Source organism: Pseudomonadota bacterium (genome assembly GCA_016719885.1).
Lineage (GTDB): Bacteria > Pseudomonadota > Gammaproteobacteria.
This window is the reverse complement of the sequence record JADJYF010000002.1, coordinates 1-57671: the sequence shown is the minus strand read 5'-3', so window position 1 is coordinate 57671 and position 57671 is coordinate 1. Positions and strand designations below refer to the sequence as shown.

The 57671-nt window shown below is 66.5% G+C and carries 44 protein-coding genes and 1 tRNA gene (1 of these 45 running past the window's edge); 20 read left to right on the top strand and 25 right to left on the bottom strand.

Translation table 11 applies throughout. The features are described 5' to 3' along the window. The 4 genes from IPM80_02740 to IPM80_02725 all read right to left on the bottom strand — a co-directional run. Positions 1-543 carry the beginning of a hypothetical protein gene (locus tag IPM80_02740; GenBank protein ID MBK8957357.1) on the bottom strand. 1014 nt of this gene lie to the left of the window's left edge, so the window shows 543 of its 1557 coding nt (coding positions 1-543); the start codon lies at positions 541-543; its stop codon lies off the left edge, out of view. Between the two features lie 31 nt (positions 544-574). Continuing rightward, positions 575-1312, bottom strand: a complete 738-nt coding sequence (locus IPM80_02735; protein MBK8957356.1) for a hypothetical protein — start codon at positions 1310-1312, stop codon at positions 575-577. A 31-nt stretch (positions 1313-1343) separates the two neighbouring features. After that, positions 1344-2372, bottom strand: coding sequence for a tyrosine-protein phosphatase (locus IPM80_02730; protein MBK8957355.1), 1029 nt, complete (start codon positions 2370-2372; stop codon positions 1344-1346). Between the two features lie 126 nt (positions 2373-2498). Continuing rightward, entirely contained in the window at positions 2499-3641 is a 1143-nt protein-coding gene (locus tag IPM80_02725; protein MBK8957354.1) for a cobalamin-independent methionine synthase II family protein, read from the bottom strand. Between the two features lie 165 nt (positions 3642-3806). Here IPM80_02725 and IPM80_02720 point away from each other — a divergent pair, with 165 nt between their 5' ends. Together IPM80_02720 and IPM80_02715 are read left to right on the top strand one after the other, a co-directional pair. Next, complete coding sequence (locus IPM80_02720; protein MBK8957353.1) at positions 3807-4466, top strand: hypothetical protein; 660 nt, start codon at positions 3807-3809, stop codon at positions 4464-4466. Between the two features lie 77 nt (positions 4467-4543). Next, positions 4544-5272, top strand: coding sequence for a serine/threonine protein kinase (locus IPM80_02715; GenBank protein MBK8957352.1), 729 nt, complete (start codon positions 4544-4546; stop codon positions 5270-5272). Positions 5273-5412: 140 nt separating this feature from the next. Here the strand turns inward: IPM80_02715 and IPM80_02710 are convergent, their stop codons facing one another. Beyond that, positions 5413-5913, bottom strand: coding sequence for an SET domain-containing protein-lysine N-methyltransferase (locus IPM80_02710; protein ID MBK8957351.1), 501 nt, complete (start codon positions 5911-5913; stop codon positions 5413-5415). 64 nt (positions 5914-5977) lie between these two features. Then, complete coding sequence (locus tag IPM80_02705) at positions 5978-6760, bottom strand: SDR family oxidoreductase (GenBank protein ID MBK8957350.1); 783 nt, start codon at positions 6758-6760, stop codon at positions 5978-5980. A gap of 112 nt (positions 6761-6872) precedes the next feature. On the opposite strand from IPM80_02705, the gene IPM80_02700 reads away from it, so the two are divergent. Beyond that, the gene (locus IPM80_02700; GenBank protein ID MBK8957349.1) at positions 6873-7523 is read left to right on the top strand and encodes a glutathione S-transferase family protein; all 651 of its coding nucleotides are present in this window, start codon (positions 6873-6875) and stop codon (positions 7521-7523) included. A 2285-nt stretch (positions 7524-9808) separates the two neighbouring features. Here IPM80_02700 and IPM80_02695 read toward each other — a convergent pair. The 3 genes from IPM80_02695 to IPM80_02685 are packed head-to-tail and all read right to left on the bottom strand — an operon-like array spanning position 9809 to position 14025. After that, positions 9809-11317, bottom strand: coding sequence for a hypothetical protein (locus IPM80_02695; protein MBK8957348.1), 1509 nt, complete (start codon positions 11315-11317; stop codon positions 9809-9811). Further along, complete coding sequence (locus IPM80_02690) at positions 11317-13101, bottom strand: outer membrane protein assembly factor (protein ID MBK8957347.1); 1785 nt, start codon at positions 13099-13101, stop codon at positions 11317-11319. Before IPM80_02690 ends, IPM80_02695 begins: the two co-directional genes overlap by 1 nt. Before the next feature lie 45 nt (positions 13102-13146). Next, positions 13147-14025, bottom strand: a complete 879-nt coding sequence (locus IPM80_02685; protein MBK8957346.1) for a TauD/TfdA family dioxygenase — start codon at positions 14023-14025, stop codon at positions 13147-13149. A gap of 140 nt (positions 14026-14165) precedes the next feature. Between IPM80_02685 and IPM80_02680 the strand changes: the two genes are divergently transcribed. After that, a complete protein-coding gene (locus tag IPM80_02680; GenBank protein MBK8957345.1) occupies positions 14166-15113 on the top strand; it encodes a fatty acid desaturase in 948 nt (315 codons plus the stop codon). Between the two features lie 83 nt (positions 15114-15196). Then, a complete protein-coding gene (locus IPM80_02675; protein MBK8957344.1) occupies positions 15197-15820 on the top strand; it encodes a cupin domain-containing protein in 624 nt (207 codons plus the stop codon). A gap of 19 nt (positions 15821-15839) precedes the next feature. Here IPM80_02675 and IPM80_02670 read toward each other — a convergent pair whose 3' ends face one another. Further along, a complete protein-coding gene (locus IPM80_02670; protein ID MBK8957343.1) occupies positions 15840-16559 on the bottom strand; it encodes a HugZ family protein in 720 nt (239 codons plus the stop codon). A gap of 57 nt (positions 16560-16616) precedes the next feature. After that, positions 16617-16982 (bottom strand): response regulator, encoded by a 366-nt coding sequence (locus IPM80_02665; protein ID MBK8957342.1) that lies wholly within the window; start codon positions 16980-16982, stop codon positions 16617-16619. 156 nt (positions 16983-17138) lie between these two features. On the opposite strand from IPM80_02665, the gene IPM80_02660 reads away from it, so the two are divergent. Further along, a complete protein-coding gene (locus tag IPM80_02660) occupies positions 17139-21329 on the top strand; it encodes a PAS domain-containing protein (GenBank protein MBK8957341.1) in 4191 nt (1396 codons plus the stop codon). 281 nt (positions 21330-21610) lie between these two features. Beyond that, positions 21611-22267, top strand: a complete 657-nt coding sequence (locus tag IPM80_02655; GenBank protein MBK8957340.1) for a response regulator — start codon at positions 21611-21613, stop codon at positions 22265-22267. 21 nt (positions 22268-22288) lie between these two features. On the opposite strand, the gene IPM80_02650 is transcribed toward IPM80_02655, so the two are convergent. Further along, positions 22289-22924, bottom strand: coding sequence for a response regulator transcription factor (locus tag IPM80_02650; GenBank protein ID MBK8957339.1), 636 nt, complete (start codon positions 22922-22924; stop codon positions 22289-22291). A 445-nt stretch (positions 22925-23369) separates the two neighbouring features. Between IPM80_02650 and IPM80_02645 the strand changes: the two genes are divergently transcribed. The 5 genes from IPM80_02645 (at position 23370) to IPM80_02625 (ending at position 30085) form a co-directional block, all read left to right on the top strand. Beyond that, entirely contained in the window at positions 23370-23699 is a 330-nt protein-coding gene (locus tag IPM80_02645) for an STAS domain-containing protein (protein MBK8957338.1), read from the top strand. Positions 23700-23711: 12 nt separating this feature from the next. Then, a complete protein-coding gene (locus IPM80_02640; GenBank protein ID MBK8957337.1) occupies positions 23712-24224 on the top strand; it encodes a hypothetical protein in 513 nt (170 codons plus the stop codon). A 272-nt stretch (positions 24225-24496) separates the two neighbouring features. Then, positions 24497-26296 carry a PAS domain-containing protein gene (locus IPM80_02635; GenBank protein ID MBK8957336.1) on the top strand — a complete coding sequence of 600 codons (1800 nt, stop codon included), beginning with the start codon at positions 24497-24499 and terminating at the stop codon, positions 26294-26296. 216 nt (positions 26297-26512) lie between these two features. After that, complete coding sequence (locus tag IPM80_02630; protein ID MBK8957335.1) at positions 26513-28840, top strand: EAL domain-containing protein; 2328 nt, start codon at positions 26513-26515, stop codon at positions 28838-28840. An 84-nt stretch (positions 28841-28924) separates the two neighbouring features. Next, positions 28925-30085: an amidohydrolase gene (locus tag IPM80_02625; GenBank protein ID MBK8957334.1), complete on the top strand. Its 1161-nt coding sequence runs from the start codon at positions 28925-28927 to the stop codon at positions 30083-30085. Positions 30086-30265: 180 nt separating this feature from the next. Here the strand turns inward: IPM80_02625 and selD are convergent, their stop codons facing one another. The 7 genes from selD to IPM80_02590 all read right to left on the bottom strand — a co-directional run bounded on the left by selD (position 30266) and on the right by IPM80_02590 (position 38325). After that, positions 30266-31306 carry a selenide, water dikinase SelD gene (gene selD, locus IPM80_02620; GenBank protein MBK8957333.1) on the bottom strand — a complete coding sequence of 347 codons (1041 nt, stop codon included), beginning with the start codon at positions 31304-31306 and terminating at the stop codon, positions 30266-30268. An 83-nt stretch (positions 31307-31389) separates the two neighbouring features. Continuing rightward, positions 31390-32661, bottom strand: coding sequence for a peptide-methionine (S)-S-oxide reductase MsrA (gene msrA, locus IPM80_02615; GenBank protein ID MBK8957332.1), 1272 nt, complete (start codon positions 32659-32661; stop codon positions 31390-31392). Positions 32662-32805: 144 nt separating this feature from the next. Beyond that, positions 32806-32901, bottom strand: a tRNA-Sec gene (locus tag IPM80_02610). Positions 32902-32956: 55 nt separating this feature from the next. Continuing rightward, positions 32957-34192 (bottom strand): beta-lactamase family protein, encoded by a 1236-nt coding sequence (locus tag IPM80_02605; protein MBK8957331.1) that lies wholly within the window; start codon positions 34190-34192, stop codon positions 32957-32959. Positions 34193-34232: 40 nt separating this feature from the next. Then, positions 34233-36134 carry a selenocysteine-specific translation elongation factor gene (gene selB / locus IPM80_02600; GenBank protein MBK8957330.1) on the bottom strand — a complete coding sequence of 634 codons (1902 nt, stop codon included), beginning with the start codon at positions 36132-36134 and terminating at the stop codon, positions 34233-34235. Continuing rightward, the gene (locus IPM80_02595; protein MBK8957329.1) at positions 36131-37552 is read right to left on the bottom strand and encodes an L-seryl-tRNA(Sec) selenium transferase; all 1422 of its coding nucleotides are present in this window, start codon (positions 37550-37552) and stop codon (positions 36131-36133) included. Before IPM80_02595 ends, selB begins: the two co-directional genes overlap by 4 nt. After that, positions 37549-38325: an enoyl-CoA hydratase/isomerase family protein gene (locus IPM80_02590; GenBank protein ID MBK8957328.1), complete on the bottom strand. Its 777-nt coding sequence runs from the start codon at positions 38323-38325 to the stop codon at positions 37549-37551. The genes IPM80_02595 and IPM80_02590 overlap by 4 nt, the downstream gene beginning before the upstream one ends. 229 nt (positions 38326-38554) lie before the next feature. Here IPM80_02590 and IPM80_02585 point away from each other — a divergent pair, with 229 nt between their 5' ends. From IPM80_02585 to IPM80_02565, 5 genes are all read left to right on the top strand, one after another. Continuing rightward, positions 38555-40807 carry an acyl-CoA dehydrogenase family protein gene (locus IPM80_02585; protein MBK8957327.1) on the top strand — a complete coding sequence of 751 codons (2253 nt, stop codon included), beginning with the start codon at positions 38555-38557 and terminating at the stop codon, positions 40805-40807. A 108-nt stretch (positions 40808-40915) separates the two neighbouring features. Beyond that, positions 40916-41779 (top strand): xanthine dehydrogenase family protein subunit M, encoded by an 864-nt coding sequence (locus IPM80_02580; GenBank protein MBK8957326.1) that lies wholly within the window; start codon positions 40916-40918, stop codon positions 41777-41779. Continuing rightward, positions 41776-42252 carry a (2Fe-2S)-binding protein gene (locus IPM80_02575; protein ID MBK8957325.1) on the top strand — a complete coding sequence of 159 codons (477 nt, stop codon included), beginning with the start codon at positions 41776-41778 and terminating at the stop codon, positions 42250-42252. Before IPM80_02580 ends, IPM80_02575 begins: the two co-directional genes overlap by 4 nt. Before the next feature lie 3 nt (positions 42253-42255). After that, positions 42256-44547: a xanthine dehydrogenase family protein molybdopterin-binding subunit gene (locus IPM80_02570; protein MBK8957324.1), complete on the top strand. Its 2292-nt coding sequence runs from the start codon at positions 42256-42258 to the stop codon at positions 44545-44547. Between the two features lie 12 nt (positions 44548-44559). After that, positions 44560-44808 (top strand): MoaD/ThiS family protein, encoded by a 249-nt coding sequence (locus tag IPM80_02565; GenBank protein ID MBK8957323.1) that lies wholly within the window; start codon positions 44560-44562, stop codon positions 44806-44808. A 93-nt stretch (positions 44809-44901) separates the two neighbouring features. Here IPM80_02565 and IPM80_02560 read toward each other — a convergent pair whose 3' ends face one another. From IPM80_02560 to IPM80_02550, 3 genes are all read right to left on the bottom strand, one after another. After that, positions 44902-45405 (bottom strand): glycine zipper 2TM domain-containing protein, encoded by a 504-nt coding sequence (locus IPM80_02560; protein MBK8957322.1) that lies wholly within the window; start codon positions 45403-45405, stop codon positions 44902-44904. A gap of 85 nt (positions 45406-45490) precedes the next feature. Then, complete coding sequence (locus tag IPM80_02555) at positions 45491-46099, bottom strand: GNAT family N-acetyltransferase (protein ID MBK8957321.1); 609 nt, start codon at positions 46097-46099, stop codon at positions 45491-45493. Positions 46100-46270: 171 nt separating this feature from the next. Beyond that, entirely contained in the window at positions 46271-46741 is a 471-nt protein-coding gene (locus tag IPM80_02550; GenBank protein MBK8957320.1) for a hypothetical protein, read from the bottom strand. Positions 46742-47033: 292 nt separating this feature from the next. On the opposite strand from IPM80_02550, the gene IPM80_02545 reads away from it, so the two are divergent. Further along, positions 47034-48047, top strand: coding sequence for a hypothetical protein (locus IPM80_02545; GenBank protein MBK8957319.1), 1014 nt, complete (start codon positions 47034-47036; stop codon positions 48045-48047). On the opposite strand, the gene IPM80_02540 is transcribed toward IPM80_02545, so the two are convergent. Together IPM80_02540 and IPM80_02535 are read right to left on the bottom strand one after the other, a co-directional pair. After that, positions 48048-48350 carry a PaaI family thioesterase gene (locus tag IPM80_02540; GenBank protein ID MBK8957318.1) on the bottom strand — a complete coding sequence of 101 codons (303 nt, stop codon included), beginning with the start codon at positions 48348-48350 and terminating at the stop codon, positions 48048-48050. A gap of 91 nt (positions 48351-48441) precedes the next feature. Then, the gene (locus IPM80_02535; protein ID MBK8957317.1) at positions 48442-49608 is read right to left on the bottom strand and encodes a response regulator; all 1167 of its coding nucleotides are present in this window, start codon (positions 49606-49608) and stop codon (positions 48442-48444) included. A gap of 205 nt (positions 49609-49813) precedes the next feature. Here IPM80_02535 and IPM80_02530 point away from each other — a divergent pair, with 205 nt between their 5' ends. Continuing rightward, positions 49814-50941, top strand: a complete 1128-nt coding sequence (locus tag IPM80_02530; protein ID MBK8957316.1) for a two-component system response regulator — start codon at positions 49814-49816, stop codon at positions 50939-50941. Positions 50942-51034: 93 nt separating this feature from the next. Continuing rightward, positions 51035-56689, top strand: a complete 5655-nt coding sequence (locus IPM80_02525; GenBank protein MBK8957315.1) for a PAS domain S-box protein — start codon at positions 51035-51037, stop codon at positions 56687-56689. A 45-nt stretch (positions 56690-56734) separates the two neighbouring features. Here the strand turns inward: IPM80_02525 and IPM80_02520 are convergent, their stop codons facing one another. Next, positions 56735-57610, bottom strand: coding sequence for a TIGR03620 family F420-dependent LLM class oxidoreductase (locus IPM80_02520; GenBank protein ID MBK8957314.1), 876 nt, complete (start codon positions 57608-57610; stop codon positions 56735-56737). Positions 57611-57671: the final 61 nt, after the last annotated feature.

Below are 57671 nucleotides of genomic sequence, written 5' to 3'. Positions count from 1 at the left end.
GGTGGCCATGAAGTTCTGCGCGGCGGTGTGCAGTTCGTCGCCGATGCGGCATTCGAAGGCGTCGGCGTGGTACACCTGCAGGCGCTGCTCGGGCAGGATCTGGCCGCGATGGTTGGCCATGCGATTGGTGAGATTGCCGTTGTTGCGATGCCAGGACAGCTGGAAGCGCTTCCAGAAATCCATCACGTAGGTGACGTCGTCGACCGCGTCGGTGGGTTTGATCACGCCCCAGTTGATCAGCATCTCGCGGCCCAGCAGGTAGAAGCAGGGAATGGTCCAGGCCACTATCTTGATGCCGCTGTTGCGCGCGCGGTCGCCGATCTCCTCGGCCGACATGTGCTCTTCAATCTTCTTCAGCAACACCGGGTAGCGGTAGAAGCAGTTGAGATACGAGAACAGGATGTAGGCCGAGACCGGGAAGATCTTCGATTCCTGCACGGTGCGCGTGGCGCACAGCCAGTAGGTTTCATCGGCGTTCTGCTGAATGAGGTTGTTGGTCTCGAGCAGCTGGGCGTAGGTGAGCTTGTTGCCGGACATCGTCATGGATTCCTGATGAGGGTCGTCGCGCGCGGCATCAGCCGCGGGTGAGGCGCCAGACACGCGCCGAGGCGTCGATGCCGTGGGCATAGTCTTCGCCGGTCTTGGCCCGCGCCGAGATCTCCACCTCGACGCGATCGCCGTCCTTGATGCCGGACAGGCGTGAATTCATGAGGCAGGGAATGCCGTACTCGCGGGTCAGGATGGCGAGATGCGAGCGGGTGGTGCCGCCGGCGCACAGCACGCCCTTGAATTTCTCCAGCACCGGCGCGGTCAAGGTGCCGCCGGAATCATCGACGATGGCGATGGTGTCGGCCGGCACGCCGTGGGTCAGGTATTCGAGCACCTTGTCGCTGGTGCGCACGTAGCGCGCGATGCCGGTCATGTTGGCCTGGTAGGTGACGACATTGTCGCCGGCGCCCCGCAGTTCGCGCCCGTCGGCGTCGGCCGCCGCGGTCGGCGCGCCCTCGTGTTCGAAACTGAAATCGGGATTGTTGAGACCGGCGTCCTTGTAGGCCTCGGGGCGCTCGATGGCCGACGACATCGCCGACGGCGCGAAGCGATAACCCATGCCCAGCAGCCGCGCTTCGATGGCCTCCATGTCGGCCTTGGTCACCACCGCCGCGTCGGGGCCGAACACGAACTCGCGCCACGGTTTGCCGGCGGCGGCGAAGCGTTGGCGTACCAGGTCCTTGACCGCGCTGTTGTAAGCCTCGACCGCGGCGAATTCCGACTGGTAGCCGTATTTGTCGGTGTCGACCATGAGCTTGGCCATGCGTACTCCCCTCGTCTGTGTGTGCGTGTGGCTAGGATGTGTAATGCGCGCGCAGCCGTGCGAGCTCCGCGGGCCCGAGACCGTAGAGGGTCTTGAGCAGCCCTTCCCCCGAGCCGTAGTGTTCATCGATGGCGGCGAAGGCGGATTGTAAATAGCTTTCGCGGGTTTCCAACAGCGGCGTGATCAAGGGCCGCGCCACCTCCATGGGCCACTTGACCTCGTACTTGGTAATGACGCGCGGGATCTCCGCCTCGTAGGGGAAGTAGCGCTGCGAGAGCATGAAGTCCTTAAGGATGGTGGAACGCGGCACGCCCAGCGCCGTCAGCAGCAGCGCCGAGGCCACGCCGGTGCGCTCCTTGCCCGCCGAGCAGTTGATCAGCACCGCGCCGGGGCCGCATTCCATCAGCACTTCGAACAGCCGCTGGTAGCGCGGCGCGGCGCTGATGACCAGCACCCGCATCATTTCGTGCATGGCATCGAGCACCGGCTGCGGCTCCTGGGTGCTGGCGAACAGGCGATTGAAGAAATAGCGGTCACCGATGCCGGGCGTGATCTCCAGCACTTCCAGGCGCGGCTCGCCGGGCAGCCCGCGCGATTCGCTGGCGCGCTCCTCGCTGGTGCGGAAGTCGCACACCGTGCGTATGCCGAGCTCGCTGAACTGCGCCACGCTGTCGGCGCCGAGATTGGCCATGTGCCCGGAGCGGAACAAGCGTCCCCATTGCACGCGTCGGCCGTCGGCGGTGGCGTAGCCGCCGAGGTCGCGGAAGTTGATGCTGCCGCTCATCGGCACGTTGCGCTGTGCGACGATGAGTCCGCTGCCGTCGCGCCGCTCGAGCAGGAAGTATTCGCGCAGGCCTGGGCGGCGGGCCGGGACGCTGACGCCGGGCCGTGCGTCCATCGCGAGCGGCTGACCGCGATCGATGGCCGATGGCGAGGCGCCGCCATAAATCTTCACACCTGCGTCGGTGAAGCGCTCATCCCATTCGAAGCGATAACGGCCGTCGCCCTGTAATTCGACGGCGACGCCCACCACCAGGTCGTCGCTCACTGCGGCTTGCATGTCATTTCCCTTGTCGATGCGAATGCATTCGCACGTTCGCGACGATGCGTGGCGCCGGCCTCCGGCGTTGAATGTGCGAATGAGTTCGCACCTGCAAGGTATCGTTGCAATCGCATGTCGGCTGGGTCACCACAAACGCCGGGTCGCGATCGCCGCGCCCTCGGCCAGGGTCTTCAACTTGGCATAGGCAATGTCCGGGTCGACGCGCCCGTACTTGGCGAACGTGCCGAAGCCACAGTCGGTGCCGGCGATCACCCGTTCGCGCCCGACGATGTCGGCGAAGCGACAAATGCGCTCGGCCACGTATTCCGGGTGCTCGATGAAATTGCAGGTGGTGTCGATCACGCCCGGCATCAGCACCTTGTCGTCCGGCGGCGCGATTTCTTCCCACACCCGCCACTCGTGGGCGTGACGCGGATTGGCCGACTCGAAGGAGATCACCTGCGGTTTGACCTTGTGCAGCACGCGCATGATCTTGGCGAGCGGAATATCGAAGTCGTGCGGCCCGTCGTAATTGCCCCAGCACAGGTGCAGGCGCGCGGCCTGCGCCGGCACGTGTTCGAGCGCGTGGTTCAAGACCTCGACATGCAGTTCCGCATGGCGGATGAACTCGGCGTCGCTGAGATCCTTGTACTGGGTGTGGCGCGCCATGGCGAGATCGGGGCAGTCGATCTGCACCACGAAGCCGGCCTGGTTGATGGCTTCGTATTCTTCGCGCAGCACCTTGGCCAGGGCCTCGAGATAGGCGCGCTCGCTGGGATAGTGCTGGTTGGGCAGGAAGGCGCCGATCACGCCCGGCGACGCGGCGTTGAGAAAGCCCTCGACCACGTCGGCGCCTTCCAGCGCCTCGCGGAAATTGGTCAGGTCGGCGTCGAGCGCGCTGCGATCGCGCACTTCGATTTCGCCGGTACAACAGGGGCGCAGGATGTTGGGCGCCTGGCCCTGCTGCGCGGTGCGCTGCATGAAGGCCGGGTAGCGGGCGAGATCCGCCGGCGGGTTGCGCGGGCTGTCGCCGGAGAAGCCGGTGCAGCGATCCTTGATGTAGGTCGCATAGCCGATCTTGCTCATCTCGCCATCGCTGACGATGTCGACGCCCGCCTCCACCTGGCGCGCCACCGCCTGCTTGACCGCGGCCAGCACCTCGGCCTGGAAGACGTCGGCATCGATGTCCTCGCCGAATTCCTTGCGCAGCAACAGATCGCTCAAGGCGTCGGGGCGCGGCAGGCTGCCCACGTGGGAGGTCAGGATTCGCTCGGTACTGAGTCTCATGGCGTCGCCTTGCTCGCTGGGAGGAAGGCGCATTCTGGCACGGACGAGCGGCGCACGGCGAGGCGCGCGCGGCCGTCGATGATGCCCGCCCGGCGGTGCGGCGCGCTGGTGCGCGCGACATGCAGGGCTCTATAGTGCGGCCCTCACCAGAGGAACCAGGCCACCATGCAATTTCCCGCAAGCGCCGGCATACACGACATCGAATTCAAGCAGGCGCAAGGGCACGTGGCGCGCTACACGCTGTCGGTGCCGGCGGCGGCGCCCGCCGATGGTCGCCGCCCACTGGTGATGATCCTGCATTACGCCGGCACCCCGACGCGCTACTACGGTCGGCCCTTGCTCGAATACCTGTTCGAGCCGGCGCTGCGCGAACTGGCGCCGGTGTGCATCGCGCCGGAAGCCATCAATGGCCAGTGGCACACCGAGGACAACGAAGCGCTGGTCATGGCCCTGCTCGAGGGCGCGTCGCACGCCTACGGCGTCACGCCCGCGCGCAGCGTGATCGGTGGTTACAGCATGGGCGCGATCGGCACCTGGCATTTCATCGAACACTACCCGGCGCGCTTCAGCGCCGCCCTGCCGGTAGCCGGCTACCCGAATCGCGACTTCGATTGCACGGTGCCGGTGCATGCCTTTCACAGCGCCAGCGATGAACTGTTCCCCCTCGCGCCGCTCGAGGCGCGCGTCGCCAGTCTCGCGGCTGACGGGCGGCCCATCACCCTCACCACCGCCACGGTCAACGGTCACTACGACGTGAATGGCTATCGCGGCGCCCTGGATGCCGCTCCGGCGTGGCTGGCCAAGGTATGGGGAGCTGCGCTGTAGGCGCGAATTCCTTCGCACAGCGGTCGACGTCAGCGCAATGTGCGAATAAATTCGCACCTACAGGGGGACGGCACACCATGAGCGGTGCGTCACGCATCGAAAGCTTCGACTTCGAACCGGGTTACGTCATCGCCGGCAAGTACCGGGTGGTGTCGCTGCTGGGCCGTGGCTGGGAAGGCGAGGTCTACAAGATAGTCGAGGTCGGCACCGGCATCGAACGCGCCGCCAAGCTGTTCTTTCCCCATCGCAACCGCCGCAACGCCGCGGCGCGCCGCTACGCGCTGAAACTGCACAAGCTGCGGCACTGCGCGGTGCTGATCCAGTACTACACCCAGGATGTGATGGAGTTCGCCGGCCAGCGCGTGACGGTGCTGGTGTCGGAATTCGTCGAGGGCGAACTACTCGAACACTGGGTCAAGCGCCAGCCCGGCCATGTGCTGCAGCCCTTCGAAGCGCTGCACCTGCTGCATGCGCTCGCCACCGGCATCGCCGACATCCACATGGCGCGCGAATACCATGGCGATCTCCATACCGAGAACGTGATCGTGCGCCGCCACGGTCTCGGCTACCAGTTGAAGCTCATCGACATGTACCAGTGGGGCGCACCCAAGCACGAGAACATCCAGGGCGACGTGCTCGATCTCGTGCGCATGTTCTACGACGTGCTGGGCGGCGCGCGCCGCTATGCCCATCAGCGCGCCGAGGTCAAAGCCATCTGCTGCGGCTTGAAGCGGTCATTGATACTGTGCAAGTTCAAGACCGCCGGCCAGCTGCGCGATTATCTAGAGACCATGAGCTGGGATTGAGCCGGCCGGAATTTTATCGTGGGTCCCGGAACGTCAGACTGAAGCCTGACCCACAGAAAACCCGGCAATGACCGTCGCGCCGACGTATCGTGAACGCCTGTCCGGGCAAGGCGATGCGTCGGCGCCGACGGTCGCCCGGCTCAGACCGGGTCGCCGTGCAGCGCCGCCTCGACATGCGGCGGCACCATGCCGCGCGCCAGGTAGTCGTCCATCAGGGCGACCGGCACCTCGTCGTAGTTGCCTATCGGGCCGCGGCAGTTGGCGGCGCCGCACAGGCAGTGGAATCGAAACGGAAACGCGATTTGCGTGATGCCGTAATCGAAATACAGTTCGTCACCGCGCGCGATGTCGCGACTCGCGACCAGGAAGTACTGGCCATCGACGCAGCGGATATGGGTATTGGCGGCGCAGGAGTGATTGACGAAGTCGTCCGGCCCGCCGGACAAGGCGTAGAACTCGTCGGCGCCGATCTGCAGGAAACCGTCGCCCATGCCGGCCGCCGCGGCGCGCTCGACTTCCTCACGTCCGACGCGCGGGCCGACGAATTCGAGGATGCGTGTGCCGGCCGTTACCGGCTCCAATACAAATACACCATGACCGCCATGGGAGGCCCGTACTTCGACCTGCGGGAAGCGCGTCATTTGCTGCTGTCATCCTTCATCAAGAACCTTTTCACCTCGACGGTCCACCGTCCGATCATCGCCATCAAATCATCGTATAGCCGCCATCGACCGCCCACGCCTGGCCGTTGATGTAGCTCGCTTCGTCGGAGGCCAGGTACAGCGCCAGGCCCGCCACCTCGGCAGGCTGGATCCAGCGCTGCAGCGGCACCGAGGCCTTGAGGCGGTCCATCACCGCCTCGGCGTCGCTGCCCAGCGCGGCGGCATGGCCGCTCATGAAGTCGCGCAGCATATCGGTCTCGACCACCCAAGGACAGATGGCGTTGACCAGCACGTTGTAAGGCGCCATTTCCAGGCCCAGGCAGCGCGTCAGGCCGACCACCGCGTGCTTGGACGCGTTGTAGGCGCTCTGATTGCGCGAGCCCCACTTGCCGGCGCTGGAGGCGAGGTTGATGACCCGCCCGTGGCCGCGCGCCATCATCGCCGGCAGCACCGCCTGGGTGACATGGAACAGGCTGTAGACGTTGCTTTCCATGATGCGCTGGAAATCTTCGAAGCTGTAATCGATGAAGCGCGCGGCGATGTGGATGCCGGCGTTGTTGACCAGGATGTCAAGCGGCGCCGCCGCCTCGGCCGCCGCCACCATCGCGAACACGTCGTCGCGGCGCGTGATGTCACAGGCCAGCGGCGTGACGCGCACGCCATAAGCGGCGGCAATCTCGGCCGCGGTGTCGGCCAGGCGCGCGCCATCGCGCGCATTGAGCACCAGCGCGCAGCCTTCGGCGGCGAACGCCTCGGCGATGGCGCGCCCGATGCCGCGGCTGCCGCCGGTGATGAGCGCCGTCTTGCCGGCCAGTCGTGTTCCCATGCTTTACTCCCCGCGATGGATGCGGCGCACCCGCTGTCGCCGCCAGCGCGCATGCTATAACCTCGCCCCCACCGAGAGTACCGATCCCCGTCCGCTTTTCGAGGAATGACTGATGCGCAAGCTCTACCACTGCGCCGGCGCCCGCTCCATGCGCAGCGTGTGGCTGCTGCACGAACTGGGCCTGGAATTTGAACTGGTGACGCTGGGCTTTTCCATGGCGGCCCTGCGCACACCGGAATACCTCGCCATCTCGCCGCTCGGTCGCGTGCCGTGCCTGGTCGATGGCGATGTCACGCTGTTCGAGTCCGGCGCGATCTGCCAGTACCTGTGCGAACGCTACGACGCGGCGGGCGTCCTGCACCGTGCGCCGGGCCATGCCGAGCGCACGCCCTGGCTGCAATGGCTGCACTATGCCGAGACCGTCGCCGTGCACGGCGCCTCCCTGGTGCAGCAGCAGGTGTTCGTGGCGCCGGCCGATCGCTCGATGGTGGTGATCAAGCTCGAATCGCGGCGCCTGCGCAAAGCGCTGGAAGTCCTGGCGCAGGCGCTACAGGGGCGCGACTACCTGCTCGCCAGCGGCTTCAGCGCGGTCGACACCGCGGTCGGCTACAGCGTGCATCTCGCCCGCGAGCTGATCGGCATCGACGGACTGCCGTCGCTCGAAGCCTATTACGCGCGCCTCGCTGCGCGGCCCGCCTTTCAGCGCGCGCTGGACCAGGCGCCGATCAAGGCGATGAAGGACGCGGTGCCGGGTCTCGCTTGAGCGGCTCGGCGCCGCTCTCAAGCTGTCGCGTTCGACGCTGTAGATGAGGTCGGCGCCCTGCCCCGCACCGGTCTGGGCTTCCACGCTCCAACGCGGCGTCAGCTTGTAATTGAGAAAGAAGGTCCACACGCGCTCGAAGGGATTGAACTCCGAGCGCACCGTGAGCTTGGGCGTCAGGCGCTTGCCGGCGACGATCGACGAGGTGCGCGCGGTCTTGCCGGGATTGATGCCGAATTCGTCGAGCGCGAACAGGTTGCTCAACTGGCTGGTGACGAGCGCGGCGCGATCGGCGCCGAGGCTCAGGGCCGCGCGCGCGATCACGCCCGCTTCGCCCGACGAGGCATTGGCCAGCGCGTGGCCGGTGACGAGATAGGACAGCACCTCGGCGTCCGGCAGGCTGGGCTCGGCGAACAGCGCGAACTTCGGCATGCGCAGCGTGCCGGTCACGCGTACACCGGCAACCACGTCTTCGAGATCGGCGCGGATGGCCCGCACTTCCAACGCTGGATTGTCGATTGCGCCATCGAAGATCAAGGCGCCGCGTTGGATCTTGAGCTCCTGGCCATAGGCCTTGTAATGGCCATCGACGACATTGAGGCCACCGCGCCCGCTGCCGCGTTCCTCACCGCGCGGCTTGCGCCAATGCACCGCGCCGTTGAGCTTGGCGTCGAGTCCCGCCGCCGCCAGTGCGACTTCGTCGCCCAGCGTCAGGTCGAGATCGGCGGCCAGCGTATCGACGAACCAGCGCGGCCGCGGCGGTGCCACGCCTTGCGCATCGCCACCATTGACCAGCACCACGTCGCTGGAAGTCGCCACTGCCCGCTCCGGCAAGGCCGGCATCAGGATCTGCACGCGCGACCACGTCACCTGGCCATCGAGCCCGAGCAGGCCGGGCGCCAGGGTCATGGTCAGGTCGGGCGCGGCATCCGCTTCGATGTCGGGCAGGCGCACCAGGGCGAGTTCGCTGCCGCGCAGATGCATTACCGCGCGCGGGCCGGCCGCGTCGCGGGCATGGAACTCGCCGTCCATGCTCAAGGTGCCGCTGCCGAGTCGTGCTTCACCGCGCAGCGTCACGGGCTGACCAAGCACGCCCTGCGCCGCCACCTCGAGCTGGCCGAGTTGCGTGCCGAAACGCGGCAGCAGGAGCGAGCCGGACGCGAGGCGCAGCGTGCCGTCGAATTGCGCCGCGTCGCGCGGACCGCGCAGACTGGCGCGAAGCTGCGCCGCGCCGCTGCTGCCGCCGAGCTCCGGCCAGAATTCTTCCAACCAATGGATGTCCGACAGCTCGGCCTCGAGCTCGCCCACCACCGCGCCCTGCGCGGCGAGCGCCGCATCGAGCCGGCCCTCGGCGCTGAGCCACTGGCCGAGCGCCAGCGCGGCGTTGGCGCGCAGACGTTCCTCATCGATGCTGAAACTCGCCCGCGCATCGCGCAGCGGCAGTTCCTCCAGCGCGCGCGTCGGCCCGCGGTAGCGCACACGGCCGCGCTCGACACGTACCTCGCCGTCGCCACGCCACGCGCCGTCGGCACGCTCGAGCCTGGCCTCGGCCATCACGGTACCGCTGGGCAGGAGCGTGCTCGGCATCCAGGCGCGCGCCAGCGACAGCGGCAGGCCCGTCAAGGTCAGCGCCGCCGCGCCGCTGGCGGCATTCCAGCGCGGCACGTCGAGGCACAGGCGCGCGCGTTCCCGCAGCAGGCAGGCCGGGCCCAGCATCGCGTCACCCCGCTGCCAGGCCAGCGCCGCCGGGCTTTCGAGCTGCCACTCGCCGACGCGCGGCGGCGCGAGCGAGAGCCGCGTGACGCTGCCCGCCCAGCGCGGCGCCTGCCACGCGCCCTGGGCTTCGAGTTCGGCGTCGAGGGTCTTGCCGTGCACCGCCAGCGACAGCGCATGGCTGTGCAGGCTGCCCCGTCCTTGCAGCGTCAGCTCGCCGAGCGGACGGGCGCCGTGCATGACCTCACGCAAGCTGGCCGACACGTGCGAGGCATCGAGGCGCGCCGCATCGACATCGATGTCGGCGCTGACGCCCTTGGCGCGCCAGGCGGCGACGCTCAAGCCGCTGCCGGCGACCGTGGCGCGCAGCGACGGCGCGACGCGCGTGCCGCCCACCACACCGTCGGCATCGAGACTGCCGGCCAGCGAGGGCAACACCACGGACAGCTTGGGCGCCTGCAGCGCTGAAGCGCCCGCTCAGCCGCTCACCGAGCTCGAGATTGGCAGTAAGCGTATTGCCGGCGAGCCGTAGCTCGAACTCGCGCAGCGTCGTCACCCTGGCGTCGTGCTGCAGTTCAGCGCGCGCGCTGAGCGGCTGCTCGCGCCAGCGCCCGCCGAGTTGTTGCAAGGCCAGCCCGCCCAGCCAGCCGCCGTCGCCGCGACAGGCATGAGCACGCCCGAGTCCCTCGAGACGGCTGGCCCATGCCGCGTCGAACTGGCCGAAGTCGAGGCGACGGAAATCGAAGGCCAGGCGCGCGCAGGCCTGCTGCCGCCAGTCGAAAGCTGCCACGTGCATGCACCTTGCCGTCGAGCACATGCGCCTCGAGTTGCCCGAGTTCGAAGGCCTTGCCCTGCCAGTGGCCATGCAGACTGGCGCTGACATCGCCGAAGCCGGTATCGCGGCCGCGCAGCGCGCCGCTGACGAACAGCGCGTCGAGTGTGCCACGCACTTTGAGCGCGCCGCTGCTGCGCATCGCGCCGGCCACCGGCACGGCGAGATCCTGCCAATGGAGGCGCGCGCCGAGCTGCGCCCCGTTCGCGGCCGGCAGCAGGCGCGCACGCACGCCCACCGTCGGCGCGACGCTGTCCAGCGCCACGCGCAGGCCGCCGTCCTGCCAGCGCAGTTCGCCGTTGCCTTGCAGTCGCGGCGCCTGGCCTACCTGCCAGGTGAGCGCGGCCTCGACGCCGTCGTCGCGACGCTTGAGGTAGAGATCCAGCGCCGCATCGCGCAGCGCCGGCGCCGCGCCCGCGAGCGGCGCCTCCAGGCGCAGCCGTGCCTGGCCGAGGTCGCCGTCGAGCTCGCCACGCAACGCGCCGAGGGTGGGCACGCTGGCCGTGAGCGCGCCCTTGAAGCGTGGCGGCGTCGCCAGCGCGTCGAGTTCACCGCGCACGCCGAGCGCCAGCGGCGCGCGCAGCTCGAGTTCGACGCGCAGCGCATCGAGTGCACCGTCGAGCTTGGCGACCGCGCGCGCCTCGCCTGAGCTGGTCGTCATCCGCCCTTCGAATGTCGCGCCCAGCCTGTGATCCTGGTAATGCGCGTGACCGTCGAGCCGCTGCCGTTCGCCGCGCAGGACGAATTCGCGCAAGGACCAAGCTGTCGCTGACGCATCGAACGCCGCATCGAGCGCCGCGAACTCGTACCGCCGCGCGCCATGCACGATGGCAAGATCATCCACGCGCAGCGCATCGACGCGCAGCGGCAGCGGCATGCGCGCCGCCTTGCGCGCCTCGCCCTCGCGGCGCAGCGGCAATTCGATCACCAAGCGCCGCGCGCGCACTTCGCGCAGCGCAAGGCCGGCATGCAGCGATGCACGCCCGGCCACCGACACTTCCGCCGCCGCGAGCTTGAAAGCGGGCGACACGAAACGCAGGTCGCGCAGCGTTACGCCATCGAGCAGGCTGCCTTCGAGTGCACTGAACTCGAGCGTCGGCGCCAAGGCGCGCAGCATGAAGCGCAAGCCGGGCGCGGTGCCCACCGTCACCAGCACCGCCAACACCAGCGCGACCACCAGCAGGCGCCAGGCCAGCGCGCCAAGGCGACGGCGCGGCACGGGCGACGGGGGGCGCGGCGTGACGTCGTTCATCACAGGTCAGGACCGATACGTACGTGCAGGCGCACGACCACGTCATCGTCGAGGGGATGGGCAAGATCGATACGCGCCGGTCCCAGCGGTGAACGCCAGCGCAGTCCGGCGCCGACGCTGAGTTTGAGCCCGGTATCGCGACCGCTGCCGCCAAACGCGTTGCCACCGTCGACGAAACTCGCCACCGCCCAGCGTCGTGCCACGCTGCGTTCGATTTCGGTGCTGAACACGCCGAGGTAGCGGCCGCCGATCACCCGACCGCGACGGTCCTCGGGGCCGAGATCCTCGAAGCCATAGCCGCGCACGCTCAGGTCACCGCCGGCGAAGAAGCGCTCGGTGGGCGGCAGGGCGCCGAAGTTGTCGTCCCAGCTGGCGCCGGCATCGATGCGTCCCAGCACGCGCCAGCGCGGCGCCAGCGCCCGCACCACGCGCACGTTGGCCAGCGCGCGCACGAAGTTCACGTCCGACAACATCGCGCCCGAGCCGCCGCGCACTTCGAAGCTCGCGCTGTAGCCGCGCGTCGGGTAGAGCGCGTCGTTGGTGGTGGTCTTGGTCCAGCGCATGCCGGGGATCAGCAGGGTCGACGCGCGGTTGTCGTGGCCGATGTCGAAAGCCTGGTGATCGAGATGGATGAAACGCGTCTCGAGGATACCGAACGGACGCCGCACGGTGTCGGCGATGCCGACCTGCGATTCGTTACTTTCGAAGTTGTCGGCGTTCTTGCGCTTCACGCCGAGCTGCAGGCTCAGCCATTCATCGGCGGGATGCGCGCGCGGGATCTGGTATTCGCCCGACATGCTCTGCTCGAGCAGCGACGCGCGCAGCTCGGCGTTGAGGCGATGGCCGGCGTCGTTGAGGCGTCGATTGGTATAGGCGAGCCGTGTGCGCGCGCCTTCGTCGGTCGAGGCGCCGACGCCGACCGCGTACTTGTGGCGCTTGCGCGGCGTGAGGCGGATGTCGACCGGCACTTCGCCGTCGCGTGCGTCGCCGAGGCGCGGCCGAATGTCGACCTGGTCGAAGTACTGGCTGGCGGCCAGCGCGGCGTAGAAGCGCGTGACGAGTTCGCCTTCGTAGGGCTGCGCGGGCTTGTAGTCGAGGAAGCGTCGCACCAGATCTTCGCGCACCACCTGCGGCTGCTGCGCTATCGACACCGTGCCGACCCGATAACGCGGGCCGCTGTCGTAGCGCAGACGCGCGTGCGCGAGATTGCGCGCGACATCCACTTCCAGGCGATGCTCGACGAAGCGCCCGGCGAGATAGCCGCGTTCCAGCGCCAGCGTTTCCAGCAGGCGCTTGGTGGCGGTGTACTTGTCGTGATTCAAGTTGGCGCCGACCACCAGCGGCACACTGGCGAGCGGCGCCATGAAGCCCTGATCGTCGCGCGCCGCGCCGAGCACCTCGAGCTCGACCGCGGCCACCACCACCCGCGGCCCTTGCTTGACCTCGATGACCACGCGCGCGCAATCGCCGCGCTGACCGACACGGGTGCTGACGCTCGCGTGGTAGTAACCGTAGGCGCGCAGCGCGTCCTGGGTTTCCTCCTCGGCGCGGCGCGCGAGCGCGCCGAGGTAGGCGCTCGGCGTGCCGCAGGCGCGAGTCGCGAGCGACACGTGGGCGCGGATATTGGTGGCCAGTCGCTCACCGACGCCGCGCACCACGAGCCTGATGGTCGGCGTCTCGCGGGGCGGCGCGGCCGGCGCGGGTTTGGCCGGCCACGGCAGCAGCGCACAGCCGCCGAGGGACACCAGCAGCCACATCGCCGCCAGGCACCGCAGGCCGCGCACTCGATTCATCCCTGGCCCGCGCCACGCCACGCGTGGCGCCCATCATTACGCCGAGGCCGCACGCGCCGCCCGCGGCCGTTCACCCGCCACCGTGGTACGAAACATGAGACGACTATGCCCTTCGTAGCCGCCGTCGGCGTAATGCACCACCGCGCGGTTGTCCCACATGAGCAGCATGTGTGGCCGCCAGCGGTGGCGATAGATGAACTCGTGGCGCGTGAGGTGCTTGCACAGGAAGTCGAGCAGCGCCTGGCTTTCGTCGGCGCGCATGCCTTCGATGCCGAGCGTGTAGACATGATTGAGATACAGCGCGCAGCGTCCCGACAGCGGATGGCGCCGCACCAGCGGATGCACCTCGCTGCGCTCCGCCTCGGGCGAGACGATGATGCGCATGGAGCGCGTGGCGTCGTCGCGCGCGAACAGGCCCTTGGGCCCGTAGGCCGGCGCCGCCGAATGCACCGCGTTCAAAGGCATCAGCAGCTGCTGCATGGTCGGCGACAAGGCCTCGAAGGCGCGACATGCATCGGCGAACACCGTATCGCCGCCGCGCGGCGGCACGACCTCGCCGTACAGCAGCGTGGCGCTGGGCGGCGTGGCCTGGAAGCTCCAGTCGGAATGCCACGAGCCGCCGAAGATCGGCGCGGTCTCGTGCGCTTCGCGGCGCACCTCGATGACGTGCTCGAAGCCGTCCTTGGGTTTGACGTAAGGGTCGTGACCGAAAGGCCCGAAGTAACTGCTGACCTGCTCGAGCATGGCGGGCGTCAGCGCCTGCTCGGGAAAGTACAGCACGGGGTGACGCGTCCACGCGGCCAGCAGTTCAACCTGCTCGGCGGCGGACAAGGGTGCGCCCAAATCGAGCCCGTGCACCGCCGCGGCAAACCCTTGCGCTTCGGGGACGACGTTCAGACTCGGGGTGTCGGACATGGCACACGCTCCTGGCTCGCTCGCGGCGCGCCCATTGTAATTGCTGCGCTGCGCGGCGCTCGCGAAAATTTCCGCGCGTGACGGGCCTGCGCGACGTCGTCGACGCTATCATGCACGCTGCTTCGTCCCGGTGCCGGCCCATGCGCGAACAGTTTGAACATCGTCCCCTGCTCGAGCTCGAGCGCCTGCGTGCGCTGCAGGCGCGCGACGACCGACCTTCGACCGTGCGTCTTACATTGCATGTAGGCGCGATGCTGATCTTGACCTGGCTCATCATGGCTTGGCCCGCGCAGCCGCTGCTGGCGCTGCCAGCCACGCTGCTGCTGGCGGTGGCGTGGGCCGGCATCTTCGCGCCATTCCACGAATGCACCCATGAGACCGCGTTCGCCTCGCCGCGCGGCAATCGTCGGGGCGCGCGCCTGTGCGGTCTTTTGTTCGGCGTGTCGCCGGCCGTCTATCGCACCTTTCATTTCGAACATCATCGTCACACCCACGATCCCGAGCGCGATCCGGAAATCGCGTCCATTCCGAACTACGCCGGTTGGCCGGCGACGCGCGCGCAATGGTGGCGGGCGGCGCTCGGCGACGGCATGCTGCGTCTCAAGCTCGCGCTGGCCCTGCCGTTCGCCCTGCGGCCGACCACCGAGTGGGCTCTGCACTGCGGCTGGACGGCGCATATCGAAGACCACGCCGCGCTGGCGCGCGAATGCCGCGTGCTGGTGACGAGCTGGGCGCTGTTCCTGCTGGCCGCGTTGCTGTGGCTGCCGGGCGGCGGCTGGCTGCTGGCGGCGCTGTGGCTGACCCACGTCTTTCAGACCTGGTGGTTGATGTGCGAACACAGTGGCCTGCCGCACGACGGCAGCATCCTGCGGCGCACGCGCAGCGTGACCAGCAATGCCTTCGTGCGCTTCTGGCTGTGGAACATGAACTACCACGCCGAGCACCACGGCTGGCCCAGCATTCCCTGGCATCGCCTGCCCGAGGCGCATGGCGCGCTGGCCGGGCATCTCGAAGCACTGGCGCCGGGATACCTTGCCCAGCATCGCAGTGTGCTGGCCGGCCGCCCCATCGCCACGCCGGCAGCGTGACACCGGATCGTGGAGTGGTCGGCCGCCGCCCAGCCGCTATGCTATGAAGCCAGGGCATTCATGCATCGACAGGAGGACCGCACATGGCATTCGAGGAACAGATCCCGCGCGTGTATCTCAGCCGCGAGGACATGCTGAAACGTGTGGCGCGCTTCAAGGACCTGAAAGGTTTCGACGGCGGCCTGCCCGACAGCTACATGCCTGACTCCATGCGCATCCTCTACAACGTCATCGGCTTTCAGCCGCCGCCCGGCGAACAGGGCGCGGTGACTTCACCGGTGGGCGCCAAGGCCGCGCGCATGTCCTCGATCAAGATCAGCGAGGGCTTCAATCTCGGTTACTGCGAGGCCTTGCCGGGCAAAGGGCCGATGATGCACAACCACGACACCAACGAGACCTTCATCTGCATGACCGGGCGCTGGCGCGCGAGTTGGGAAGACGCGGCGGGCGGCGTGGAATCGGTGGACCTCGAGCCGCTGGACGTGATCTCGTTTCCGCCCGGCATGATTCGTCGCTTCGAGAACGTCACCAACGGCCCCGCCGACCAATACTCGGTGCTGATGTTCGTGATCGCGGGCGACGCGCCGGCGGCGGAGTTCTCCAAGCAGGCGATGGACGAGATCGAAACCAGCGGCGTGCTCGCCGCCCACCCCATCCAGACCGATACCGACGACTGGCTGGCGCCGCGCACCGTGGCGCGCGGCTGACAGCGCCGGCGTGGCGCGCTCAGGCGCGGGCCATCGCCACCAGCGTCTGACGCACCGCCTGCAAGTCGGTCACGGGTGCGTCGAAGGCGATGCGCGCGACGCGCGCATCGAGTCTGAGGTTGATGCCCTCGGCATCGCATCCGACCATCTCCGGCGTCACGCCGGGCGGCACCTCGATACCGGCCACCGCGCAGTAGTGCGCAATCGCCGCCGCGTGGTCGACGTTCATATGCTCGACGATGCCACGCTCGGCGTCGGCGTCGAAGGGATTGGCGAGCACCACGCTGTCGGGCTCGAACCAGTGGATGGCGCCAAAGCCGCCGATGTAACGGATGCGGCGCGGGGCGATGGCGTAGAAGGCGAAATCGTGGGTGCGGTCGTAGTCGTGGGACTGCGGAAAGTAGCGGTAGTAGCGCAGCGCCAGCGCGCGCTCGTCGTCGCCGAGCCGGCGCGCGTCACCCAGCACCGTCACGCGCCCGGCCGCCTGCAGATCAGGCTCACCGCGATCGAACAGCGTCAGCGACACGCGCGCGTCGGCGCGGATGTTCTTGGTGTGCTGCGCGATCGAGGCGATGAGGATCAGCGGCCGACCGTGCTGATCCAGGCAGTAGGGCACCACCGAGCCGAAAGGATAGCCGGCCACGTCGACCGACACCGTCGCCAGCACACCGTCGTAGCAACGGCACAGTAAATCGCGGGCCGCCGCGGCGGCGGCGGATTTGGCATCTCGCGTAGTCATGCAATCCTCGGCAGTGTGTGGCCTGGCGTCGGCGCCTGGCAGCTTGGTGAAAAACCGCTAGGCCGGACGATAGCGTTCAATGATGTGGTCGAAGCGGCGAAAGTCCAGGGGCTTGGTCAGGTAATCGTTGAAGCCGTTGGCCATCGCGGCACGAATGTTGTCGGGCACCGCGTCGGCCGACACCGCCACCACCACGATGTCCTGGGTGCCGCGCTCGGCGCGCAGCGCGCGCAGTGCATCGGAGCCCGACATGCGCGGCAGGTTCAAATCCATGAGGATGAGATCCGGGCGCTCGGCACGCGCCAGCTCCAACCCCTCTTCGGCGGTGGCCGCCTCCAGCAGCGCGATATCGTCCTTGAGTCCGAGGTACTTGGCGACCAGGCGCGCATTCGCGGCGTTGTCCTCGACATACAGGATTTTCATCGCTTCGACTCGGTGGCGAACAGGTGGTCCGGCGTGCGCGGCGATTGCCTGGACAGCCCGCGCCCCCGGATAATACCCGCGCACGCCGCGCCGATTGTAGCCGCGACGGCCGGTAATTTGCCGCAGTTCCCTCCACTGGCGACGGCACCCCAGCCCATGACCCTGAGTTCCCCGCCGGAATTCAACCCCGATACTTACGCGACGCTGGCCGCCATGGTCGACGTCGCGCCGCTGCTGATTGCCTCCATCGGCCCAGACCAGCGCTACCGGCTGGTCAACGCCGAATACGAGAAAATCTGGGGCAAGCCGCGTGACTGGTTCGTCGGACGGCGCGTCGCCGACACCCTGCCCGAGGAAATCTACCGGTGCATCGAGCCCTACCTCCACACCGCCCTGGCCGGCACCGCGGTGGATTTCGAATACGAAGGTCATTACGTCCCCAGCGAGCCGCTCGTGCTGCGCGACATGCGTGCCCGCTACACGCCCAACATCGTCAACGGGCGCCAGGACGGCATCGTGGTGGTGGTCGAAGACATCACCGACTACCGCTCGGTGGAACGCGCCATGCGCACCGCCCAGCAGCAGCTGCGCGACATCGTCGACAACGTGCCGGTGTTCATCGCCTACTACGATGCCGACTGGCGTTACCGCTTCGTCAACTCCGCCTATGAACACTGGTACGGCCAGCCGCGCGATTGGTTCGTCGGACGCACCGTGCAGGAAGTGATGGGCGACGGGATCTACCGCCGTATCCTGCCGCAACTGCAAAGGGCGATGGACGGCGAGGCCATCAATTTCAGTTTCGAGCGTCTGTCACCCGACGGCAGCGAAGTGCGCATCCTCGATACCTACCTGGTGCCCGATCACGGCCCGCACGGCGTGCAGGGTATCTACACCATGGTCACCGACGACACCGAGCGGCGGCTGGCCGAGGACGCCGCACTGCGCGCGCAGTGGGAAATGCGCGCGGTGGCGGACAACCTGCCGGCGCTGATCACCTACATCGACGCCGACCTGCGCTATCGCTACGTCAACGCCGGCTTCCTGTCCTGGTACCAGCTGCCGGTCCACGCCTTCATCGGCAAGCGCGTCGAGGACGTGGTGGGCGAGGTCTACGCCTTGACCGGCCCCTTGATGCAGCGCGCGTTGCGCGGCGAAAGCATCGACTTCGACTACCCGCGCCGCAACGAGCGCTTTAGCGATGCCGACCGCGTGCTGCGCGTGCGCCTGCTGCCCGACACCGTGGCGGGAGTCACACGCGGCTTCATCGCGCTCATCGAAGACATCACCGACGCGCGCCACGCCGACGATGCCCTGCGCCAGGCCGCGCGGGAACTGCGCGCCGTGATCAACGCCATTCCGGCGCTGGTCGCGGCGTTCGACGTCGATGCGCGCTTCACCTACGTCAACCGCCAATTCGCCGAGTGGTGCGGTCAGCCCGAGGACTGGTTCCCTGGCCGACGACTTGCCGATGTGCTGACGCCGGAGCTGGCACCACGGGTACTGCCTTACGCGCAGCGCGTGATGGCTGGCGAGCGCGTGACGTTTGGTCCCACCGGTCCTGCCAGGCGGCCCAGCGACGGCGCCGAGCGCCATTACCGCGTGGAGTTCGCGCCATTCATGGACGGCGCCGAGCAACGCGGCTTCGTCGGCATCGCGCAGGACGTCACCGACTCGGTCGAAACCAACCGCGCGCTGCAGGAACAGGAGACGCGCCTGCACCAGATTGCCAACGCCAGCAGCGAGGCGTTCTGCCTGACCAACCTGCGCCGCACCGAGCTCATCTACGCCAGTCCCGCCCACGAACGGATCTTCGGCATCTCGAACGCTGATCTCGTGCAGGGCACGATGACCTGGATAGACATGGTGCACGGCGACGATCGCGCACGCATCGCCAACGAGTTCGCCGGCACCCTGGCACGCGGCAGCTTCGTCGCCGAATACCGCCTGGTGCGCGCCAATGGCGAAGTGTGCTGGGTGCACGACAAGGCCGACCTGGTGCGCAACGACGAAGGCGTGGTCATCGGCCTGGCCAGCATCATCAGCGACATCACCGAACGCCACGAGCAGCAGAAGCTTATCGAACGCAATGCCGCGCGCCTGGCGCAGGCGCAACGCGCGGCCAAGCTCGGCCTGTGGGAGCTCGATCTGCTCAGCGGCGACATCTACTGGTCGCCGGAAATGCGCGCGCTGGTCGAGCTCGACGCTGACGAGCCGCCGCTGACCATCGACAATTACACCGAGTTCCTGCATCCGGACGACGTCAAGCTGGTGACCGAAGCGGTGGCCTCGGCCATCGCCGGGCTCGACACCTACGACATCGAGCACCGCGTGGTGCTGCGCAGCGGCCGCCAGGTGCTGCTGCATTCCCAGGCCACCATCGAACGCGAAGCCGACGGCACCGCGCAGCGCATGACCGGCCTGGTGCGCGACATCACCGAAAGACACGAGGCGCAACAGGCGCTGCTGCAGAGCGAAATGCGCCTGCGCCAGATCACCGAAACCATCACCGACTCGTTCTGGCTGCTGACGCTGGACAGTTCCACGCCGTTCTACGTCAGCCCCGGCTTCGAACTGATCTTCGGGCGCCCGAGTTCGTCGGCGCGCGGCAACGCGGTCGGCTGGCTCGAATCCATCCATCCGCAGGATCGGCAACGCATGTCCGGCGAGTTCACCGCCATGCTGCATGGCGCGCCACTCGACTCCGAATACCGCATCGTGCGTCCCAACGGCGAAGTGCGCTGGGTACATGACAAGGGCCGCTCGGTGCGCGACGCGCGCGGCATTCCGCTGGCCATCGCCGGTGTCACCTCCGACGTCACCGAGCGGCGCCGCCAGCACAGCGAACTGGTCGAATACGCGCGACGCCTGGAACGCGCGCAGCTGGTCGGCAATCTCGGCTTCTGGCAGATCGATCTCGGCGACAACAGCCTGTTGTGGTCCGACCAGTTACGGCGCATTTTTGATTTACCGATCTCCCGCTCGACCAACACCTTCGACGAGTTCCTGAACCGCGTCCATCCCGACGATCGCGACATCGTGCAGAGCCACATCGGCAGCGCCATCGCCAACAGCGGCGGCTATGACTTCGACCATCGCATCGTGCGCGGCGACGGCGAGATCCGACATATCCACGAACAAGGGAGCGTGGAACGCGACAGCCAGGGCCGTGCGCAACGCCTGGTCGGCATCGGCCAGGACATCACCGCGCGCAAACAGATAGAACTGGTGGCCAAGGAAAGCGAGCTGCGCCTGCGCCAGATCACCGAACATGTCGACCAGGTGTTCTGGCTGCTGGAAGCGGGCACCGGCAAGCTCATCTACGTGAGCCCGGCCTACGAAGGCACCTGGGACCTGCCACCCGCCAGCGCCTACGACGACCAACGCCTGTGGCTGACGCGCGTGCACGGCGACGATCTCGCGCGACTGCGCGAGGTGTTCCTGGCCTGTCTGCGCAGCGGCCAGGTGGATGTCGAATTCCGCATCGTCAAGTCCAGCGGCGAAATACGCTGGATGCGCGGCCGCGGGTTTCCCATCGAGGATGACCAGGGGCGCCTGTACCGCATCGCCGGTTTCGTCGAAGACATCACGGACGGCAAACGCATCGCCGAACTGCAACGCCTGAAAGACGAAGCCGAAAGCGCCAATCGCACCAAGTCCGAGTTCCTATCGAAGATGAGCCATGAACTGCGTACGCCGCTCAATGCCATCCTCGGCTTCAGCCAGCTCATGCATTACGACAAGCGTCACCCGCTGTGCGACGAACAGCGCGAGAGCGTGGACGAGATCCTGGCGGCTGGCCGTCACCTGCTCGACATCGTCGACGAGATGCTGGATCTGACCCGCATCGAGATTGGCAAGCTGCGGGTGGCGTTCGAGCGCGTGAATCTGCGCGACACCTGCGGCGAATGCCTGGCGATGGTGCAAAGCGAAGCGCGCCATCGGCATATCGACGTGCATTTCACGCCGCCGGCCGGCGCCGATCCGTGGGTGATGGCCGACCGCACGCGGGTACGCCAGATCCTGTTGAACCTGCTCGGCAACGCCGTGAAGTACAACCATCCGCGTGGCGAAGTGGTGTTGTCCCTGGACAGCGACATCGCGCCCGGCTACGTGCGCGTGACAGTCGCCGACAATGGTCCGGGCCTGTCGGCCGAACAGATCGGCAAACTGTTCGTGCCGTTTCAGCGCCTCGATGCCGAACGCATCAGTGTCGAAGGACTGGGCCTCGGGCTTGCGCTGAGCAAGCAACTTGCCGAAGCGATGGGCGGCAACCTCGGCGCCGTGGGCGCCGAAGGCAAGGGTTGCACGTTCTGGCTGGACCTGCCGGTCGCCGGTGGCAACTGAGGGCGCCGCGAAGTCCATCGCCGTCATCCCCGGATGACACGTCAATTGATACAAATGGTCGAGTGCGGCACCCGCGACCTTGCCTGGCCTCGGGCGACGCGGCATGATGCTGGCCCGGCCCCACCCCGCCGCTGCGTCGTTCGCAATTCTCGATTCACGCTGATGCCCGGCAAGGAATGCTGTGTTTCGCGAAGCCGAAGTCGCCAGAGTTTGCTGCTCGACCTCCCGGCCCATGCACGGCGTGAGGCTGACCGCCCCGCAACTCGAATAGCGATTCACCGATGAAGCACGACAGTCACAAGACCCACGCCATTCTCGTCGTCGAAGACGACCCGGGCTTGCTGCGCTTCCTGGTGCAGGCGCTCAAGGTCAGCGGCTACAACACCACCAGCGCCGAGTCCGCCGCCGCCGCGCGCGAAGTCATCGAGCACGAACACATCGATCTGGCGCTCATCGACATCGGCCTGCCCGATGGCGATGGCATCGAACTCGGCCAGCGTCTCGCCACCGAACACGGCATTCCGTTCATCCATCTCACCGGGCAGACCGAAAGCGATGCCATAGAACGCGCGGCACGCAGCGGTGCGATCACCTACCTGGTCAAGCCGGTCGGCATCGAGCAACTCACCGCGGCGGTCGCCACCGCCCTCACCCGCGCCACCGAGATCAGCAAACTGATGCGCTCGGTGGAAAAGCTGTCGGGCGATTTCGAAGACAAGAAAGCCGTCAGCATCGCGGTCGGCATCGTCATGGAGCGCTTCGGGCTGAGCGACGGCGAGGCCTTCGAAGTGCTGCGCTACGCCGCGCGCAGCCACCAGGAAAAACTGCAGACCCTGGCCGAGCGCCTGATCGCCGGCCACGGCGGCCTGGAACTGCTGGCGAGCCTCAGCAAGTACCTGCGCAAGTTCGAGCCGACGCGCAAGCAGGGCGACAGCTGAACGCCGGCATCGCGTCGTGCTTCACGAACTCAGACCGCGACCGATGGCATAGCGCACCAGGTCCGCCGTGCTGCGCACCCCCAGCTTGGCGAGAACGTTGCTGCGGTGAGTGCTGATGGTCTTGACGCTCAGATGCAGGCGCCGCGCGATGGAGGTGACCGACAGGCCGTCGACCAGCATGCGGAACACTTCGAATTCACGGCGGCTCAGGTTCTCGTGTTCACCTTCGCCGCGTTGGTTGCTCACGGCCGAGGTGAGGATCTGCGCCGCGGTGCGTGACATGTAGGTGCCGCCGGCGGCCACTTCACGTACCGCACGCACGATCTCCGCCGGCGATTCTTCCTTGCTGATATAGCCCTTGGCGCCGCCCTGGAACGCGCGCAGGGCAAAATCGTGTTCCGAATAGCGCGTGTAGAACAACACGCGTACTTCACTGCGATGACCGCGCAGCCGCTCGAGCAGCTCGAGGCCGCTGCGCCCGCCCAGGCCGATGTCGAGCACGGCCACGTCCGCGGACTGACGGTCGAGTTCCAGCAGCGCCTCCGGGCCGTTGGCGGCATCCGCGACTATTTCGATATCGGGCGCAAGTTCGTTCACTATCTGGCGGAATCCCCAGCGCACGACCGGGTGATCGTCGATTATCATCACCTTGACCACGGTGCAAGCCCTCCCCAAGGTCGTCGGCGCCAACTCGATTTGAGCCCGCGCGACACGGTTGAACATGGTGGCGTCCAGCCGTATGTCAGGCGCCTGCCCCGCGCGCCGCCACTCCGCCGCGACGCTCGCGCCGGGTAGTGGCGCGAAACTCTATGCGCTTTCTCGCGCAAGTTAAACAATTGAATATCCTTGCTGCCGCCGCGCGGCAATGCGGGGCCGCGCGGCGGCGACAGCGGCACACACCATCGATACCAAACGCCTCCTCGAGCGGCACTGAAAGGGTGCGCCACAAAATCGGACGACTCCTAGTTTCGCCAGACTCGACCGATGCCACATTCGGATAGGCACCGCCTGTCCGCCACGCGCTTCGACGCCGATAGAGTCCAGGTCCGGAATCGCGGCATCTTCCGTGATTCTCGCGGCGAGACGCACAGAGGTGGTCGCCATGAACGAACGAATCATCATCAGCCGCAGCCCCATCGGCCTGCGCCTACACGTGCCCCAGGATTTGCGCTTCGAGGATTACCGCGAAATCCGCGGCGTCGTGGAGCGGATTGGCAATGCGCGCAAAATCGAGGTCGACATTTCGCGCCTCGACAGCATGCCGACCTGGTTCCTGGGCTTGCTGCTGCACGTGGAGGAGCGCCTCGGCGTGCGCGTGTCGGTGACCAAGGTCGACAACCACCTGGTCGATGTCTTTGCCATCGCCGGCATGGAACGTTTCATCGACGAGGCGCCGCGCGAGTCCGTGGCTGTCTCATTGTCCGAAACGTGAAGGAGCGCCCCGATGTTCGGCACCCGACTCCGCCCCCACCCGCCTTCGCTCGTCACCATCGAGAAATGCGCGGCATCCACCCGCTACCGCGGCACACGAGCGAGCCTCATCGATTTCGATCTCGCCGAAGTGGACATGTTCCCCGTCCCCGGCGCGACCACGCGCGGCACGCGCGGTGAGCTCACATGGACAATGGCGAGCGTGCCCGACAGTGACGAATTTGTGCTCGAACTGCACGGCCTGGCGCGCCGCCCCGTGGCGATAGATTCGGCGCGACGCCGCGCCGGTAAACATGCGCAGAACGTCGCCGGCGCCACGCTGGAACGTGACGTGCGGGCGATGGTCGATCAGTACAACGAACTGGGCATGAACACGCTCAAGCTCATCGAGGCGCTGGTCAATCGCGGCGAGCGTGCTGCCACCGACGCCGCGGAGCTGTCGACCACGCTGGCGCATCTCAAGCAAGTCTACAGTCGGCTCGCGCAACGCAACCGTGCCGCCATCAGGTCGATTCCTCGCGCTTGAGGTGGACGCAAACGCCCCCATTTCAAGCGCTGGCTGGGTGCGGATGCCGGCAGTCGCGGTCGACTCGACGCTGCGTGGATGGCGCGCCAGGCATCCAGGCGGCGCTTGCGTACGCAAGCGTGCGGTGCCCTGTTTCTGACCCTGGTCAAAGCCAGGTTCGCAAGCACGCAACCTGGGGGGCAATCACCGCTCCCATGGTGGACAGTAAGGATGCGAGCGCCGCACCAGGAGGCACGCACCCCAGGTAATGGATACAACGACGAGCGAGCTGTATGGGCAATGAGCAACAGGGCACGACGCCCTGCGTGACACGGGCGCAAGCCGCGGCCGGCTTCGGCGTGTGGGAGTACGACGTCGAGTCCGACCGCGTGTTCTGTGACGCGCGCTTGAGCAAATTTCTGGGTCTCGACCCGCCGGGCGAAGGAAAGCCGGCGATACTGCGCGACATCGTCCATCCTGACGACCGGGCCGCGGTCGATGCCGCCGTGCATGCGGCGCTGGCCGACGATGCGGCACCAGTGTCCATCATTTGCCGCCTCGTTCATCGCGGCAGCGGCGAGATCCGCCGCATCGCCTCGCGCGGCGGACGCATCGATGACGGCACATCCCGCCGCCTGGCGGGCATCCTGCTGCCCTTGGAAACCGAGGACGCGCTCGAAGACTTTTTTGGCAGCCCCGAATTCGTGCGCGCCCTGCTCGGCAACCGCAAGGTCGTCGCGTGGGCGAAGGACGAGCAGCATCGCTACGGCTTCGTCAGCGAGAACTACCAGCGGCTGCTGGGCGTAAGCCGCGCGCAATGGTACGGCAAGACCGAGGACGCGCTATGGCCGGCGGACATCGCGGAAAGGATTGCCCACGAACACGATGCCCTGCTCAGCGACGAGCGTCCGACCGAGGTCATCGACCGCATGGTCACGCCCGGCGGCGAGGAAAGCTACTGGGCCTCGAGCAAATTCGTGTTCCGCGACCTGCCCGGCCGACGCTACGTGGGCGGCCTGAGTGTCGACATCACGGCCCTCAAGCGCGCCGAGCAAGCCAAGCGCACCAGCGAACTGCGACTCGAGGCGTTTCTCGACAACGAACGGTTCCGGGCCTGGGTGATGGATGACCACGGCCAATTGGTGTTCATGAATTCAACCCTGCGCCGCGCCCTTGGCCTTGGCGAAAACGGCCTGGCGGAGGGCCGCCTCGAGTCCCTGTTTCCCGCCGAAACGGCGGCGACCGTGCGCCTTCGCATTCGCGAAGTGCTGGCGCGCGGCGAGGCCATGCAGTACGTCGAAGACAGTGTCGACGCCGGCGGCCACCGCAGTTGGTGGTTCAAGACGAAATTTCCCCTGGCCGGCGCGGACGGCCGTCGCTATGTCGGCTGCATGGCAATGGACATCTCCGAGCAGGTGGAGCTGCGCCGCGCGCGGGACGAGCTACGCGCCTTGCTGCATCAGCTGCAGGATGGTCATGAGCTAGAGCGCAAACAGCTCGCGCGCGATCTGCACGACGTGCTGGGTGGCACGCTGACGGTGCTGAAATCGCAGCTCGCGTTGCTCGACACGCCCTCGGCGCGCGGCGACCCGCGGCGCGCCGCGGCCATCTCCGAGAAGATGCATGAGCTGATCGATACGCTGCTGTGCGATGCCGACCGCCTGGTGAGCTGGTTGCGCCCGCCCAGCCTCGACCACCTCGGCCTCGGCGCCGCCCTCGAGCAGCTGGCCCGCGAGTTCAGCGCCTTGTATTCCGTCGACTGCCACGTCAGTGCGCGGGACGCCTTACCGAGATTGAGCGAGTCGCTGACCGTCAATCTCTACCGCATCGCGCAGGAAGGTTTGACCAACGTCGCCAAGCATGCCAACGCGCGCCACGCCATCATCACGCTGTCGGTCGTCGACGCGCACCTCGTGTTGACGCTGGAAGACGACGGCCAGGGCAAGGTCAGCGACGCCGCCGCGCGTCGCGGCTATGGCTTGCTTGGCATGCGCGAGCGCGTACATCTGTTGAATGGCAGCCTGTCGCTCGACACCAGTCCGCTCGGCGGACTGCGCCTGAACATCAGCGTGCCGCTGGCGCCAAGCCCCTGACCAGCGCCGCGACAGCAGGGCAACGATGGTGGCGTCACGCCCTCGTCCGCGTCGGCCATAGGACATTTCCGAGCGCAGGTTCGGACATTTCGACAATCCAATCTCGCGAGCCATTACCGCTATCGTTGCATGGCATTTCGCACACCGTCGATATGCGAATCGCCGCCAGCGAAATAAGCAACGCACCTGTCGTTACGACGACAAGAGGACCCCGCCATGAAGTCCACAGACCAGGACGCCGCGATGACGACCTCACCGACACGCGCTACCCGGACGTTCGGCGCTTGGCTGGCCGCGATTGCCTTGGCGGCGGCCGCTCCCTGGCTGCTGCACGGTGTGCCGCACCCCGGCGGCCTGCTGTTGATGTCGACGTTCATCGTGCTGCTGGGCGTGGCCTTCGCGCTCAGCATCGACAGCCGTTCCCGCGCATTGCAGCGCATGCGTGCCCGCTACTTGGCGCTGGCCGAGAACTCACCCGACGGCATCGTGGTGCTCGATGGCGATGCCCGGATCGAAAGCGTGAACGCCGCACTGTTGGCGCTTTCTGGATACGATGCCGCGGAGCTCATCGGCCAGCCGGTCGATTGCCTGGTGCCGACGGCGCATGCCGGCCATGGCCAGCACGTGGCGAATTACATGAAGAGCCCACGTATGCGCTACATGGGCAGCGGCAGGGAACTGGCGCTACGCCATCGCGACGGCCACAACGTGGCGGTGGAGATCAGCCTCGCGCCGGTCATCACCCTCGATGAATTCCACGTGGTGGCGGCGGTGCGCGACATCAGCGCCAGGAAAGCCGCCGAGCGTGCCTTGCAGGCGAGTGAGCGGCGCCTGCGCGGTGTGACCAATGCATTGCCGGGCGCGGTCTACCAGTTCGAGCGTCGCGCCGACGGTCACCAAGGCTTGACGTTCTTGAGCGATGGCATTCGAGCGCTGCTGGACATCGATGGCGCGCCCACGCCGACCACCCTCGATGCCCTGCTGACGCGGGTGGTGGCGGAAGACCTGCCGCCCCTCATGCACAGTATCGAACAGGCCACGCGCGACGGCGGGCCGTGGATGCACGAATTCCGTGTTCGCACCGAGCGCGGCGCGGTGCGCTGGGTGCGAGGCAACTCTCTACCGTCGCCGCCGGACGAAACCGGCACCTGCGAATGGAACGGTATCCTCATCGACGTCAGCGAGACCCGCCAGCTGTCCGAGCAACTCGCTTTCCAGGCGCTTCACGACGGCCTGACGGGCTTGCCCAATCGCCGTGGATTCGAAGCGCGCCTGCTCGAGTTGCTCGATGCCTCGCGCGCGAGCGGTGCGCTGACCGTGGCGTTCCTCGATCTCGACCAGTTCAAGGTCATCAACGATACCTGCGGGCACAGCGCGGGCGACGAACTGCTGCGCCAGGTGGCGACCGCCCTCAAGGAGCGCCTGCGTAGCCAGGACGTGCTCGCGCGCCTTGGTGGCGACGAGTTCGCGATCATCATGGCCAGCGGCCTGGACCTCGCCGAAGCGGTGCTGCAACGGGTGCGCGAAGCGCTGGCCGACATGCGCTTCGTGTGGGAAGGCAAGGCCTTCAATCTCAGCTTCAGCGCCGGCCTGGTGGCCGCCCATGGCGCGACGCCGCCGGCCGAACTGTTGCGCTGCGCCGACGCCGCTTGCTACGCGGCCAAGGACGCCGGGCGCAATTGCGTGCGGGTGTTCCATGACCAGGACACCCAGGTCGCCATTCAACACGGCCAGATGCGCTGGGTGCCGTTGATCACCGACGCGCTGCAGAACCATCGTTTCCAGCTCTATGCGCAGCCGATCATGGCGATCGGCGCCGGCCGCCGGCCAGCGGTGCACTACGAGGTGCTGCTGCGCATGCTGCTGCCGGACGGCGAGCTGGCGCCGCCCGGTGCGTTTCTGCCCGCCGCCGAACGTTACAACCTCGCGCCGCGCCTCGATCGCTGGGTGGTCGCGCGCCTGTTCGAATTCATCGAAGGGCTGCTCGCCAAAGGCATTGCGTGCCCGACCTTCAACGTCAACTTGTCGGGTTTGTCGGTGGGTGACAACGCCACCACGCACTTCATCGCCGAGCAACTCAGGCGTCGTTCGGTACCGCCGACCGCAATCTGTTTCGAGATCACGGAGACCGCCGCCATCGCGCAACTCTCGCAGGCGCGCGAGTTCATTGCACAGCTGAAGCACCTCGGTTGCCGCTTCGCCTTGGACGACTTCGGCAGCGGCATTTCCTCGTTTGGCCAGCTCAAGAACCTCGACATCGATTACGTCAAGATCGACGGCATGTTCGTGCGCGATATTGCCCGCGACCCGGTCGACCTGGTGATGGTCACGGCCATCAACGACATGGCGCATGCCCTCGGCATTGAGACCGTCGCGGAGTTCATCGAAGACGAAGAGGTGCTGGGCCTGGTGCGGGGCATCGGCGTCGACTTTGCGCAAGGCTACGCCGTCGGCCGCCCGCAGCTGCTGGACGAAAGCCTGGTGGTCGATGGCGCGGTCGCTCTGTCGCCGTCACCCGCGTCACGCCAGGCGCGCGTGTGCTGAGCACATGGCGGTTCCGAGGTCGCGAACGCGGCCCGGGCGGTCTAGGCTTGACCCTTGGCGCACTCCGCGCCGGGGGAGAACAGCATGTCCGAATCGAATGCGGCCCGCGTCTACACCGTCGACGCCGATGGCCATGTGTTGGAACCGCGCGATACCTGGCAGAAATACATCGCACCGCGCTTTCGCGAGCGCGCAATTCGTATCGACCACGATGCCAAAGGCAACGAGGTCTTGTTGATCGACGGCCAGGTATTGGAGGCCGTGCGCGGCCGCCTGGCAGGCTTGGGCGGCGTCGACATGGACCCGACCGAACTCCTGACCACTGGCCTTTTGAGCTACGAGGACGGCTGCCCGCCCGGCAGTCACGACCCGGCCGCGCGCCTCGCGGTACTGGATGAAGAAGGCATTGACGTGGCGCTGCTCTATCCCACCATCGGCATTTGCTGGGAGGGTCACGTGCGCGATGCGGCGCTGGCGCATGCCTACACCGAAGCCTACAACCGCTGGCTGGTCGACTTCTGCAGCCATGATTTCAAACGGCTGGTGCCCATCATGCATCTCAACCTGCTCGATGTCGGCCTGGCGGTGGCCGAGATGCGGCGCGCCCACGCGGCGGGCTGTCGCGGCATCTACATCTCGCCCGACATGTACGCGCGTGACCGCCGACGCTTCGACGATGCCGCGCTCGCGCCGTTCTGGGCGACGGCCGAGGAACTCGAACTGCCGGTGGCGTTCCACGTGGTGGTGCGCGACCAGCCCACCACCAGCTATGCCGACCCGCTCGACGATGCCAATGGCGAACGCTTCGGCCTGTTCAACTTCGCGTTCCTGGCCATCGACGTGATGGCGGCCTTCACCGAGTTGCTCACCACCGGCGTGCTGGAACGCTATCCGCGCCTCAAGGTGACGGTGCTGGAATCGGGCGCCAACTGGATCTCGGCGTGGCTGGACAGGCTCGATCACAAGTTCGAGGTGATGCGCTCACGCACGTCCTTGAGCATGAAGCCCAGCGAGTATTTCAAACGGCAGTGCCTGGTGTCGGCCGATCCGGACGAGACCATCACCGCCGAGGTGGTGCGCCACGTCGGCGCGCAATACTTCGTGTGGGCGTCGGACTATCCGCACATCGACGCCTCGATGGGCGTGGTGCGCGAGATGCGTGAGCGCCTGGCGCCGCTGCCGGCAGCCGACCAGCGCCTGGTGCTGGGCGAAAACGCGGCACGGTTCTATGGCTTGCCGCGCTGAAATCGTGGGGTCGAATTCATGCCCGCAATGCGCGGCGCGCGCACTGAGCTTGCAATGTCAGGCTGAAGCCTGACCCACAAACCGGGCGATGCATCGTGGGTCAGGCTTCAGCCTGACATGGCTCACTGATAGAGCTCTCATTGGGCACGGACACGGAAATGAATTCGGCCCGACGGCCAATCACGCGACGCTGATGCGTGGCTCACCCTCCACCATGCGCCCCACCACCCACGCCTCGTTGCCCTGCACTTCGCGCACCAGCCCCATGACGTCCTGTTCCGCCTCCGCTGCACAGGCGATGAGCAGGCCGCCGCTGGTCTGAGGGTCGGTGACCAGGGTCTGCAGGTGGGCTGGCGCCGCACCGGGCAGCGACACCGCGCTGCCGTAGCTCGCCCAGTTGCGATTCGAGGCGCCGGTGGCGATGCCGCTCTTGGCGAGGCTGAGCGCGGCGTCGATGATCGGCAACTGCCGGGCATACACCTCGGCGCCGAGACGCGAGGCACGACACACTTCCAACAGGTGGCCGGCCAGGCCGAAGCCGGTGACGTCGGTCAACGCATGCACGCCGGGCAGGTGCGCAAGGCGCGCGCCGACGCGGTTGAGCGTGGTGGTCCAGCGCAGCATCTCGGCGTACTGCTCGGCGCTCAACAGACCTTTCTTGAGTCCTGCCGACAGCACGCCCACGCCGAGCGGCTTGGACAGGATCAGGGTGTCTCCTGCCTGCGCGCCGGCATTGGTTTTGACTTTTTCCGGATTGACCACGCCCAGCGCGACCAAGCCGTAGATGGGCTCCAAGGTATCGATGGAATGACCGCCCGCCACCGGAATACCGGCCGCGCGACACACCGAAGCGCCGCCTTCGAGGATGCGTCCGATGACCTCGGCCGGCAGTTTGTCGATGGGCATGCCGACCACCGCCAGCGCCATGATCGGCGTGCCGCCCATGGCGTAGACGTCCGACAGCGCATTGGTGGCGGCGATGCGTCCGAAATCATGCGGGTCATCCACCACCGGCGTGAAGAAATCGGTGGTCGCGACAATGGCCTGCGTGTCGTTCAGGCGATACACGGCGGCGTCGTCGGAATGCTCGGTGCCGACCATGAGGTCCGGCGGCACGAGGCCCTGCGGCACCGCCGACAGCATGTCGGCGAGCAGGGCCGGCGCAATCTTGCAGCCGCAGCCGCCACCGTGGGAGAACTGGGTCAGACGAATATCATTCATGGCGCGCGCCGTACAGCTGTGAGGGCTTCGAGCATAGCCGATGCGGACGCCGCTCACGAGACGGCCGCGGCGGCGCGCGCCGCTCAATGGACGCGCGGCTTGAACTCCAGCACCGTGGCGTTGATGCAGTAACGCGGCTGGCCGTTGGGACCATCGTCGAACACGTGGCCGAGATGGATGCCACTGCTCTTGGACAGCACCTCGGTGCGCTCCATGCCGTAGCTGTGATCGGCGACGCTGAGCGTCGCACCGTCCACCGAGCGCGTGAAGGACAGCCAGCCGGTGCCGGAATTGAAACGGTCACGCGTATCGAACAAGGGCGCGCCGCTCAGCTTGTCGATGAACACGCCGTCGGGCGTGTCCTTGAACTCGTCGTAGCGCCGGCAGTAGCGGCTGTCGGTACCCTTGCCGAAAGCGACCTTGTAGGCCTGGCTCTTGCCGAGCTTGAAAGCGCCCAGCGCCTGGTAGAACTCGGCGGCGCTCATATAGCCCTGGTAACCGGCGACTTCCTTGCCGTCATCGAGGAAATACACGGTGGGCGTGGCCCAGGTCGGGGTCTTGAGCGTGAGACCTCCGAGCCCGGAGGCATCACGAAAGCTGAGCGGCACGCTGCCGGCATAGGCATCGGTGACGTCTTTCTTGAAGCGCGCGCAATAGGGGCAGTGCTCGGCTTCCAGCACCACGATGTGCTTGCCTTTCAGCAGCGCGTGGTTGTCGATGGCGCGCGTCGCGTCAGCCACATGAGCGGCGAAGCGCACGCCGGTGGCATGGTTCGGGCAGTAGCCGTGGGGATTCTTGACCAGGTAGTCCTGGTGATACTCCTCGGCCGCATGGAATTTCTCCAGCGGCTTGATATCGGTGACGATGGCGCCGTAACCGGCCTTGCTCAGCAGCTTCTGGTAATCGTCGCGCGCGGCGACCGCGGCCGCGCGCTGCTCGTCGTCACTGTAGAGAATGAGCGAGCGATACTGCGTGCCGACGTCGTTGCCCTGGCGGTTCTTCTGCGTCGGGTCATGCGCCTCGAAGAAGTGCTCGAGCAGCGCACGGGTGGACAGCAGCGAGCTGTTGTAACGCACCTCCACCACCTCGGCGTAGTTGTCCGGATCGCGCTTGTGTTCGCGACTGCTGATGGCCTCGTAGTTGACCTCGACATTGCGGCCATCGGCATAGCCCGATACCGCGTCAACCACGCCCGGCAGCGCCGCGTAGCCTTTCTCCGCGCCCCAGAAGCAGCCGGAGCCGAGCACCAGGGTCTTGATGTGATCGGTGGCGGGCATGGGGGCGGACGCCGCGTGAGCGGCCCACGGCCAGGCAATCAAGGTGACAAGACAGGCAAGCAAACGTGGAAATTTCATGTCGGACTCCGCTGCGGTGAATGGCACGCCGCGCGTGGGGCGTACGGAATGTCATCTGCAACCGGTAGTTCGCCGCGCCGGACGATTTGGTTACAGCAGTGCGCCGCAGGCCGGGCATGCGAGGAGTCGCCCGGCACATGGATTTGGCGAAAGAGGCAGGAGTCGAACCTGCCAGGCACACATGCGTGCGCCTCACCGGATTTGAAGTCCGGGCGCCCCACCGGGAGACGATGCTCTTCCGCCGGTAATGCTAGTGATTCAGCGCGCCGCGGTCCATCGCCGCGCGTGGCTGGACTCATTCAATCCAGGCGCCGCTCGCATTGCTTCGATAGCCAAGCGCGCTATAAGCCGCGTCGACCAGTGACTGGCCGCGCGCATTGAGCAACAAGCCCGTGCCCATGCGGTTCATGGCGTAGCCGAAGCTCATGCGACACGCCGGATCGGCGAAGCCCAGCGAGCCGCCGGCGCCGACATGGCCGAACGCGCCCTCGCCGATCAGGAGACTGGAATTGACCACGTCGGCGCGCCGACGGTTGTCGATCGCCTTCATGAATCCTTCCGAGAAATTCATGCGCGCGAGCAAGGTCGCGTCGTCGTGGCTGGCCATGCTGGTGCGCGCCATGCGCGTCAGCGTGTCCGGCCCGACCAGGCGCGTGTTGTTGATGCTGCCGCCGTTGGCGAGCGGCGCATACATGGCGGCCAGGGCGCGCCCGTTGGCAAGGCCATTGGCAGAGCCGATCTCGGCGACGTGACAGTCGGCGCTGTTGGCATCGACCAGCATGAAGTCGCGCATGAACAGCTGGGTGGGCGTGCCCGGCGTGCCGAGCGCGGCTTTCACGAAACGCGATTCCAGCCACGGCGCGTCGGGCGTGGCCGGAATCATCGGCGAGATACGCCCGTGCAGTTCGCGCGGCATGCCTATCCAGAACTCGAGGCCGAGCGGTGCCGCCACTTCGTCACGAAAGAACGCGCCGAGACGCTGGCGCGCGGCGCGATGCACGAGTTCGCCGACCGTCCAGGCCATGGTGATGGCGTGATAACCGACCCGTGTGCCCGGCGTCCAGAAGGCCGGCTCGGCGGCCACGCGTTTCACCATCGCGTCGTAATCGTAGAAGCCGCCGGCCGGTACCGCGTCGCGTACATGGGGCACGCCGACGCTGTGGTCCAAGGTCATGCCGACGCGCGCGTCCTCCTTGCCGTTGACCGCGAATTCGGGCCAGTAGTCGCTGATCCTGGCATCGAGATCGAGCGCGCCGCGATCCGCCAGCATGTGCGCGCACAAGGCCATCGCGCCCTTGGTGGCGGAGAACACCGTGGCCACGGTGTCACGTTCCCAGGCGGCGCCGTCGCGTGTGCGGCGTCCGCCCCACAGGTCCACCACCGTGCGTCCTTCCAGGTTCAACGCGACGCTGGCGCCGACCTCGTCACGCTCGCTGAAGTTGGCGACGAAGGCGTCGGCCACGCTCGCGAAGGCGCTGTCGTATTGGCCTTCGATGCGGCCTTGTGGAGTGTCCAGGCAAATCGACTTCATGGTTCGGGTCTTCCAGGTGGAGGGTTGCGTACGCGTCGCGTCATCCGCGACGCTTGGTATCGAGCAGCGAACGTTGGTCGCCGCTGCGATGGGTCAGGCCGATGCGGTCGAAGTATTCGAGGATCTCGATGACCGCGTTGCGCCCGACGCCGGCGCGGTCGCGAAAATCCGCGGCGCTGAACTTGCCGCCGCCCTGCGTCAGTTCGCGCACCAGCTGCTCGAAGCGCGCCATGGCCGTCGGCAGGAAATAGCGCTTGGCGCTGACCTTCACCACCAGTCCCTGCTTGGCAACGCGGATGAGGAAGGCTTCGAGCAGGCTGTGATTGTGATTGAGCGCGGCCGCGAGATCGTGCACCACCGGCGCCTTCATGGCATCGCTCGCCAACAGCGGCTGCACGCGCTTCCACAACGCATCGTCGGCCGCCGAGCGGCGCGCGCTGTGGGTCGGCAAGCGCAACACCGCGCCGTCGCGCACCACCCTGCCGGCGCCGACCAGGCTGTCGATGAGGGCCGCGAACACGCCGCGCAGAAGGCGCGCGCGCAGGCCTTTCTCGAGTTCACGCTCGCCCGCGCCGAGGCGTTCCGGGTGAGCGCGGTGTTGCTCGCCCAAGGCGTCCAGGGTGAGCGCCTCGAGGCGTTGCCAGTGCGCGTCGCCGATGGCGAGATCCGGCGAACCGCACAGTCTCAATCCGGGCGTCTGCAACAAGGCCGCGCGTTGCGTGGCATCGAGATTCCAGTTGCGCATGAAGGCGGCGAGATCCAAGCCACCGGGCAGGGCCGCCAGCGCCGCCGGCAGCGCAAGCTGCGCGTTGGGCTCGGCCATGGCCTCGAGGAAGGCGCGCCGCTCGTCGCGATTGCGACTACGCATGTCGGGCGCGGGATCGATCACCACGCCGCCGCCCACGGTGCGGCGCGCCGACTGGTCGCGCAGCACCAGGCGGTCGCCGCGCAAGGTGTGCAACGCATGGTCGAGCATGATCTGCGCGAGTGCGCTGGCGCCGGGCGCAATGTCGCCGCCGTCGTGGGTGACCAGCCGACCGGTGACATCGGCGGCGCCGATATGCACGTGCACCGGCGTGCGATTGGCCAGCGCGCGCGGCTCGTCGGCGAGTACCCGCACTTCGACATCGATGCGCCGCGTCGACGACGCGACCGGCTCGGCCACCATCCAGTCCCCACGCCGGATCTCGACGTCGCGCAGGCCCGCGCCGCTGACGTTCAACGCGCAGCGCTGACCGGCGCTCGCGCGCTGCGCCTCGCGGTTGTGTACATGCATGCCGCGCACGCGCAGCTCGCCGCCGTCCGGCACGTGCCATACCGCGTCGCCGACGCCGATGTCACCGCTGAACACCGTGCCGGTGACGACGCGTCCGGCGCCTTTCAGGAGAAAACTGCGGTCGACGGCGAGACGGAAATTGCCCTCGACGGCACGTGGCGGCAAGCTGCGTTGCAGGGCCAGGAGTTCGCCGCGCAAGGTATCGATGCCGATGTTCTGCAGCGCCGATACCGGCACGATGGTGCAGTCGCGCAAGGCGGTCGGCGCCAGCAGGCGACGAATGAGCGCACTGACTTCGGCAACCCGCGCTTCGCTGACGCGATCGACCTTGCTCAAGGCCACCACGCCGCGCGTCACGCCCAGCAATTCGAGAATGGCAAGATGCTCGGCGGTCTGCGGCATCGGGCCGTCGTCCGCCGCGATCACGAACATCACCACGTCGATGCCACTGACACCCGCCACCATGGTGCGAATGAAGCGCTCGTGGCCGGGCACGTCGATGAACCCCGTGGCGCTGCCGTCGCCGAGATCGTGATAGGCGAAGCCGAGTTCGATGGTCAGGCCGCGCGCCTTCTCCTCGGGCAGGGCATCGGTGTCGACGCCGGTGAGCGCACGCACCAGGGCGGTCTTGCCATGATCGACATGGCCGGCGCTGGCGATGATCATGGCGTTGCCGCCCAATCGAAGCGCGCGAACTGCGCGCTGAAAGTCGCTTCATCGTCGAGCGTACGCAGATCGAGCAGCAGGGCGTCGTCGGCGATGCGCCCTATCACCGGCACCGGCAGCGCACGCAGCGCGCGTGCCAGCTGCTCGAGCGCTCGGCCGCCGCGCCCCGGCAGGCGGATGGCCAGCGCGAAACTCGCCAACAGGTCGACCGGCAACGCGCCGCTGCCGATCTGGCTGTGACACGCTTGAACTTCAACCACGGCGCGCGCGCCGAGCGCGCCGGCCACGGCGGGTGCGACGCGTGAGGCGGCCGCGCCGATATCGTCGGCTTTGCGCGTCAGCAGACGCAACGTTGGCACGCGCGCCACCGCCACGGCCGGATCGGCATACAGGCGCAGCACCGCGGCCAGGGCCGCGAGCGTCATCTTGTCGACGCGCAGCGCGCGCTTCAAAGGATTGCGCTTCAAACGCGCGACGAGATCCTTGCGCCCCGCGATGATGCCTGCCTGCGGCCCGCCCAGCAGCTTGTCGCCGCTGAAGGTCACCAGATCCGCGCCGCCTGCCAGGGTGCTGGCCACCGTCGGCTCGCGCGGCAGGCCGAACTGCGTGAGGTCCAGCAAAGTGCCGCTGCCGAGGTCGACCGCGAACGGCAGTTCGGCGCCATGCGCCAGCGCGGCGAGTTCCGCTTCAGGCACCGCGGCGGTGAAGCCACTGATGGCGTAGTTGCTGGCATGCACTTTCATCAGCAGCGCGGTGCGCGCATTCATGGCATTGCCGAAGTCCGCGCGATGCGTGCGATTGGTGGTGCCGACTTCGACCATGCGCGCGCCGGCGCGCGTCATGACGTCGGGAATACGGAACGCGCCGCCGATCTCGACGAGTTCACCGCGCGATACGAGCACCTCCTTGCCCTTGGCGAGGGTGTTCAACACCAGCAGCACGGCAGCGGCGTTGTTGTTGACCACGGTCGCGGCCTCGGCGCCGGTCAGGCGACAGATCCATTGCTCCACGTGCACGTCGCGATCGCCGCGGCGACCGCTGCCGAGCTCATATTCGAGATTGCTGGCGCCGGATGCCACCGCGGTCATGGCGGCGATGGCTTCGTCGGGCAGCGGCGCACGACCGAGATTGGTGTGCAGCACGGTGCCGGTAAGATTGAAGACGCGTCGCAGGGACGGCGCCAGCAGCGCCGCCACGCGCCGCCGGCTTTCAGCGATCAAGGCCGCGCCGGCCAGCGCCTCGCGCGCGGCCTGGCCTTCGCGCTTGATGGCGGCACGCGCATCATCGACCACCTCGCGCACCACGCCTGCCACCAGGGCGTGGCCGCCGTCGGCCAACGCGCCCTGCAATTCGTCAGCGCGCAGCAACTCGTCGATGGACGGCACCGCGCGCAGCAGCGCGTTCAAATCCTCGCTCATTTACCGCGAAACACCGGTTTGCGCTTCTCCACGAAGGCGCGCATCGCCTCTTTCGAATCCTCGGTGAGGCTCAGTTGGCCGGTCATGGTCTGCTCGAAGCGGTAACCATCGCGCAAGGTCATTTCTTCGATGTTGTTGAGCGCATGCTTGGCGAGGCCGATGGCAAGCGGGCTCTTGCCGGCGATCTCGCGCGCGATGCCGAGCGCCGTCTCCATGAGCTCGGCGAGCGGCACCGACGCCTCGACCACGCCCAGGCGGTACAGCTCCGGCCCGTATACGCGCATGCCGGTCAGCATCATGCGCCGCAGGCGCGAATGTCCGAACAGGCGTTGCGCATGGCGACCGCCGCCCAACAGGCCGACGTCGATCTCGGGCAGGCCGATGCAGGCGGTTTCGGCCGCCACCAGGATGTCGCACGAAGCGACGAAGGCCAGGCCGCCACCCAGCGCCACGCCGTTGATGGCGGCGATCACCGGCTTCCGGCATTCCATGATGCTGTGATAGGCCTCGCGCGCGCGGCGGCTGCGTTGCCAGTGACCGCCGGCCTCGGGCGCGGTGCCGACCCGCTCCTTGATGTCCGCGCCGGCGCAGAAGGTCTTGCCTTCGCCGGTCAGCACCGCGACGCGGATGTCGTCACGATCGCTGATGGTGTCGAACACGTAGGCGGTTTCTTCCAGCAGTTGCTGGCTGTGGGCATTGACCGGCGGATTGGCGAACCGCACGACGGCGATGTATTCCTCGACGATGTCGAGCTTGACGAGTTGTGGCTGCATGACTTCCCCTGGCTGATGACGGGCGCGGCGCGCGTTCAGGTGGGACGCGCAGCGTTTCTTTGTACTGCCCGGCACTTTATCATCGCTGGCCAGCCTGGTTTCGACCCCCGATTTTGGAGCATTCCCGCCATGAGCGATTCCGCGCACGCCGCCGTGCCCACCGACAACGAGCCCTTCGCGATGCTCGACATGTTGCGCGACAGCGCCGCCGATTTCTGCCGACGCTCGCTTGGTGGTGACGCGTCTGCGCGCGCTGCGCGGAGCGAGCCCGGCCTTCGATCGCAAGCTGTGGAGCGACATGTGCGAGCTCGGCTGGGGCGGCATCCTCGCGCCGGAGTCCGCCGGCGGGCTTGGCCTCGGCGCGCAGGCCGTCGGCGTGGTGTGTCGCCAATTGGGACGGGTGCTGGCGCCCGAGCCGATGATCGAGACCGGCGTGGGCGCGGTGGCCATGCTCGGCGCCTGCGGCAGCGCCGCGGCCGATGCCCTGCTGGCCGACGTGATCGGCGGCACCTCGGTGCTGGTGTGCGCGCTCGCCGAAGATGCGGAGTTCGCGGCGCGCGCGCCACGCGGCATCGAGGCGCGCAGCCAGGCCGACGGCTACGTGCTGAAAGGCGAGGTCGCCGATCTGCCGCTGGCGACCGATGTCGACGGCTTCCTGTTGACGGTGAGCCTCGATGGCCAGCCCGCTGTGGTGTGCTGCGCGCGTGACGCCGCGGGGCTGAGTCTGAGTGCACGCAGCCTCGCCGATGGCACCCAGGCCGCGGCCCTGGTGTGTCGCGATGTCGTCATCGGGTCCGACGCCGTGCTCGCTCGTGGGGCCGCCGCCGACGCCGCCCTCAAGGCCGCGCGCGAACTGTCGCGACTCGCCACCGCCAGCTACCTGGTCGGTCTCGCCGCGCAGATTTTCGATACCACCATCGATTACCTGCGCACCCGTCAACAGTTCGGCAAGCCCATCGGCAGCTTCCAGGCCTTGCAGCACCGCGCGGTGGATCTCTACATCCAGCAGGCCCTGGCCGCGGCGGTGGTCGACGAGGCGCTGCGTGATTTCGACGCGGCAACGGATGACAGCGCGCGCGCCAGCGCCGCGAGCCGCGCCAAGTATCGCGCCAACGAGGCGGCCCTCATCATCGCCCGCCAGGCCGTGCAGTTGCACGGCGGCATCGGGTACACCGACGAATGCGACGTCGGCCTGTTCTTGAATCGCGCGCTGGTGCTGGCCGCGCGGCTCGGCAACACCTCCTTCCACAGCCGCCGCCTGGCGGGCCTGGTCAGTGGCAGCCTGGAAGACGGCGCAAGCCAATCGGGCAGCCTGCCGAGCGCGCCGCCCAACGGCCAGTGGGACAGCATCGGCGACGAGGATTTTCGCGGTATCGTCAGGCGCTGGTTCGAGGCTGAATACCCGGCTGACATGCGCTATCCCTCGCGGCGTCCACGTTGGGCCGAAATCAAGCCCTGGTATCTCAAGCTTGCACGCCAGGGCTGGGTGGCGCCGGCGTGGCCGGCGGAACACGGCGGTATGGGTTTGTCGCCGGCCAAGCTCCTGATCTTCATCGAAGAGCAGGAACGCTGGGGCATCGGCCGCGCGCCCGACATGGGCATCCAGATGGTGGGGCCGCTGCTGATCCGCCACGGCACGCCTGAGCAGCGCGCGCGCTACCTGCCGAAAATCCTGGCCGGCGAGGAGATCTGGTGCCAGGGCTATTCCGAGCCGAATGCGGGATCGGATCTCGCCAGCCTCAAGACCGAGGCGCTGGCGGACGGCGACGAGTTCGTCATCAACGGCCAGAAAACCTGGACCACCCTCGCCCAGGACGCCACCCACATGTTCTGCCTGGCGCGCACCAACAAGACCGGCAAACAGCAGGAAGGCATCAGCTTCTTCCTCATCGATCTCGACCAGCCGGGCGTGACCATCCGACCGATACGCAATATCGCCGGCCACGAAGAGTTCTGCGAGGTGTTCCTGGACAGCGTGCGGGTACCGGCCAACTGCCTGGTGGGCGGCTTGAACCAGGGCTGGACGATCGCCAAGGCACTACTCACTTTCGAGCGTATTTTCATCGGCAGCCCGAAACAATCACAATATGCCTTGATGCGCCTGGAAGCGCTCGCCGAGGCCTGCAACCTGTGTGACGACGCGGCCTTCGCCGAGCGCCTGACGCGCCTCAAACTCGATGTGCTGGACCTCGAATCCATCTACCAGCACTTCGCCGCGATCGTAAGACGCGGCGAACCCTTGGGACCGGATGTCTCACTGCTCAAAATCTGGGCGACCGAGACCTTTGCCCGGCTCAGCGAGTTGATGGTCGAAGCGGCCGGCGCCCACGGCGCGACGCTGGGCAAACTCGATTTCAACGGTGCGCAGGTGGACGTCATGAGCCAGTTCTACAATGCGCGGCCGGCCACCATCTACGGCGGCTCGAACGAGATCCAGCGCAACATCATCGCCAAGGGCGTGCTGCGTTTGCCGGGGGCGTGAAGCTCGTGACAAATATGCAGGGAACGACGACTAACAGAGGTCACACTCACGTGACAATGGGACTTTCACGAACCGAAGAACTTCCAATAAGGGGGAGACGTGGCCGAAATCCAATATGCCGCGCCCGCAACCGTGGCTGCCGCCGTCAAGGCACTCGATGCCGCGAAGGGCAAAGCCAAGGTACTTGCAGGCGGAACCGATCTGCTGGTGCAACTGCGCGCCGGGCGCGTGAACGCCAACACGCTGGTCGACATCAAGCACATTCCCGAGCTGCGCAAGGTCAAGAAGGACAAGGGCGGCTACCGTATCGGAGCGGCGGTATCCGGCGCCGAGCTCGGTGAGGACGCGGATTTCCGCGCCACCTGGCCAGGCGTGCTGGAAGGATTCGAGCTGATCGGTTCGACCCAGATCCAGGGCCGCGCCTCGCTGGGCGGCAACCTGTGCAACGGTTCGCCCGCCGCCGACAGCGTGCCGGGCATGATCGCGGCCGGCGCCACCGTCACCATCGCCGGCGCCAAGGGCACGCGCGACGCCAAGGTCGAAGACATCGTCACCGGTCCCGGCAAGACCTCGTTGAAGTCCGGCGAGTTCGTGGTCAGCATCAACCTGCCCAAGCGCGCCAAGCGCTCCGGCGATGCCTACCTGCGTTTCATTCCGCGCACCGAAATGGATATCGCGGTGGTCGGCGCCGCCGTCAATCTGACCTTGGACGCCAAGGGCGTGTGCACCGACGCGCGCGTCGCGCTGGGCGCGGTCGCACCGAGGCCGTTACTGGTCAAGGCTGCCGCCAAGGCGCTGATCGGCACCAAGGTCGACGATGCCGCGCTCGATGCGCTGGCCGCGGCCGCCAGCGCCGCCTGCGACCCGATTGACGACAAACGCGGCACCATCGAATTCCGCACCAAGGTTGCCGGCGTGTTGGCGCGCCGCGCGGCGCTTATCGCTCTCGAACGCGCGAGGAAGAACGCATGAGCAAGCATCACATTTCCGCCACCATCAATGGCGACCCGGCCGAGTTTTTGTGTGACACCCAGCAGACCCTGCTGGATGTGCTGCGCGACGAACTGAATCTCACCGGCAGCAAGGAAGGCTGTGGTTCCGGTGACTGTGGCGCCTGCAGCGTGATGGTCAACAACCGCCTGGTGTGCTCTTGCCTGGTGCTGGGCGTGGAAGCGCAAGGCGCCACCATCGACACCATCGAAGGCGTTGCCGATGGCGATCAGCTGCACACCATCCAGAAGCACTTCCTCAGCGAAGCGGCCCTGCAATGCGGCATCTGCACGCCGGGCTTCATCGTCGCCACCAAGGCACTGCTGGAAAAGAACCCCAACCCGACCGAAACCGAAGCCCGTTACTGGCTGGCCGGCAATCTGTGCCGCTGCACGGGCTACGACAAGATCATCAAGGCCGTCATGAACGCCGCTGCTGAAATGCGAGGAGCATGAACCATGGGTAACGAAGAGAAGCAGAACAAGGTGCTGGGCGAAGGCAAGGGCAAGTACCGCGTCATCGGTACCCGTCCGGTACGTCCCGACGGCGTCGACAAGGTCACCGGTCGCGCCAACTTCGGCGCCGATCTGAATGTCGCCGACATGATTCATGGCCGCGTGGTGCGCAGTCCGCATGCGCACGCCAAGATCAAGTCCATCAACGTCAAGAAGGCACTCGCCCTGCCGGGCGTGAAGGCCGTGATCACCGCCGCCGACTTCCCCGAACTCGGGCCGGGCGACATCGCCGCCGGCGAAGTGACGGTGAGCTTCCACGACATGTCGCTGAACGTCATCGCGCGCAAGAAGGCCCTGTATGACGGCCATGCGGTGGCGGCCGTGGCGGCGACCACGCCCGAGATCGCGGCGCGCGCAGCCGAACTCATCGAAGTCGAATACCAGGTGCTGAAGCCGGTCATGACCTGGAAGCAGGCCATGGATCCCAAGGCGCCGCTGCTGCACGACGACCAGATCACCAAGGGCGTCAAGCCGGCGCCGGAGAAGCCGTCGAATGTCGCCGCGCGCAGCGAGTTCGCGCTGGGCGACCTGGCGGCGGGCTTCGCCGAAGCCGAGGTCATCGTCGAGCACGAGTTCACCACTGAAACCGTGCACCAGGGTTACATCGAACCCCATGCCTGCGTGGCCAGCATGAGCGCCGACGGCATGGCGACCGTGTGGGCAAGCAGCCAGGGCCAGTTCATGGTGCGTGCCTATGTCGCCAAGCTGTGCGGCATGGACATCTCCAAGATCAAGGTCATTCCGGCCGAAATCGGCGGCGGCTTCGGCGGCAAGACGGTCGTCTACCTCGAACCGCTGGCCGTGGCGCTGGCCCGGAAGTCCGGTCGTCCGGTCAAGATGGTCATGACCCGCGACGAAGTGTTCCGCGCCACCGGCCCGACCTCGGGCGGCCATGGCCGCTGCAAGATCGGCGCGAAGAAGGACGGCACCATCACTGCCGCCGACCTCGAGATGGAATACGAAGCGGGCGCCTTCCCGGGCTCGCCGGTGATGCTCGGTTGCATGACCGGCACCACGCCGTACGACATCAAGAACATGCGCGCCGTCGGTTACGACGTGGTGGTGAACCGCCCGAAGGCCGCCGCCTATCGCGCCCCCGGCGCGCCGGTCGCCGCGTTCATCGTCGAATCGACCATGGACATGCTGGCCGAGAAGCTCGGCATGTGCCCGCTGGAACTGCGTTTGAAGAACGCCGCGAAGGAAGGCACCAAGGCGCCCTACGGCCCGAAGTTCCTGGCCATCGGCTACGAGGAAACCCTGCTGGCGGCCAAGGCTTCCAAGCATTGGAACACGCCGCTCGGCCCCAACCAGGGCCGCGGCATCGCCTCGGGTTTCTGGTTCAACATCGGCGGCAATTCCAGCGCCTCGGTGGCCTTGAATGAAGACGGCACCGTGATCGTGGTCGAAGGCAATCCCGACATCGGCGGCTCGCGCGCTTCGATGGCGATGATGACGGCCGAAGTGCTCGGCATCGACGTGTCGCGCGTCAAGCCCTTGGTGGCGGACACCGAGTCGGTGCCCTACAGCGATCTTACCGGCGGCAGCCGCGTGACGTTCGCGACCGGCAAGGCGGTGGTCGAAGCCGCGCAGGACGTCGTCAAGCAGCTGCGTCAGCGCGCCGCCAAGATCTGGGAAGTGGACATCGACCAGGTCGAGTGGAAGGACGGCATGGCCGTCGCCATCGAGACCGACAAGTACAAGCCGCTGTCGATTGCCGACATCGCGCGCATGGCCGGTAAGACCGGAGGCCCGATCAGCGGCAAGGCCAACATCAACGCCGCCGGTGCCGGGCCGGGCTTCGGCACGCACATCTGCGACGTCGAAGTGGATCCGGAAACGGGCTACGTGACGGTGCTGCGCTACACCGCCATCCAGGACGTCGGTACCGCCATCCATCCGTCCTACGTCGAAGGCCAGCTGCAGGGCGGCGCCGCGCAGGGCATCGGCTGGGCGCTGAACGAAGAGTACGTGTACAGCAAGGAAGGCAACCTGTTGAACACCGGCTTCCTCGACTACCGGGTGCCGGTGGCCTCGGACCTGCCGATGATCGACGCCATCCTGGTGGAATGTCCGAATCCCGGCCATCCCTACGGTGTGCGTGGTGTCGGCGAAGTGCCGATCGTGCCGCCGCTGGCGGCGGTCGCCAACGCGGTCTCGCATGCCGTGGGCAAGCGCATCGACTCGCTGCCGATCTCGCCGCCCAAGCTGCTGGCCAAGATCCAGTCCAAGGGCTGAGGTCAGACGTCGATGGCGAAGGTCGTCTTGCCGCTGGACGTAGCACGCGCCTTCGCCAACGGTGAAACGCAGGTTGAGGTGGAAGCCTCCGACGTGCGTTCGCTGTTGAGAGCTCTCGATCAACGCTTTCCGGGCATCGGACAACGCCTTCGCACCGGCACCGCGGTGGCGGTCGACGGCGAGATTTTCCAGGACCCCTACCTGGAAGCCGTCAAACCCGACAGCGAAGTGTATTTTTTGCCAGCCATCGAAGGCGGCTGACAGACACGCAAAAAAGGACGGCGCCCGCAGGCGCCGTCCTATCCTCGTCAGAAGATGCCGTACGTCGTCGCGACGTTCAGCAAATCGATACGTTTACTGACCACCCAGCATGAAGCCGAGTACCGCACCGGCGGCGGTCGCGGCCGCATTGCCCGAACCGTGGCCGATCTGAGAACCGACCAGGCCGCCGACCGCGGCGCCGACTGCGTTACCGAAGGTCGGGCCACGACTCACGTACCCACCGCCGTAGTAGGGCTGTGAGTAGCTGTAGGTCGGCGCCGGGTAGCTGTAGACCGGCTGCGGGTAACTATAGGTGGGCACCACGTAGGTCTGGCGGTAGACCACGGTCGGGGCCGGCACGTAGGCCGGGTAGGCCACGTAGCCACCGCCGTATCCGCCATAACCACCGAACGAGATGTTCACGTTCGGGCCGCGGTGGTGACCGTGGTGGCCATGATGGCCGTAGCGGTGACCATAACCATGACCATGACCGCGATACCCACCGTCGGCACTGGCGCCGCCGGCGCCGAGCAGCAGCACCAGACCAGCGCCCACCGCGCTGATGGTGCGAATCTTGTTTGAGCCATGGGTACGCATTTCGAACTCCTTGGCCCGCGATGCGGGCTCTTATCCACCCGGCGCGAGGTTCGCGCCGGGTGAATGCAAGATAGGGCTCGCGGACTTAATCCTTTCTGAATGCCGGGGCCACTTTCGTGACCGGCGTCTCAGGCTGCGGGCGACGCGTCGACGGCGAGAGGCCGAATACCAGGTTCAACATCGCGCAGCCCTGTTCCCAGGATTCCTCGAACAGCGAGGCGGCGTCGGGCCAGCGCGGATAAAGCGTGCCTTCGACGTCTCCCGCGGCGAAATGCAATTCGCCCTCGAATTTCCTGGCCAGACGCTGCATGCGACGATTACTACGCATGCACAGCATGGTGACCTTGCTGACGCCGCGATTGCGCGCCAGCACCAGCAGACGCCGCAACAACTCGGCGCCCACGCCGCCGTTCTGGTAGTCCCGCTCGACCGAAAGGGCCACTTCACAACTGGCGCGCCACGGGATGTCCGTATTGAAAACGATTTCGCCCGCGCCGCGCATGACGCCCGCGACGAAATAGCCAATCACCAGCCGGTAGTGATCGTCGACCCGCGAGCAGTACTGCTCGATGTGCTCGGCACCGACCTCGGACAGAAAACGCAGCGCGCGATCCTCGGGACTGAGGCGTAGCAGGTGCTCGCGCAGCAGCGCACGCTCCGTGCTATCGAGTTTGCGATATTCGCCCTCGCGCATGGCGCCTGTGCGCGACGTGGAAACGGCGCCACATTCCGAACTCTTCAACACTGCCGTTCGTCCTCGCGGCCTGGTGTGTCACGCCGTATATCGGCAATTCCACAATGGGGCTCGAGACGGAGAACTACAAGCGCCGGGCGCTCACAACTGCTGTGCGTGAATCGCCACGCCTCAATGCACGTCGCACACCTGCAGTTCGTCACTCATATCGCCATTGAGGTTCGCCAGCGCCGCCGGCAGCAGCGCGCCCAGCGGTCCGACACATTGCTGGAGATTCTCCATGGCGGGCGAGTCCGCCATCTCGCGGCCAAATGCCAGGGCCTTGGCTTGCGCCTCGTCGCGCTTGCCGTCCTGGCACAGGCGCTCGATGTCGGCGGTCACCTGCTCGCTGCGCGCCCGCAGGTCACGAGTGGCCGCCGCATCGAGCTGGCTCATGCATCCTTCGATGTCCTGCGCTTGATTGAGCAACATCTGGATCTGCGCGCTGTCCAGCACCTGGGCCCGAGCCACACTGCTGAACACCGACACGAGCATCGCCAAAGTCGCCGCCATCATCCGATTTCTCATCCGCGTGCTCCCGATTGCGACCGATGGGTCGCGCTGTCTCGACCGACGGCCCAGGAAATAATTCCACGGTTTCATCGCCTCTTTACCTGCGCCGGCGCTTCGTAAGATACTCGAAGCTCGTTCATGGAACTAAAAAGGAGGTGATCCGATGTCTAGTGAGATTTACATGGTATCCGCGTGCACCTTGGATCTCGATTCAACGGCGGGGCTGCCTTCGCAAGCGAATTGAGAGCCAGGTATCGCGCGCCCGCAAGGGAACTCGGATACTCGATCTCACGGAGGGCCGCCGCTGCGGCCCTTCTTTCATTCCGGCTCCTTGAATATCAACGCGGCGCCGAAACCAGCCCCATCAACCGAGCCGAAAAGCATGTCCAACCCGCCCTCCGCCAGCGCCCATGAAGTCGCACTCATCCTCGACGCGGTGAACGCCATGTTCACGCGTCTGCGCCATTCCCACAACGAACCGCCGATTCCGCCACCGGTGGTCGCGAGTCATACGAGCGTGGACTACATCGAGGCGTTCTGGCCGCATGTCGCGCGCCTGATCGCCGACGATCCGCAAGGCCTCGGCATGAGTTTCGAGCTCGAAGGACAACGTCGCGACCTCGACATGGCGCGCCGCGACCCCGAGCTGCGCGCGCGCGCCGGCAACGACCTGTTCGCGCTTTCCATCCTGGCACCGATGCGCGTGATGAATGAACTGCTCAATGCGGCGACCAGCGCGTGGGCCAAGGAGCTGCGGTCGCAGGGTATGGGATGCCCGCTCAAATATTCCCTGGACGCCGAGCAGTTCGTTTCGCTGCGCACCTTGCTGCCCCACCGCGACGACGGAGACAGCCCGGTGGGCGCCAACGCGCCGACCCTGGTCATGGGCGGCACCACCACCGCCATCACGCTGTGCTGGAATCTCCTGTGGCGATTGCCGAGCGCCTACCGCGAATTGACCGGCGCCCACGTCGACCGCGCCACCATCGACGAACTGTGGGCCGCCACCCGCGAACTCATTTTTCGCATCGGCGGCGGCAGCCTCATCGCCTTCGTGAGTTTTGCCAGTGCCTGCACCAGCCGCGTCGACGCGCTGCTGTGGGAAGGGATGAACGATCTGCAGCTTGCCCGAGTGGATGGTCGCTTCGTATGGACCATGAACGAAGCGTTGTTCCAGCGCATGCTGGAGACGGTCAACCGCATTCATCTCGCGCAGCAGGGCCACTACATAGGCTGCGCGGCCCTCTATGCGCGCACCGCGCCGCTGGCCCTGTTGGGCGAACAGAGCGAGCTTGGCGACGAGTCTCGCCAACCGACCGTGTTCTCGGAGCTGGTGCGCTGGATCACCGCCGTGGCCCGTGCACTATACTTTCCGGTGTTCGCGGCGCGACGCTGATCAACGCCCGCCGCGCGGCTCGAGCTTGTAATTGATGGTGGCGATGGCAACCTCCTCGCCCGCTTCGTTGACGACGCTGACCTCGGCCACACACAGGATGCCGCCGCGTCGGCGCACACGGCCGCTGGCGGTCAGGCTCGACCCCACCACCAGCTTGAGATAGTTGATGGTGAAACCCACCGTGGCGCCACGCGCGCTGTCGGTCACCACCGGGTTGGACCAACATGCGCAGGTCGCTGCCAGGTCGACCAGCGACGCAGCCCCACGGCAGACGCAACACCACGTGATCGATGTCCATCGCAAGCACTTCAATGCCGAGATGGCGCGCAAAGTGCTGCCCTTCCGCGATGTATCTCACGCGCGCGTTCATGTCCTCCTGTTCGTCCATCGTCTACTACGACCCGCGCCAGGGCCCCGCAAGATCCAGGTCGAGCACGGCGCGCAACCCGGGGCGGCTCTTGTGCACGTAGCGTCGTTCGTGGTCCACGCCGTCCAGGATGCCGCTGACGGCAAAACTCCGTACCTCGCGATGAATACCCTTGAGCGCCACCAGGGGCTGTTCGACGGCGCGAATTTCGTCCTGCACCAGCGCAAAGGTTTCAAACGACAACAGGATGCCGTCCGGTTCGCAAGCCTGCTCGAGGCGTGACGCGAGGTTCACTTCGGCGCCGATCACGGTGTAGTCCATGCGCCGCGTGCTGCCAAAGTTACCCACGTGGCAAAAGCCGGTGTTGATGCCGACGCGCATGCGCAACGGATTTTCGTAGCCGCGATCCCGCCAGCGCGCCTGCAAATCCGCCATGCGTCTTTGCATGGACATGGCCATGCGCACACAGCGCAGCGCGTCTTCCTTGACGCCCTGGCTCTCGGGGTCGCCAAAGAAGATCAGCATCGCGTCGCCGATGAACTTGTCGATGGTCGCGCCGTACTCGAGCGCGATGGACGACATCTCGTCGAGGTAGGAATTGAGCAGGTAGGTCATGTCCTCGGGCTGCAGATCCTCGGTGGTCTGCGTGAAGTCCTTCAGGTCCGAGAAGAAGATCGTCAGCTCACGACGCTTGGGCGGCACCGTGACATCCTGCTCGCCCTGGAATATGAGCTGGTAGATTTGCGGTGACAGGTAATGGGACAGCTTGTCCGACAGCTCGCGCAGCATGCGCGTCCGGTCGCTGAGCGCAAGGTGGGCCTTGACCCTCGCCCTGACCACCGCCGCGATGACGGGCTTGGCAAGGAAGTCGATCGCGCCCAGCGCAAGGGCGGTCTCCTCGTTGGCCGGCTCGGCAGCCGCGCTGACTATCAGGATCGGGATGTCGCGTGAGCGCGGATCGGACTTGGCGCGCCGTATGACCTCGTAGCCGTCCATCACGGGCATCATCACGTCCAGCAGTACAAGATCCGGCGGCGCGTTCGACTGCATGATCTGCAGCGCCCGCTCGCCGGAGTTGGCAACCCGCACCTTGTATTCGCCTCGCAGGATACCGGCCAGGATTTCGATGTTTTCCGGTGCATCGTCGACCACCAGCACACAGCGCCGCTCGTTGCCCTTCGACGACTCACTCATTGCATGCATCTCGCACAGCGATTTTCTCCATGGCCGCGGCGACAGTTCCTCTCGTCGGAGCGCGCAAGGCGCCTGTCGCGGAGTACGGCATCCATCGTAGATGGGAATCTCATGCAGCTAGGCCGCTTCGCGCGCCACAACCGCTACGGATTTCCTTGTTTTTTGTAGTAGCATCCTACCAACCCTGGGGGGAGGTAGGGTGCAAATGCTCGATCAGACTGCGACGCGGCGCGAGCAGGGACGCACCACCATTCTTGTCGTCGATGATACGCCGGACAACCTGTCGATCCTCGGTGAACTTTTGAAGCCGCACTTCCACGTGCGTGTCGCCAACTCCGGCGCTCGTGCGCTCGCCGCCGTTCGAACCGAGCCACGGCCGGCCCTCATCCTGCTCGACATCATGATGCCGGAACTCGATGGCTACGAAGTCTTGCGCCGCCTCAAGAGCAACCCGGCCACCAGCGACATTCCTGTGATCTTCGTGACCGCGCTGAACGCGACCGAGGATGAATCACGCGGGCTCGCGCTGGGCGCCGTCGATTACATCACCAAGCCGGTGCGCCCGGCCATCGTGCTGGCGCGCATCCGTTGCCAGCTCGAACTCAAGGAAGCCCGCGACCGCCTGAGCGATCAGAATGCCTGGCTGGAGCGCGAAGTCGCGCGGCGCATGCATCAGAACCAGATGATGCGCGACGTCAGCATGCGCGCCCTGGCCAGCCTCGCCGAGGCGCGCGACGACGAAACCGGCAACCACATCCTGCGTACCCAGGGTTACGTCAACGTTCTCTCGCGCCAGCTTGCGCGCTTGCCGAAATACGTGGACCTGCTCAGCGCCGACACCATTGATACCTATACCAAGGCCTCGCCATTACATGACATCGGCAAGGTCGGCATCCCGGACAGCGTTCTGCACAAGCCCGGCAAGCTGACGCCCGAGGAGTGGGAGGTCATGAAGACCCACGCCCAGATTGGCGCGGATGCCATCTGGCGCGCCATCCAGAATGAAGAAGACATGGAGGGCCTGGATTTTCTTTACGTAGCCATGGAGATCGCCGCCTCCCACCATGAAAAATGGGACGGCAGCGGCTACCCGCAAGGACTTCGAGGCGAGCAAATTCCGCTGTGCGCACGCGTCATGGCGCTGGCCGACGTCTTCGATGCGCTCATCAGTCGGCGCGTCTACAAGGCGGCGTTCACCATCGAGGCGGCCTGCGACATCATTCGCGAAGGTGACGGCAAGCACTTCGACCCCGACGTGGTGCAGGCTTTCAACGACAGTATCGATGCCTTTCGAGCGGTCGCCGCGCGCCACAAAGATGCCCATGTATCCTGAATCATGCCTGCCCTTCAGCCCTGCCCCGCGCGCCGCGAACACCGTAGAACGCGGAGCCATGACGACCTGAGGCACGCGGCAAGGGGGCCCTGGATGGCCGCCCGTCGGCGCATGCTGCGCGGCGCATGGGCAGTGCTGCTGACATGTCTGCTTGCCGCGGCCTTCGGCGCCGCGCCTCGCGCTCTCGCCCTGGACAGCGTGCCCTCGCCCGCCGGCGCGCGAAAGCTCGCCATAGGCGTGCTCGCGCTGCGCTCGGTCGCCGAGGAGGACAGCCGCTGGCAACACCTCACCGGCTACCTGCAATCCGTGCTGACCGACGTCGACGTCCAGCTCAAAATCTATGACTTCGACGGACTGCGGACGGCCATGATTTCGCGCACCGTCGACCTGGTCATCACCAACCCGGCCGACTACATCTACTACGCGCACCGCGTCGACCTGTCAGCGCCGCTCGCGAGCATCGTCGCCAAGGCGTCCACGCCGGCACTGGCGCGCGGCGTGCGCAGTCTGGGTGGCGCGATCGCGGTGCGCGCGGACGACAACCGCGTCAAGCAGCTGTCGGACCTGCAAGGCAAACGCATCGCCATCACCGACGCCAATTCCATTGGCGGTTTCCAGGCCCAGGCCTACGAATTATTGAAAAGCGGCATCGACATCCGCGATTCCGCCACGCTGGTGGTCACCGGCCTGCCCTATGACCGCGCGCTGGCCGAGCTGACGGAGGGCAAGGTCGATGCGGCCTTCCTGCGCAGCGGCATCCTCGAGGCGATGCAGGCTGAAGGCAAACTGCAGCCCGGCGCGGTCAGGATAATCGCGCCCCGCCAGGAGCCCGATTTCCCCTATGCGCTGTCCACGCGGCTTTACCCGGAACGGCCGGTGGCCGCCATGCCGCAGCTCGACGAGCAGCTTGCGGTCAAGGTCACGGCCGCGCTGCTGAACATCCCGGCCGGCGGTGAACTCGCCGAGCAGCTCGGCATCCAGGGATTCACACTGCCCTTCTACTACGAGCCGGTGCGCGAAATGCTGCGCGCCCTGCGCGCGCCGCCGTTCGAGAACGAGCCACCGATCACCTTCGCGGAGATCTGGCGTGACCACCGTACCGTGCTGGTGGCCATGACCCTGGCAGCGGCGCTGATCGTGCTTCTTATCCTCGGTCTGACGGTCAACGTCGCACGCCTGCGCAGTGCGCGGGCGCGACTCACCGACAGCGCCGCGCAGCTCGCGCTGCGCACCTCGCACCTCAGAACCCTGATCGACAGTTCGCCCGAATTGATCTGGCTGAAGGATCCCGACGGCGTGTTCATGCTGTGCAATCCGCTGTTCACGCGATTGTGCGGATATTGCGAGCCGAAGCTTGTCGGCAAGACCGATTTCGATCTCGTCGAGCCGCGCCTGGCGGAGCATTTTCAGGCGCAGGACCGACTGGTCATTCAACGCGGCGCGGCGCAGACCACCGAGGAGTGGTTGCGCTACCGCGACGGCAGCTACACGGGGCTGTTTCTCGTCACCCGCACGCCCGTGCACGACAACCACGGCACGCTGGTCGGCGTGCTCGGCATTGCGCGCGACATCACCGAGCTGCGCAGGACGCAGGCGGCGCTGGGCGAACGGGTCAAGGAGCAGCAATGTCTGCATGCGGTGTTCCGCGCCACCGAAACCTCGGATCAGCCGCTCGCCGACATGCTGATGGCGGTCGTCGAGCTGCTGCCGCCCGGCTGGATGCATGCCGAATTGGCGCTTGCGGGCATCGAGTGGGACGGCATCAGGTATGGGCGGGCCTACGACGAAGCGAGCGCGGCGACGCTGTCCGCCCCCATCGTGGTGGACGCCGCGCGGCGCGGCGAAGTGCGGGTGGCCTACACCACGGCCCTGCCCGCGCCGGGTGACAGTCCCTTTCTCGAGGAGGAACGCGCACTCATCGACACCATCGCCGAGCGCCTCGCCAGCGCCATCAAACGCCGTCAGCTGGAAGAGGTCGCACACAATCGCGAGGAACTGATCAAGGCCATTTTCGCGCAGGCCAGCGATGCCATCACCCTGATGGACGCCGAGACCTTTCGCTTCGTCGAATTCAACGATGCCGCCTGCCTGGGCCTCGGCTACAGCCGCGACGAATTTTCCCAATTGCGTCTGAATGACATCCAGGGCGAGTTCGATGACGCTGACATCAAGCGCATCACCGCCGAGGCCGTCGCCGCCGGCGGCGCCCAGTTCGATACCCTGCGCCGGCGCAAGGACGGCCACCTGCTCAACGTCCACGTCAGCATCAAGAAGCTGTCCATTCACGGCCGCGATTACCTGTCCAACATCTGGTCGGACATCACCGAGCGGGTCAGGGCTCAGCAGCAGCTCGCCACCGAGCGTCAGCGCCTGCAGAACATCATCGATGGTACCAATGCCGGCACCTGGGAATGGAATCTGCGCACCGGCGCAGCGGTGTTCAACGATCGCTGGGCGCAGATCTTCGGCTATGAACTCCATGAGCTGGTGCCCTTCACCATCGACAGCTGGACACGCTTCGTGCATCCGGACGACCTCGCGCGCGCCAAGGCCGAACTGGCGCGCCACCTCGCCGGTGAGGTGGACCATTACGAATGCGACGTGCGCATGCGTCACAAGCGCGGCCACTGGGTGTGGATAGTCGATCGCGGCAGGGTCACCGAACGCGATGAGCAGGGCCAACCGCTGGTGGTGAGCGGCACCCACCTTGATATCACCTCGCGACGCGAAGCCGAGGAGCGTCTGCGCGAGAGCGAGGAAATGAATCGACTGCTGCTCGATTCCGCGAGCTATGGCATCGTCGGCGCGGATCTCGAGGGCCGCACGGTCTTCGTCAACCGCGCCGCCACCACCATGCTCGGCTTCGACGCCGACGAACTGCTCGGCCACGTCGGCCATGACCTGTTTCATGCCGATTGCGCCGGCCGGGGCGCGAACTGCCGTCTGCAACAGGTCGCGGCCAACGGCCAGGCATTGACCGTCGACGACGAATTCTTCCAGCGCAAGGGCGGCAGCCGCTTCCCGGTGGAATACAGCACCCATGCCGTCATCCGCCACGGCGAGACCATCGGCGTGGTGACGATTTTTCTGGACATCACGATCCGCAAGAAGATTGAAGCCCAGACCAAGCAATACGAGGCCATCGTGCAATCGTCGGACGACGCCATCATCGGCAAGTCGCTGGACGGCATGGTGACCAGTTGGAACCCCGGCGCCGAGGCGATGTTCGGTTACAGCGCCGAGGAAATGCTCGGCCGTCCGATGCGCGCGATCCTGCCGGAGGAGCGTGTCGACGAGGAAGATTTCATTCTCGAACAGGTCAAGGCCGGCAAGAACGTCGAACACCTGGAAACGGAACGGGTGCGCAAGGACGGATCGCGTCTGTTCGTATCGGCCACCATTTCACCGATACGCGACGCCGCCGGCCACGTGATCGGTGCGTCAAAGATCGCGCGCGATATCACCGAGCGCCGTAAGGCCGAGGACGCGCTGCGCAAGCTGTCGCTGGCGGTCGAGCAAAGCCCCAACAGCATCGTCATCACCGATCTCGACGCCCACATCGAGTACGTCAACGCGCGGTTCTGCGAGATCACCGGCTACAGCGCCGAGGAGGCCTATGGCCAGAATCCGCGCATCCTGCGTTCGGGCAGCACCTCGAGCGCGGAGTATGCCGCCATGTGGGACAAGCTCGTGCACGGCCAGAGCTGGGTCGGCGAATTCGTCAACAAGCGCAAGGACGGCACGGAGTACATCGAGTGGGCGCAGATCTCGCCGGTCCGCCAGGCCGATGGCACTATCACCCACTACGTCGCCACCAAGGAAGACATCACCGCCAAGAAGCGCCAGGAGAAGGAGCTAGAAGGCTATCGCGACCACCTCGAAGAGCTGGTGCGCCGCCGTACCAAGGAACTCGAGCAGGCACGCTCGGCGGCCGAGTTGGCCAACCAGGCCAAGAGCACCTTCCTCGCCAACATGAGTCACGAGATCCGCACGCCGATGAATGCCATTCTCGGCTTCGCGCACCTGCTGCAGACCGACCTCAGCGATGCGCGGCAGTTGGACAAGATCAACAAGATCAACATGTCGGCCAAGCACCTGCTCGGCATCATCAACGACATTCTGGATCTTTCGAAGATTGAAGCGGACCGCCTCACTCTCGAACAGACCACCTTCAGCGTGGGCGGCGCGCTGGACCACGTCCGCAGCATGATGTCCGAGCGTATCGCCTCGAAAGAGCTCGACTTCATCCAGGATCTCGATCCGTGCGTCGAGGAACTGTCGGTCATCGGCGATCCGCTGCGGCTCGGACAGATCCTGGTGAACTACCTCAGCAATGCCGTCAAGTTCACCGAACGAGGCAGCATCACCCTGCGCACTCGACTGCTGGCCGAACAGCAGGACCAGGTGCTGCTGCGTTTCGAAGTAGAGGACACCGGCATCGGCATCAGTCGCGAAAGCCAGGATCGTCTGTTCGAGGCCTTTGAACAGGCCGAGGCCTCGACCACGCGCAAGTATGGCGGCACCGGCCTCGGCCTCGCCATCAGCAACCGCCTGGCGCGCATGATGGGCGGCGAGACCGGTGTCGAGAGCGAACCTGGCGTGGGCAGCAAATTCTGGTTCACGGTGCGACTGCGCCGCGGCGGCGCACTGCTGGACGAGTTCGAGCGGCCGCGCGATCGCCACGACATTCGCGCCGGCGCGCGCGTGCTGCTGGTGGAAGACAACGAGATCAACCAGGAAGTGGCCAAGGGGCTGCTGGAGGAAGCCGGCGTGGCGGTGGAACTTGCCGGCAACGGTCAGGAAGCCCTGGACAAGGTCGCCGCGCAGCGCTTCGATCTCATCCTCATGGACATGCACATGCCGGTCATGGACGGCCTCGAAGCGACGCGGCGGCTGCGCGCCAGCGCGCAGGGTCGCGATGTGCCGATCCTGGCCATGACCGCCAACGCCTTCGCCGAGGATCGCCAGCGCTGCCTGGACGCAGGCATGAACGATCACCTGGCCAAGCCCGTCGATCCGAGTCGCCTGTTCGCGGTGCTGGCACGCTGGCTGCCCGCCACGGCCGATGGCGCCACGCAGTCCGTGCGCCTGCCGGCCGCGGCTGGCACGCACGACGCGGGTCAGATGGATACGCTGGCGCCGGACCTCGAAGTCGCGCAAGGATTACGTAACGTCGGCGGCAAGCGCGACAGCTATCATCGACTGCTGTCGCGCTTCGTCGCCAATCATCTCGAAGGCGCACTGCGACTGCACGGCGCGCTCAGCGACGGACGTCTGCAGGACGCGGTACTCATCGCCCATACCTTGAAAAGCGTGGCAGCGACCCTCGGCGCGCAAGCGGTCGCGGCGCAGGCCGCCCAGCTCGAGCAAAGGCTGCGGCGCGGCGAGCCGCTCGCGGCCCTCGATCGCGACATCGAACAACTCGGACGGGCGTTGGCGCGCGCCGGCGCCGCCGTCCAGGTGGCGCTCGGCGGCGGCAATACCGATACGCCTGCACCCAAGCCGTCCGCGCGCGCGCCGGCGCAGTTGCGCACGGCGCTCGATGCGCTGGAAGCGATGCTTGCGCAGGACGACCTGTCGGCCGTGGAAAACTGGCGGGAGATGCGCGCCGAACTCGGCGCGCATCTCGATGCAATGGCCTTGAAGAAAATCGACAGGTGCGTGGAGGATTTCGATCTGCCCGGCGCACTCGCGAACTTGCGCGTCGCCCTGGCGGAACACGCGACCCTCGCGCCGAGCAAGCCCTGACGCGCTACGCGGTGCGACCGCAGGGAGCGGCGCACCGCGACGCCGCTATGCCCCCGGCGCCAGCGCCTCCAACGCTTTCCAGCACGGCCCGGCCTGGCCATCGGCACGGATCGGCTGCACCACGACCTGCGCCGCGCCGTGGTCGAAATACGTCTTCAACTTGGCCTTGATGTCGGCGGCCGAACCCCACAGCACCATGGCATCCATCAGGCGGTCACTGCCGCCGTCCTTGAGATCGCCCTGCTCGAAACCGAGCCGGAACCAGTTGTTGAAATAATTCGGCAGCCCCATGTAGGGCGCCAGCGCGGCGCGCGCGGCCTTGCGCGCCACCACCGGGTCTTCGCACAAGCACACCTTCTGCTCGCAAATGATGGCGCCCTTGCCGCCCATGGCGGTCTTGGACAAGCCCACCTGGGCCGGCGTGATGTTGTAGGGGAAAGTGCCGAGCGTACGTTCAGCGGCAAGCTTGGACATCTGCGGACCCAGCGCTGCCAGCACCACGCGCTTCTCGCCCGGTGCGCCACCCAGCGCGCTCCACGCCTGGTCCATGCGGTCGAGGTAGGCGCGCATGGTCGCCACCGGCTGCTTGTACTCGTGCCCGCGCAGATCGGACACCAGCGGCGCGTGAGACACGCCCAGGCCCAGCACGAAGCGCTCGCCGTAGAGCTTGTTGAGACTGTTGTGCCCCATCACCGACGAGGCGGCGTCGCGTGCATAGATGTTGGCGATGCCACTCGCCACCACCAGCTTGTTGCTGGCGCCGAGCAGGAAGGCGCCGATGGCAAAAGGTTCGTAGTTGAAAGCTTCGGGATACCACAGGGTCGAATACCCCAGCGCTTCGAGGCGCTGCGCGAGTTCGGTCAGCTGTGCGCCGTCCATCGCATCGGTGAAAGTGAACACGCCGTATTGGCCGAATTTCATGTCTGGACCTCCCTACTGAATAAGCGCGCAGCATAGCGGCTCGCCGCCACGCCCGGTAGCC

Coding starts and splice junctions, on each gene's coding strand:
- IPM80_02735 (MBK8957356.1), bottom strand. CDS start 1,312: ATGGCCAAGCTCATGGTCGACACCGACAAATACGGCTACCAGTCGGAA.
- IPM80_02730 (MBK8957355.1), bottom strand. CDS start 2,372: ATGCAAGCCGCAGTGAGCGACGACCTGGTGGTGGGCGTCGCCGTCGAA.
- IPM80_02725 (MBK8957354.1), bottom strand. CDS start 3,641: ATGAGACTCAGTACCGAGCGAATCCTGACCTCCCACGTGGGCAGCCTG.
- IPM80_02720 (MBK8957353.1), top strand. CDS start 3,807: ATGCAATTTCCCGCAAGCGCCGGCATACACGACATCGAATTCAAGCAG.
- IPM80_02715 (MBK8957352.1), top strand. CDS start 4,544: ATGAGCGGTGCGTCACGCATCGAAAGCTTCGACTTCGAACCGGGTTAC.
- IPM80_02710 (MBK8957351.1), bottom strand. CDS start 5,913: ATGACGCGCTTCCCGCAGGTCGAAGTACGGGCCTCCCATGGCGGTCAT.
- IPM80_02705 (MBK8957350.1), bottom strand. CDS start 6,760: ATGGGAACACGACTGGCCGGCAAGACGGCGCTCATCACCGGCGGCAGC.
- IPM80_02700 (MBK8957349.1), top strand. CDS start 6,873: ATGCGCAAGCTCTACCACTGCGCCGGCGCCCGCTCCATGCGCAGCGTG.
- IPM80_02695 (MBK8957348.1), bottom strand. CDS start 11,317: ATGAACGACGTCACGCCGCGCCCCCCGTCGCCCGTGCCGCGCCGTCGC.
- IPM80_02685 (MBK8957346.1), bottom strand. CDS start 14,025: ATGTCCGACACCCCGAGTCTGAACGTCGTCCCCGAAGCGCAAGGGTTT.
- IPM80_02680 (MBK8957345.1), top strand. CDS start 14,166: ATGCGCGAACAGTTTGAACATCGTCCCCTGCTCGAGCTCGAGCGCCTG.
- IPM80_02675 (MBK8957344.1), top strand. CDS start 15,197: ATGGCATTCGAGGAACAGATCCCGCGCGTGTATCTCAGCCGCGAGGAC.
- IPM80_02670 (MBK8957343.1), bottom strand. CDS start 16,559: ATGACTACGCGAGATGCCAAATCCGCCGCCGCCGCGGCGGCCCGCGAT.
- IPM80_02665 (MBK8957342.1), bottom strand. CDS start 16,982: ATGAAAATCCTGTATGTCGAGGACAACGCCGCGAATGCGCGCCTGGTC.
- IPM80_02660 (MBK8957341.1), top strand. CDS start 17,139: ATGACCCTGAGTTCCCCGCCGGAATTCAACCCCGATACTTACGCGACG.
- IPM80_02655 (MBK8957340.1), top strand. CDS start 21,611: ATGAAGCACGACAGTCACAAGACCCACGCCATTCTCGTCGTCGAAGAC.
- IPM80_02645 (MBK8957338.1), top strand. CDS start 23,370: ATGAACGAACGAATCATCATCAGCCGCAGCCCCATCGGCCTGCGCCTA.
- IPM80_02640 (MBK8957337.1), top strand. CDS start 23,712: ATGTTCGGCACCCGACTCCGCCCCCACCCGCCTTCGCTCGTCACCATC.
- IPM80_02635 (MBK8957336.1), top strand. CDS start 24,497: ATGGGCAATGAGCAACAGGGCACGACGCCCTGCGTGACACGGGCGCAA.
- IPM80_02630 (MBK8957335.1), top strand. CDS start 26,513: ATGAAGTCCACAGACCAGGACGCCGCGATGACGACCTCACCGACACGC.
- IPM80_02625 (MBK8957334.1), top strand. CDS start 28,925: ATGTCCGAATCGAATGCGGCCCGCGTCTACACCGTCGACGCCGATGGC.
- selD (MBK8957333.1), bottom strand. CDS start 31,306: ATGAATGATATTCGTCTGACCCAGTTCTCCCACGGTGGCGGCTGCGGC.
- msrA (MBK8957332.1), bottom strand. CDS start 32,661: ATGAAATTTCCACGTTTGCTTGCCTGTCTTGTCACCTTGATTGCCTGG.
- IPM80_02605 (MBK8957331.1), bottom strand. CDS start 34,192: ATGAAGTCGATTTGCCTGGACACTCCACAAGGCCGCATCGAAGGCCAA.
- selB (MBK8957330.1), bottom strand. CDS start 36,134: ATGATCATCGCCAGCGCCGGCCATGTCGATCATGGCAAGACCGCCCTG.
- IPM80_02595 (MBK8957329.1), bottom strand. CDS start 37,552: ATGAGCGAGGATTTGAACGCGCTGCTGCGCGCGGTGCCGTCCATCGAC.
- IPM80_02590 (MBK8957328.1), bottom strand. CDS start 38,325: ATGCAGCCACAACTCGTCAAGCTCGACATCGTCGAGGAATACATCGCC.
- IPM80_02575 (MBK8957325.1), top strand. CDS start 41,776: ATGAGCAAGCATCACATTTCCGCCACCATCAATGGCGACCCGGCCGAG.
- IPM80_02570 (MBK8957324.1), top strand. CDS start 42,256: ATGGGTAACGAAGAGAAGCAGAACAAGGTGCTGGGCGAAGGCAAGGGC.
- IPM80_02565 (MBK8957323.1), top strand. CDS start 44,560: ATGGCGAAGGTCGTCTTGCCGCTGGACGTAGCACGCGCCTTCGCCAAC.
- IPM80_02560 (MBK8957322.1), bottom strand. CDS start 45,405: ATGCGTACCCATGGCTCAAACAAGATTCGCACCATCAGCGCGGTGGGC.
- IPM80_02555 (MBK8957321.1), bottom strand. CDS start 46,099: ATGCGCGAGGGCGAATATCGCAAACTCGATAGCACGGAGCGTGCGCTG.
- IPM80_02550 (MBK8957320.1), bottom strand. CDS start 46,741: ATGAAACCGTGGAATTATTTCCTGGGCCGTCGGTCGAGACAGCGCGAC.
- IPM80_02545 (MBK8957319.1), top strand. CDS start 47,034: ATGTCCAACCCGCCCTCCGCCAGCGCCCATGAAGTCGCACTCATCCTC.
- IPM80_02535 (MBK8957317.1), bottom strand. CDS start 49,608: ATGAGTGAGTCGTCGAAGGGCAACGAGCGGCGCTGTGTGCTGGTGGTC.
- IPM80_02530 (MBK8957316.1), top strand. CDS start 49,814: ATGCTCGATCAGACTGCGACGCGGCGCGAGCAGGGACGCACCACCATT.
- IPM80_02525 (MBK8957315.1), top strand. CDS start 51,035: ATGGCCGCCCGTCGGCGCATGCTGCGCGGCGCATGGGCAGTGCTGCTG.
- IPM80_02520 (MBK8957314.1), bottom strand. CDS start 57,610: ATGAAATTCGGCCAATACGGCGTGTTCACTTTCACCGATGCGATGGAC.